The following is a 57,494-nucleotide window of genomic DNA, read 5'->3' on the forward strand; positions in this document are numbered from 1 at the left end:
CCGGATCGAACCCTCAAAAACGATCTGAACTGGGAAAACAACTCGTCCTACATCAACACGTCCCGTTACCAGTAGCGTAACCTAGGGTGATGCACGCTTGACCGTCTCGACACTGACCGCCGTCGGTGCCGCCCGTCATCGAGATCGCAATCGTCACCCACCGACTGCAATCACCGCGGCGACAAAAGTTTTCAGCTGGACGCCATCGATCGCGCGACCCGAACACGAAGCGACCAAATTTCTTAGGAATGTCAGCGGCCGAACGGCCCACAGATTGATCATGCACCCCCGATGCATAAAGGCCCCATCTCCTCACGAATCGTCACTGTGACGATTCTGTCCATCACGGCCGGGAGTCAGCAGTCAGCGCCAACGGACTTCAGCGCTGCGACGTCACTACAGACGGCGGCGCCCACTGCCTGTAGGCGGTAGAACCTTGCCAGACGGTGGCGGCAACGACCCGACCAGACGTCGGCGATGTCGCCACCAGAACGCCTGCCCCACAAAGGGAACGAACCACACAGCCAATATCCACAGACCGCTGCGCCGGGGTTCCATGTCCGACTGACACCGGCCCGGACCGGTCGATCACCCATCGATGACGGGGAGCAGCACCTCTACGGCGAGATCGACGACGTCGTGGACCCGGTCACTGGGCAACCGTCCCGACGTCGCCAACGATGCGATTCCCTCGGTCGTCGCCGCCAGCAGGTAGACCAACGCCGGCGGCGGACCACTCTCGTTGTCGCCGAGAAGCTCTCGACCCCGACGAAAGAACCCGCCGGCCGCTTGACACGCCGGTGACATCGGGTCGCGCGGCTCAGTCGTGAACATGATGGGCATCAAGGCGGCGTTGTCTTTCGCGAACTCCATGTGCCCAGAGATGTAGGCGACCAACCGGGCGCGGCTGTCTTCGTGGACAGCGGATCGTTCGATTATCGCCGTGAGCTCGGCAAAACCTGCGGCCACCAATGCGTCGAGAAGGGCGTCACGATCGACGAAGTGCCGCCGGGGGGCGCCGTGACTGACTCCCAGACTCTTCGCCAGACCACGCATGGTCAAGCCATCGAGACCGTCTCGCGCAAGCACCCGTCGCGCTTCGTCGAGCAGGGCGCCACGGAGCGATCCGTGGTGATAGGCCGTCATCGTGGAACCATAACCGAAAGTAGTCATTGACTACAATGTAGTCGGCGGCTACATTGCCGATATGCCCAGTCACGGAACGCCACCCAATGCATTGCGCGATCCGACAGTCCTGATCACCGGAGCGAACAGCGGTATCGGTCGCGCCACCGCGCAGGCGGTCGCGTCTCGCGGGTCGCGGGTGGTGCTGGCAGTACGCAATCGCGCTGCCGGCGATGCGGTCGTCGATGAACTGGTCGGCGGACGCGACCGGCACGTTGTTGCTCAGCTGGATCTGGCGGACCTGGACTCGGTGCGCCGCTTCGCAGATCAGTGGACAGAGCCGATCGATGTTCTGGTCAACAACGCTGGTGTGGCCACACCACGGTTGCTGAGGACCGCCGACGGGTTCGAGATGCAGTTCGGAACGAACCATCTGGGCCATTTCGCCCTGACCGCGTTGCTGTTGCCGCTCGTGAGCTCACGAGTCGTCACCGTGGCATCCCAGGCCGAGCGCGCCGGGCGTCTCGATCTCGATGACCTCAACTGGTCCCGCAGACCATTCCGCAACTCTCGGGCCTATGCCGATTCCAAGCTGGCCAACGTGCTGTTCACCCAGGAACTGACTCGACGCCTCACAGCTTCGAGGTCCCCGGTCACCGCCTACAGCGCGCACCCGGGTCTGGTACGCACCGCGATCTACGACCGGCCGCCGGGGACCACACCGACGATCTGGGATCGCCTGGTACCGATTCTGGGCCAGGACCCCGACGCGGGAGCGCTCCCGGTTCTGCTCGCGATCTTCGGCGACATCGCGCCGGGATCGTTCACCGGTCCTCGCCACTTCGCCAACATGCGCGGCGGAGCCCACGTCATCGGGCTGTCGAAACAGGCCAGAGACCACCAGCTCGCTGCGGGCCTGTGGGCAGCGTCAGAACGGTTGACCTCCACACAGGTCCCGGCTTGACCACTGCATCGCCTGGCCCCTGCAGGACTCGTCAAGCATCGAGCGCAGCAGCTACGTCGTGGTTTCGGCCGCTGGTGTGGCTCACCGCAGTCATGATCGTGTGGGCGATCGTGAGCGCGATAGGCGTCGTCGTCGACCACCGCGCCCTGGGCGGCGAGCCCATCTGGGCAAAACCGCTCAAATTCAGTGTCTCCCTGGCTGCTTACTCGATCACCTTGGCGTGGATGCTCGAACACATCGACAAGCCCCGTCTGCGACGGATCGCCCGGTTCGCCGCCACCGGCGGCTCCGCGGCCGCGCTCACCGAGATCACGATCATCTCCGTTCAGGTCATCCGCGGGATTCCGAGCCACTTCAACGTGTCCACAGCGCTGAACTCGGCGCTCTACTCGGTGATGGGCGCAGGCGCCGTCGTACTGTTCATGACCACCGCCGTGGTGGGATGCGCGCTGGCGTACTTCACCACATTGCCCGACCGCAGCATCCAGTGGTCGCTGCGGTGGGCGGTGCCCATCGCCCTCGCCGGGCTCTCGGTGGGGTTCGTCATGATCATCCCCACCGCCCAGCAAGCCACACTGTCCGCACCGCGAACACTCGGGACCCATTCCATCGGCGGCGACGACACATCGGGCGGACTGTTTCTGCTCGGATGGAACACCATGCACGGTGATCTGCGGATTGCTCACTTCGTAGGAATGCATGCCCTACAAGCACTCCCGCTGATCGCACTCGCACTCGCCGTCAGCGGGCGCCATCGCCTTGGCGAACGAACACGACTGGAGATCGTGTCCCTCATCTCGACGGCGTGGGCCGCACTCACCGCCATCACATTGTGGCAAGCACTGCGCGGACAGTCAGTCGTCAACCCCGATGCTCTCACCTGGGCTGTGGTCGCCGCGCTCGCCGGATACGGCGTCGTCGCGATCATCGTCATTCTGGCTCGCTCTCGGCATCGACGATGCTCCACCTCTGCTCGCGAGCGCCGATCCGTGACAACGGCTGAACCGACCCCAGAGTCGGGAAGATATTCGGCGGCGGCGCAGAAGATTACGGCCAGCGGAAGTGACCACACAGCGGTACACCGGTCATGCAACAGTTCCCCGACGACCGTGAAGCTGCCGATCGAGTGACATCGCGCTCCCAGGTTCCTCAGCTACGGCGCTAGCTGGGTGAGTCGTATCGGTCGCGGCTGGCGTTGACGGCATCCATGTGGGCCTGAGCCCAGGACCGGAGCTGCGTGGTGCACTGATGGAGCGACAGGCCGAGCGCGGTCAGCTCGTAGTGCACTGTGACCGGCACCGTCGGCGTGACGGTGCGTTCGACGAGTCCGTCGCGCTCGAGAGACCGCAGCGTTTGGGTGAGCATCTTCTGACTGACACCAGCGATGATGCGTGATAGTTCCGAATACCGCATGCGTTCGGGGTCGCCGTCGCTGCCGGGCCCCTCGCCGGCGAGGGCGCACAAGATCAGCACGACCCACTTGTCGGACACTCGATCCAACAGTTGCCTGCTCGGGCAGACGGCGAGAAAAGCGTTGTAGGACTCGCGCTGATCGCGCCGCCGCGACGCTGCGGTCGTCGTGGCCATCCGCTGACCCCTTTCGGATCGTTACGCACTTGCAGGTGCGTACTTCCCAACAGAGAGTACAGCTCGGAGACTGGGTTGCCGTGGAAGTCACGGTTAGATCGACGAAAGGCACGATGGCATGACCACTTCAACCACCCTTCCCGGCGGCACCTGGCAGCTCGGCGACCGCACCGTCACCCGCTTCGGCTACGGGGCCATGCAACTCGCCGGCCCGGGGGTCATGGGACCACCCGCAGATCACGACGGTGCCATCGCCGTGCTGCGCGACGCGGTCGAACAGGGCATCACGCACGTCGACACCAGCGGCGCCTACGGCCCCGACGTCGTCAACGAATTGATCCGGCAAGCCCTGTACCCGTACCCGGAATCGTTGACCATCGCCACGAAGGTCGGAGCTGATCGCGACGGTCGAGGCGGTTGGCCCACCGCACGAACCCCCGCAGACCTCCGACGTCAGGTACACGACAACCTCGCCACCCTCGGCGTGGAGCGCCTCGATCTGGTGAACATGCGCATGGGCGATGCCGCAGGCCCCGCGCCCGGTTCCATCACCGAACAGATGGAGACCCTCGCCGAACTGCAGCAACAGGGACTCATCGGACAGGTCGGGGTAAGCAACGTCACCGCGGAGCAACTCGCCACCGCCCGCGAGGTCACCCCCATCGTGTGCGTGCAGAACATGTACAACCTCGCCGGCCGCTGGGACGACCCGATCATCGACCGACTCGCCGCGGACGGCATCGCCTACGTCCCGTTCTTTCCCCTCGGCGGTTTCACCCCGTTGCAAGCCGACGCCCTCTCAGCCGTCGCCGCTCGGCTCGACGCGACACCCATGGCCGTCGCTCTCGCGTGGCTGCTGCAGCGGTCAGACAACATCCTGCTCATCCCCGGTACATCCAAGGTCACACATCTGCGAGCCAACATCGCCGGCGCAGCACTGAGTCTCACCGCGCACGACGTCGCCGAGCTCGACAGCATCGCCTGACTGGTCGGACGCCTATACGATACGAGTCCGTCTCGTTTCGGGTACTGTCCATCTGTGCCGCACACCTCCGCCACCTCGACCGAGCTCCCGCGTGGCCGCCCTCGTGATCCGAGCCGCGATGCGGCGATCACGGATGCGGCGATCGAGCTCCTCATCCGCACCGGTTACGACCGTCTGACCGTAGAAGGTGTCGCTGCCGAGGCGGGCGTCGGCAAGGCGACCGTCTATCGCCGGTGGAAGAGTAAGGCCGACCTCGTCATCGACGCGATGGCGACGCTCAAGCCGGTCGCCGGCGCCATCGACACGGGAAGCCTCGACGAGGACATCGAACAGATGGCCGCCGTGTCGTGCAGTCCGCAGTCACAGCGGCTGTTACAGGTCATGACCAGCGTCTGCTCCGCCCTCTCCCGGGAACCGGATCTGCTCGAGGCGTTCCGAACCCGGTTCACCGAGCCCCGTATCGAGCGCCTGACCGAGATCCTCGACCGGGCCCGCCGCCGTGGCGAACTCGCTCCGCACATCGACGTGGCCATGGCGGCGAGCCTGCTCCCGTCGCTCATGTTGCACCGCGCGCTCACGACCGGACGACCCGCGGGTCGCGCCTACGCCGAACAGATCGTCAGCACGGTCCTGCGACCGGTGCTCGGGCTCCCCGCACGCCCCTCGACCCCCCATCCGAAAGAGACCGATGACTGAACCGACACCCACCTCCCCGAGCCGGAACGGCGGGATCGCCCTCGCCGTCATCTGCGTCGCGCAACTGATGGTCGTTCTCGACGCCACCGTGGTGAACGTCGCGTTGCCGAGTATCCGTGCCGACCTCGACTTCTCGGCGGCGAACCTCACTTGGGTCGTCACCGCCTACTCCCTCGCCTTCGGCGGACTGCTCCTCTTCGGCGGCAGGATCGGCGACCTCTACGGGCGCCGGAAGATGTTCATGATCGGCGTCGCGCTCTTCGCGGGCGCATCGCTCCTGGGTGGATTCGCCACCAGTGAAGCCATGCTGATCATCGCCCGCGCAGCCCAGGGTGCCGGCGGCGCGATCGCCGCACCCACCGCGCTCGCACTGCTGGCCACCACATTCACCGAACCGAAGGCGCGCGCACGTGCGTTCGGGGTGTTCGCGGCCATGGCCGCATCCGGCGGCGCCCTCGGTCTGCTGCTCGGCGGCGTGCTCACCGACTACGCCAGCTGGCGGTGGGCACTGTTCATCAACGCACCGATCGGAATACTCGTCCTCGTCCTCGCGCCGCGAGTGCTCGCCGAGTCGCAGGGATCGGGGTCGAAACTCGATCTGCCCGGGGCGATCTCGGTCACCGCCGGGATGTCGATACTCGTCTACGGCCTGACCAAGGCCGCCGACGACGGCTGGGGGTCGACGACCACCATCGTCACCCTGGTGATCGCGGCGGCGCTGTTGGCTACCTTCGTCCTCGTCGAGCACCGTACGAGTCACCCGCTGATGCCGTTCCACATCTTCGCCGACCGCAACCGCACGGGGGCGTACCTGATCATGCTTTTCCTCGCGTCGGCGCTGTTCACGACGTTCTATTTCATGGCGCAGTATCTGCAGAACGTGCACGGGTGGACCCCGTTCGAGACCGGGGTCGGGTTCCTGCCCATGCCGACGACGATCATGTTCATGTCGATCGTGGTGGTCCGGCGCCTGATCCCCCGCATCGGTGTACGGCCGTTCCTGACGGTCGGTCCGATCCTTGCTCTCGTCGCGATGGTCTCGTTCACCCAGCTCGGCGTCGACAGCAGCTACTGGCCGTTTCTCGGCTGCTTGTTGCTGTTGGGTCTGGGCATGGGGTGCAGCTTCGTGCCGCTGACCATGACCGCGGTCAACGGCGTCGCCCCGCACGAGACCGGCCTGGCCTCCGCGTTGCTCAACACCGGCCAACAGGTCGGTGGAGCCATCGGTCTCGCCGTCTTCGGGACCGTCTTCGCGCACGCAGCGGCATCTCGTGGCGCCGACCTGGGCCCCGCCGCACGAACAGCGGCCGGGCAGGCCGAGATCTTCGTCGCCGGACAGCAACACGCGTTCCAAGCGGCGATCGTGGTGGTCGCACTGGCGCTTGTCGCATCGTTGGCACTGATCCGTGTGAACAAGGTCGGCGCCGCCTCGGCCCCGGCCGCGGAGCCTGCACTGACGGAGTGAGCCGATTGCCGACTGATCAGGCGGCGCTCCTGCCCGCGGTGGTGACCTGCTTGATCGGCCCGGTGAACCACTTCTTCACCGACACATGCCAGTAGATCCACAACAGGATCAGCACACCGCCCACCAGCAGCGGCGTGTAGTTGACGAACTTCCACTCGAAGCTCGGATCCCACGGCATCCCGCCGAGTGAGGTGGGAAACAGCGCGATGATCGACGTCACGATGATCTCGACCAACGCCACCGGGGCCAGCCAGGTGTGATGACCGCGCAGATTCCAGGATCCGACCTGGAACTCGTCGCCGGCCTTCCAGCGGTAGTAGATCGGTACCGCAAACGCGAGATACAGACCGACGACGCCGATCGACACCACCGCGAAGAACGCGACGGGAACCGGTGCACCGTTGATGTCCACCTGCACCAACGCGGGCAGTGTGATGATCGCCGCGATCACCGCAGAGAGGATCACACCGTTGGCGGGCACCTTCTTCGCGTTCAACGACGACCACAATCGGTGGCCCGGCACAGCACGGTCGCGACTGAACGCGTACAGCATTCGTGACGAACTCGTCATACATGCCATCGCGCAGAAGAACTGGCCGGCGGTGGAGATGAGCAGTACCGTCCCCACCCACCCCGAGCTCATCGCCTGCGCGAAGATGACCGACACCGCTCCGCCACCCTTCGACACCCCATCGGAGTCCTGCACGGCGAACAAGAAGGCCAGCAACAGAATCCAGCCGCCGATCGCCGAGTAGAAGATCGACCGCCAGATCCCCTTGGCCGCACCGTCAGCTGCGCTGTGGGTCTCCTCCGACAAATGGGCCGACGCGTCGTATCCGGTGATCGTGTACTGGGTGAGGATGGCCGAGATCGGCAACAAGAAGAACAGCCATCCCACCCCCGAAGTGGCTCCGGAGAAGATCCCACTGTTGTTGACAGTTTTGGCGAAGACGTCGGACACACTCGCATGATGCGACGGCACGAACGCAAGAATGACGATGACCGCGGCCGCGCCGAACACGTGCCACCACACCGAGATGTTGTTGATGATCGCCAGGAGGTTGGACGAGAAGATGTTCACCACCGCTGCGATCGCCAGGATGATCACGAAGATGACGAACACCCGGGTGAGGCTGTAGCCGTCGAGCCAGCTCTGACTGAACGTCCCGAGCGTGAGATCGAGGAACGTGGCACATCCGTACGCCACTGACGCGACGATGGCGATCAGACCGATCAGGTTGAGCCACCCGGTGTAGTAACCGGCTTTGGCGCCACCGAGTTTGCTTGCCCACCAGTAGATTCCACCAGACGTCGGGTAGGCGGACACCAGCTCTGACATGCACAACCCGATCACCAGGATGAACACCGAGACGATGGGCCAACCCCACGCGATCGCCGCCGGTCCCCCGTTGTTCCAGCCGAGACCGAAGGAGGTGAAACAGCCGGCGAGGATGGAGATGATCGAGAACGAGATCGCGAAGTTGCTGAAACCCGACCACGACCGTTGCAATTCCTGCGTGTATCCGAGGCTGGCGAGATGCGCTTCGTCAGCGTTCAATTCGGACAGATCCTGACCCTCTGCCATCGCGACCCTCTCCTTCTGGCCGCCAATGCGACCGTCTGAACGGGACGGTAGAGCCTCGACCGTGCAACGAATCGTCAGATTCGATGACAAACGTGTTAATCGTGTCGAAGCCCCACAGAGACCGCGGTGGCACCGCCCGCGGACCTTTCGGCGCCAGGTGATCTATAGCGTGAGGTGATGAGTGACGCGCAGTGGACATTCGCCCCGTCGGACGACGCCGTTCTGGAGATCCGGACCGGGGTGACCGGCAAGGCCGCCAAGATGGGCCATCGTCTCACCATCGCGGTGACACGCTGGCGCGCGGTCGTCGACTGGGCCGGCGAGGAACCGGCGTCGCTGGAACTCACGGCCGACGTCGACTCGATCGATGTCGTCGACGGCCAGGGCGGCCTGACCCCGCTACTGGGGCCCGAGAAGGTGGTCGCACGACTCAACGCCGTGAAGACCTTCGATGCGAAAAAGTTCCCCCACATCACTTTTCGCGCAGACGACATCACCGCCACCGACGACGGCTTCCGGCTCGACGGAACGCTGGAGATCCACGGCGAGAGTCGGGATCACCGCGTACATCTGCGGGTGAAGGACGAGGAACGCGCGTGGCGACTGTCCGCGGAATCCCAGGTGCGACAGTCCGACTTCGGCATCAAACCCTACTCGCAGATGTTGGGCGCGATGAAGGTGGTCGACGAGGTGTCGATCGCTTTCTCGGCCACCCGCGCGAAACCGTCGTGAGTAGCCTTGTCGCGTGAATCGCACCGACCGGCTCTACGCGTTGGTCGAGGAACTCCGCGCCGTGTCGCCCCGACCGCGCAGTGTCCGTCGACTCGCGGATCACTTCGAGGTGAGCACCCGCACCATCGAGCGGGATCTCGCGGCACTGCAACAAGCAGGCGTGCCCATCTGGGCCGAACCCGGCCGCAACGGCGGCTACTGTCTCGACGCATCGCACACGCTCGCCCCACTGGGCTTCTCCGTCGACGAAGCGCTGGCCGTCACCGTCGCGCTGGGCATGCTGTCCGCGAGCCCGTTCCACACCGCCGCCACATCGGCATTGCGCAAGGTCATCGCGGTGATGCAGGAGAGCACACTCCACGAGACAGTCGAGCTCGCATCGCGCATCCATCTCCTCGTCGACGACTCCGGCCCCGCGGCACCGACCGAACTCGCAAGCGCCCTCCGCTCGGGCGGGGTCCTGCGCATCACCTATCGCGACAAGAGCGGCAACGACACCCACCGGGACGTCGAACCTCTGGGCTACGTGGGCAAGGGCCGCGACTGGTACCTCATCGGGTGGTGTCGACTGCGCGACGGCATCCGCGCCTTTCGAGGCGATCGCGTCCTGTCGGCACAGCCCATCGGCGAGAAGGCACCTCGCCGTGCCATGCGAGCCGAGGACCTCGACATCGCCCACGGAACCCTTCGCTCCCTCAGTACCTGGTGACGGATCCTGTCGAAAACACCGACATGACGTTGTCGCGGACGGGTCGGACGATCGAGTCACACGACCCGACCAAAAGGAACCGACATGGATTTCGCATCGATCCGCATCATCACCGAGGACGTCGAACGCCTCACCCGGTTCTACGAGCTCGTGACCGAAACCCGGGCACTGCGCCCCGCCCCCGTGTTCGCCGAGTTCCGGACCGACACAGGCTCACTCGCCATCGCCGACCCCGTGACCGTGGCGATGCTCGGCGACAACGCTCCGACGGCCGCCCGTAACGCCTCGATCATCATCGAGTTCCTCGTCTCCGACGTCGACGCCCAGTTCGCTCGCCTACGTCCCGCGCTCGAGGCGATCGTTCTGGAGCCCACCACCATGCCCTGGGGCAACCGGTCGACGTTGTTCCGCGATCCTGATGGCAACCTGGTCAACCTCTTCAGCAGGCCTGCCACCGAGGTCGGTTAGCGAGGGGCGCGCTCCCCTCGCCGGCGACTCGGGTCCGGTCAGGTGGACGGTGACAGCGCCGAGCCACGACGGAAGTCGTCGATCTCACGCATGTGCCCTTCCGCCCACGTACGGACAACCGCCAGCGACGCCTCGAGCGAATACCCCAACTCGGTGAGCCGATAGTGCACGGCCGGTGGGACAGTCGGCTCGACCTCTCGATCCACCAATCCGTCCGCGGCGAGACGTTGCAGCGTCTGCGACAACATCTTCTGGCTGATGCCCGTGGCCGCGCGACGCAGCTCGGAGAAACGCGCACCCTCGGAACCGCTCTCTGCCAGCAGCTTGATCAGCATCGACGTCCACTTGTCGCCGATGCGGTCGAGCAGTTGGCGCGTCGGGCAATCCGGCGAGAACAGGTCGCCGGTGTCGCCGGGGGTGGTCACCTCGCGCTCACCACCTTTCCTCGAAGTGCCGTCTTGTGCGCGACGCGGCGCACGATGAGGCTCATGGTAACCAACGGATACCACGAGGAGGACTGGTGACCACGGACACGACGGAGATGTTCGAAGAACTACGGATACCGGTGAACGGGACGACCGTCGGCGTCGCTCTGACAGGCCCTCCCACGGCGCCACCGGTGCTGTTCGTCCACGGGTGGCCACACACGTGGGAGGTGTGGCGGCCGGTGGGCTCGGCGCTGGCCGCGAACGGATACCGGGCCATCGCCCCGGACATGCGCGGGGTCGGGGGCAGCGATCCCGCGCAGGGCCCGATCGACGTCTCGATCACCGCGCGCGACGCTCTCGGTGTGCTCGATGCCCTCGACCTCACATCGGCGACCGTGGTCGCCATCGACGCCGGTGTTCCCACCGCGGTGTACGCGGCGTCGATCGACCCGTCTCGGGTGTCCCGGCTCATCGTGATGGAGGGAGTCCTCCCAGGGATTGCCGGTGCCGAGGAGTTCCTCTCGTCGGGCCCGCCGTGGTGGTTCGGCTTCCATGCAGTCCCCGGATTGGCCGAACGGGTCGTCGCCGGCCGCGAAGAGGAGTACCTCGGGTGGTTCCTGACGGGTCCGAGCGTGCGGCACGACATCGGAGCGGCCGCGCGGTCGGCATTCGTCTCCGCCTACCGCGGGATCGATGCTCTACGAGCCGGTTTCGAGCTCTACCGTGCCACGGGACGGAATGCCGAGCTCCTTCGCGAATCCCTCTCGGCCAGACGACTGACAATGCCGGTGTGGTCCGTGGAGGGCGGAGTGGTCGGCAACGCCTTGTCGTCGCAACTGGCGGGCGTGACGGAGACACTGACGCGGGCGCCGATCGACGACTGCGGGCACATCGTCCCCCTGGAGAAACCAGACGAGCTCGTCGACGTGCTCCTCGATGCTCACCGGCGGTGAACCGCTGGACCGGTCCGCCCGCCGGTCTTCATGGTCATCGGGACCGGATGGCGTCGGCTCATGTGCCGTGGAACTCAGCCGCGTCGGCCGACCACCGGGTTCAGGTCGGAGGCCGCGAGACCGCCGGGCTCGACACCCGGCAGGAACTCTCGCCAGGTCCCACTGATGAGGGTCGGCGAATCGACCACCCGCGCACCGTCGGCGAAGTAGGTGGTGGCCAATGCCCGCCTCGGCTGCGTGGTCAGGTTGGGCCCGGCGGTGTGGAAGCACAGCGCGGAGTGGAACGACACGTCGCCGACGGCGAACGGGCCGGACTCCACCGAGACGTCACGCTCGACGAAGCGCCGACTGACGGCCTCGTCGTAGGACGTGCCGACCTTGTCGAACTCGAGGTCGGACACCTCCCCCAGCACCTCGCGGCCACGAGCGAACGACAGCGGTCCCATGCGACCGGGGATGGCCGACATCGGCATCCACGCGGTGACCGCCTGGGTGGTCTGCAGCGGGAAGTGCTCCGCGTCGTGATGCCACGGTGTCCGGCCGCATCCGGGCTCTTTCGACAACGCATTGTCGTGGTAGATCCGCACGCCCGGCTCATCGAGAAGGGCCGCCGCCAGACCGCCGATCCGGGGCGACAACGCGACGGCGCGCATCAGGTCGTCGTGCAGCCACATCTGCTCCAGCGCGGTGAACCGACCGGCGACGTCGTCGCCGTGCTCGTCACGCAACAGCTCCTCGAGGCGCTCGGCGAGTCGTCGGACCACCGCGGGCGACAGCACGGCGGGAAGACGCACGAAGGCCTCGCGCGCAAACGACGCGATCGCGGCCGGGTCGAGGTCATAGGGCTCGGACAACTCGCGCTGGACCTGCTCGTCGGTCGCCGCCTCGACGTCCGGCAGACCGGGGCCGTCGACCAATTCGGTCGGTACGTTCTCGTTCGCGGCAAGGGTGACGTACCAGTCCCACCAGTCCTGATCGTTCCCCGCCCAGTCCTGCTCGATGCCGCCATCCCGGTTCTGCTCGGGAAGACGCTCGTTCACGGTCGACTTGTTCAGAGCCACAGCAGAGCCGCCTCGTGGGAGAAGGTGTAGGAACCGGACGCGTCGCGACAGGAGGCCAGGTAGTCGCCCAGCACGGGCGCCGCTTCCATCTCCTCCAGGGACACCGTGTCGTCGAACGCACAGCGCTGCAAGAAGCCCTGCGCCACTGCACGATCCGATGTTCCGGTGGTGTAGGTGACGCGCTGGTCGCGCACTTCGGCGCCGGCGCGTACGAGAGCGTCGCGTACCTGCTCGGCCGTCGTGTACGGCGTCGCCTCGCGCACTCCGGCCCGGAACGCGTCGTAGAAGGCGAGGTAGTGCGATGCGGCGGTGGCCTGCGCGATCAGACCGAGACCGCCGGGCGCGAGGGCTGCGACGAACCGCTCCGCGGCGGCGTCCAATTCCGCCGGCGGCAGTGCGTAGAGCGCATGGGTGGCCCACAGGACGTCGTAGCCGGAGTACTCGTCGGGGAGATCCTGCAGGGTCATCACCAGGTCGTGGCGGGCGGCGAACGGCGGCCCGAGAACGCTGCGGGCCTCGGCGACCGAGAACTCCGATGGGTCGAGGAGGTCGTAGGACATCTCGGGCAGCGACGACAGATCCGTGTACTTCCGCAGGGCCGTCGGGAACTTGCCGCTGCCGCAGGCCACGTCGAGCAGCGACCAGCCGTCGTGCGCACGCTCCCCGAGCAGACCGGTCCAGTCCGCGGCCAGCGCCAGTTGTCGGTAGTCCTCGGTGGCGAGGGCGTAGAACGCCTCCATGCCCGTCCGCCCGGCTTCGCTCCAGTGCTCGAGGCTGCGTTCGGCTGTATCCCTGTTGCTCACGACAATTCTCGTCCCGTCATCGGCAGCCACATTCGGCCCCCTGATCGAGACAACGTGGTTGACTCGATCTGGTGACGAGCCTAGTACCGACTCCGTCGACCGAGGTCGCTGCCGCGCTTCTCGACGACCTGCGCGACGCACGTCGGGGTGCTGCGGCCCTGCCGGCTCTGCAACCCGACTCCTACGCACGCGACCATGCCGCGTTCGAGCGCCGCTCCGACCAGCGCGGTCTCATCGCCGACCATCTCGCCGGACGGCTCGCCGAACTCGGCGACGGGCCCCTGTCGGTGCTCTCGGTCGGGTGTGGGGACGGCACGCTGGACGTCCGGCTCGCCGAGGGGCTGGTGCGCGCCGTGCCCGGCCGACCGGTGCGCTACGTCGGCATCGAACCGTGGTCCGGGAGCGCGGGGTTGTTCACCGCGGAGATGGCCGCCCTGGGCGCCCGCGAGCTCAGCGCCGAGGTACAGGTCGCGTCGTTCGCCGACGCGGTGGTCGATGAGACCTTCGACGCCGTGGTCTTCGTGCACTCGATCTACTACGTCGCCGACCTCGAGCTGACGCTCCGTAAAGCCCTTGCTCTGGTGCGACCGGGCGGACAACTCTGGGTGCTCAATGCCCCGCGTGCCGCACTCAACGCACTCGTCGACGTACTGGCCCCGCCGCTGGACGACCATCGCCAGTGGTTCAGTTCCGATGTCGCCGAGGCCTTCCACGCCACCGGCATCGTCCTCGACGAGATCTCCACGCTCGACGCGCTGGTCGAACTCGCACCGGCCGGCGACGACGTCCTCGACTTCGCGGTGCAGGCCCGACTGACCCCCGAGCTGCGCCGACCGGTGCGGGCATATCTCGACGCCGTCTCGGTGCCCGGCGCGGATGGCGAACCGCATGTGCCCCATCCGGTCGATGTCTTCGTCGCCACCCGTCTCTGACGCCACCTTCCTCTGCGTTCCTTCTTCGGCGTTCCTTCGTGAGACCCTGTAACAACTTCTCGGTACGCGGCGATACCAAGGCTGTGAGCGTGTCGTACATGGCGGCACGTCGTGAGCCCGCACCCGAGACGGCAGCGAAGGAGAACTCTTCTCAGACCACCTCCCCCGACGCCGAACCATCACCGCCGGCGTCAGCGAGACCACATCACCGTTCTGAAACCACTGGGAGACAGCATGATCCGCATCAGTCGAACCATCGCCACCGCCACTGCAGCAGCAGCGATCGCCGTTGCCGCCTTCGGGGGCGGCACTGCGCAGGCCGCACCTGCCGTCGACCCCGTCGCCGGGCTGATCGCCGCCGGGGTACCCGCGCCGATCGCGGCCGCGGCCGCCGGCGCGACCCCCGTCGCCGCCGGGGTGGAACAGTTCACCCTCGCCAACCCGGGGAACGGCAACCCGGGCCAACAGGTCGACGCGCGCATCGACCACAACCGCAAGACCATCACCGTCCTCCAGCGGTTCATCATCGAGCGCTCGCAACTCACCGCCGCCTGGGTGAACCTGCGGACCGGCGCATCGGGTGTCACCGGACTGCCCCGGTCGGTGCCCTCCCCCGACCCGTTGAGCTACCCCGACCGTGCCGCCGTGCTGCCCACGGGTGGTGGACCCGTCGTCTTCGTCGTCTACGGCCCCACCCCGTCGCAGACCGGGCTCATCCCGCGCCTCGACTACATCTTCCCGGTGGGTCGGCTCGCACAGGTCTGACCGCGTCGGCGAGACCTGTGCGTCTCGACGCGGTGTGTGCGATGGTCGGGAATCGCCCGCACGATCTGGGAGGCACGATGAGCGACATCGCCGGAATCGACCCGAACAGCGCACCGAGCGGCACGGGCTGCGTCGACTGCGAGGCACAGAACGGCTGGTGGTTCCATCTGCGCCGGTGCGCGCAGTGCGGCCACATCGGATGCTGTGACGATTCGCTGGGGGCTCACGCCACCGAGCACGCGACCACCTCGGGCCACCCGATCGTGCGGAGTTTCGAACCGGGTGACGCCTGGTTCTACGACTACGGGACAGGCGCGATGTTCGAGGGCCCCGTGCTGGCACCGCCCGATCATCATCCGGAAAGCCAGACCGCACCGGGACCGCGCGCCCGCGTGCCGTCGAACTGGCAGGAGATACTGACCGACCATCGGGGGTGACAGCGCGATCGCCGAGGAGTCAGCCCCGACAGTTCGTCGGGGCGGGCTCGCCCGCGAAACGATCGGCCATCCACTGGTACGCCGGGAAGAAACCGACAGCCGCCGCACTGAGATGCTCCGGCGCCGGGTCGAGAGCTGATCACATACGGTGCCGCGTGTGAGCGTGTGGCTGTTCATCACAGCCGTTGATGATTCGACGATCGGTCTCGCATGCGGTGGTGTCAGGGGGTGACGATCCGACTCATTCGCCGCGCGCCGCAGGGCGCTTCGGGTCGGCCGACCACTGCGACCATGACCCCGGATAGAGCGCCGCATCCACACCGGCGACCGCGAGCGCGGCGATCTCGTGGGCGGCGGTGACGCCCGATCCGCAGTAGACGGTCACGTCGGCGCCCGGTTCGACACCGACTCGCGCGAACCGGTCCCGCAGGGCCGACGGTTCCAGGATTCGACCCGACGCGTCGAGGTTCGCCGCGGTGGGCGCGCTGACCGCACCGGGTATGTGGCCGGCGCGCGGGTCGATCGGTTCGGTCTCACCCCGGAAACGTTCGGGCGCACGCGCGTCGAGGAGCACCCCGTCGCGACCGACGTCGTCGATGTGCACGATCGGCATGCTGCCAGGGGTGACGATGAAATCCCCTGGTACAGCAGCCTTCTCCTCACCTGCCGACACCGCGCCACCCGCGTCACGCCAGGCGCCCAGACCCCCGTCGAGTATGAGCACCCGCGTATGACCCGCCCAGCGCAGCAGCCACCACGCACGTGCCGCCGCCAGACCCCCGGTGTCGTCGTAGACGACCACCCACGACTCCGCCCCGACACCCCAGGAACGCACCGACGTCTCGAACGCGTCGGGAGCGGGCAACGGGTGGCGACCGCCCTCGGTCGTCGGCGGTGCGGCGAGTTCGGTCTCGAGGTCGACGAAGATCGCGCCGGGTAAGTGGGCGTCGCGGTAGTGCTGCGCGCCGTGGGGGTCCCCCAGCTGCCAGCGCACGTCGAGAACAACCGGCGGGTCCTTATCGAGGCGCGTGGCGAGGTCGCGGGCCGAGATGAGCACGTCGGTCATGAGGTCGTCCGATCTCGAGAGAAGCGGTGGCCCACTAGGGGCCGGGGCTTCGCGGCGTACAACGGAAAGTAATGCATGCACATGGCGTCACGCCCGACCGTTCCTTCGACGTCATCGTGATCGGAGGGGGCAACGCGGGTATCGGCACCGCGGCCCGACTGTGCCGCCGCGGCATCGCCGACGTCGCGGTGATCGAACCGCAGCGCGTGCACACCTACCGACCGCTGCTGTCGTACGTCGGTTCCGGTCAGGCCGCACTGGCCTCCGCCGAGCGGACCCAACGATCGGTCACCCCCGCCGGAGCCACCTGGATCGACGACACCGTCGACGCCATCGACGCCGATGCCCACACCGTCCGATGCGCCTCGGGTCGGCTGTTCACCTATCGCGATCTCGTCGTGGCGACCGGGTTGGTCACCGACGACGCCGCGCTGCCCGGTGTCGCCGAGGCACTGGCGACCCCGGCGGTCGGCAGCAACTACGTCGACGCCGCCGAACAGACCCGGGATGCCGTCCGCGCGATGCGCCCGGGCGGCCATGCCGTGTTCACCGTGCCGCGTCCACCCGTCAGCTGCACCGGCACCACCATCAAACCGTTGTTCCTCGCCGCCGGTATGTGGCGTCGCGCGGGGATCCTCGACGACGTCGACATCACCCTCGTCGTCGACCGCGAGGGACTGGTGGGGGTGCCTCGTCTCGACGCCCGCCTCGAACGCCACCTCGCCGACCTCGGCGTGAACGTCCTGCGTCGCACCGCCGTCACCGCTCTCGATCCCGAGCACCGATCCCTCACCGCCACCGGATCCGACGGAGCGACGACCACCCTGGGCTACGACATGCTCCATCTCGTGCCGCCGTTCCGCGGGGTACCGCTGGTCTCGAAGTCGGGGCTCGCCGGCGACCACGCCACCGGCGTCGTGGACATCGACCCCACGACGTTCCGCCATCGGAGCCATCCGACGGTGTGGGGTCTCGGCGACGGTGCCGCCGTCGACACCGACCCGTCCGGTGGCGCACTGCGTCAGCAGTCGAAGATTCTTGTCGGCAACATGATCGCGGCCCGCTCCGGCGTGCCGTTGTCGCACTACGACGGGTACACCGTCGCCCCCATCCCGACCGACCTGCATCGGCTCATCGCCGCCGAGTTCGACCGCACCGGCGAGATCACGTCATCGCTGCCGTCGTTCCTCGACCCGCTCGCCCCGAGACGGTCCGCCTGGGCGTTCGACAGCTACGGGTTACCGCTCGTCTACTGGTACGGGATACTCAAGGGGATCCTGTAGCGAACACGCCGGATCGTCGGGGTCGAACTGGCACCATCGGAGACCGTGAGCAGAACAGGATCGTTCCTCAGAGTCGGCGTCGCGTACACACTCGCCGTCGTCGTCGCACTGCTGTGGGTCGTGTTCGGACCGCGTACTGATCACCTCTGGCTCGACGCACTCGTCGCCGACGTCCTCGCGACCCTGGTCATCTTCGCGTTCAGCCGGTTTTACGGGAACTCCAGTTTTTACGACGCGTTCTGGAGCGTGATCCCGCCGCTGTTGACGATCTTCTGGTGGGCGCGCGGAGACGTCGGGGCCGACAGCCTGGTCGCGTGGCTGGTGACCGTCGTCGTGATGGTGTGGGCGGTGCGCCTCACCGTGAACTGGGCGCGCGGCTTCCCCGGTCTGCACCACGAGGACTGGCGCTACGGGAATCTCCGCGAGGGAGCCGGACGCTGGGAGTTCGTCGTGGATCTCGTCGCGATCCACCTGATCCCCACGGGTCAGGTGTTCCTGGGGATGCTGCCGGTCTACGTGGCGGTGACCCGTCCCGGCGACGCCGTCGGCTGGCTCGCTCTCGTCGCGACCGTGGTCGGTCTCGGTGCCGTCGCGCTCGAATACGTCGCCGACGAGCAGTTGCGGCGATTCATGGCGACGAAGCAGCCCGGACAGACGATGGACCGTGGCCTGTGGGCGTGGTCGCGGCACCCGAACTACTTCGGCGAGTTCAGTTTCTGGTTCGCGCTGGCCCTGTTCGGCGTCGCGGTGTCACCCGGCGATGCGTGGTGGTTGTTCGTCGGCGCGATCGCGATGCTCGCGATGTTCCTGGGCGCGAGCATCCCGATGATGGAGGCTCGCAGCCTCGAGAGCCGTGCCTCGTATTCCGATGTCGTCGAACGGGTGTCGCGATTCGTCCCGCGTCCGCCGCGGAAGGTGCATGCGTGAACGCCCCGAAGGTGATCGTCGCCGGTCTGGGCGACAGCGGGCTCCTGACTGCGATCCACCTCGCCAAGCACGCCGACGTCGTCGGCGTCTCGTCGAAACCCGGCCTGGTCAGCGGGCAGGAACTGGGTTCGCGACTGGGTCGACCGGAGGAGTGGTCGCGCAACTATTGGCTCGACTTCGGGCAGTACCGGGGACTGGACACCGTGCGCACCGTGCACGCGTCGCTCACCGCCACCGACCTCGACGCGAAGACCGTCACCTGGGTCGAGGACGGGGAATCCGTCACCGAAGCCTTTGATGCACTGGTGATCTCGACAGGCGTCACCAACGGGTTCTGGCGGTCGCCCGCGCTGCAGTCCACCGACGAGGTCGCCGCCGACATCGCGTCGCACCACGACCGCGTCGCCCGCTCGGCGCGGGTGATGGTCGTCGGCGGCGGCGCCGCGGCCGTGAGCACCGCAGCGAACATCGCCCTGCGGTGGCCCGAGAAACGTGTCGACCTCTACTTCCCCGGTGATCGTGCGCTCCCCCAGCACCATCCGCGCACCTGGAAGACGGTGCGTCGACGTCTGCTCGACGCGGGGGTCACCCTCCACCCCGGGCATCGGGCGGTGGTCCCACACGACTTCCACTGCGACCGGATCACCTCCGGTGCGGTGCGCTGGCAGACCGAACAGGCCACCTCGACGGCCGACGCGATCATCTGGGCCATCGGTCGGGTACGACCGAACTCCGGATGGCTGCCGTCCGAGGTCCTCGACGTCGACGGTTTCGTCCGCGTCAACCGGTACCTACAACTCCCCGAACATCCCGCTGTCTTCGCCGTCGGTGACGTGGCGGCGAGCGATCCGTTGCGCGGATCGGCCCGCAACCGGGCCGACAAACTCGTCGCGCGCAACGTGATGAGCGTGCTGAACGGTCGCCGCCCGCACAGCTACCACCCGCGGCGACGGCGGTGGGGTTCGGTGCTCGGCGTCCAGCCCGACGGCCTCCAGGTCTTCGCGCCGAACGGGCGGGCCACCCGCATCCCGCGCTGGTCCACCGATCGGGTGCTGCAACCGCTCGTCGTGCGTCGCGGCATCTACGGAGGCGTTCGCGACACCCCTCGGTCGTCAGGGCAGCCGTCGTGACCCCGCCACCGGGCGTGACGGTCCGCGATGTCGCGACCGGGGACGTCGTCCTGCCGGTCGAGTACAGCGGACCCGCCGACGGCGCACCGATCGTGTTGCTCCACGGGTGGCCGCAGAACACACGCAGTTGGGATGCAGTCGTGCCGTTCCTGCACACCGCCGGCTACCGCACCGTCGTGCCGTCCCTGCGAGGGGCGGCAGTCGGTGCGACACCGCGCTCGCGACTGTCCTACCGACCGCACATCCTGACCGCCGACGTCGAGGCGATCATCGCCGACGTCGGCGCGCCGGTGCACCTCGTCGGTCACGACTGGGGCGCAGCGCTCGCCTGGACCGTCGCCTGTCGGCGAGCCGATCTGCTGCACACGCTCACGGCGGTGTCGGTGCCGCATCCCGCCACGTTCGCCCGGGCGCTGTCACACAGCCGACAGATCCTGAGCTCGTGGTACATGCTCGTCTTCCAGCTCCCTGTGCTTCCCGAACTGTTGCTCGCCCGGCGGAACATGATGGCGCGGTTCCTGATCCGGTCCGGTCAGACACCCGAACTCGCCGACCGCGACGCCCGCGCCGCGGCCGCGCCGGGAGTGCGCCACGGAGGCATCAACTGGTACCGCGGTTTCATCCTGTCCCGCGAGGCCGCCCCGGCCACCACCACCGTGCCGGTCCTCCAGGTGTGGAGCGACGGCGACATCGCGATCCGCCGGGCCACGGTGGAGGCGACGTCGCGCAACGCCGCCGGCGGTTTCGACTTCCTAGCCTTCACCGGGGTCAGTCACTGGATCCCCGACGAGAGGCCCGAGAAACTCGCACAGGCGATCATCCGACACGCCGCGGGACCGCACACCCCGCCGACCTGACGGTCGCCCGAGGTGGCTCAGCGGGCGAGGGACCGACTGATCACCAGACGTTGGATCTGGTTGGTGCCCTCGAAGATCTGGGTGATCTTCGCGTCACGCATGTAGCGCTCCACCCGGTAGTCCCGTGTGTAGCCGTACCCGCCGAACACCTGCACCGCGTCGGTGGTCACCTTCATCGCCGCGTCGGTCGCGACGAGTTTGGCGACCGATGCATTGCGCGAGTACGGCAGACCCGCGTCGCGGCGGCGCGCGGCATCGAGATAGGTCGCCCGCGCGGAATCCACGGCGGCGGCCATGTCGGCGAGCAGGAAACCGAGGCCCTGATGGTCGATGATCTTGCGACCGAACGCGCTGCGCTCCTGCGCGTAGTCGACGGCGTCGTCGAGCGCGGCCTGCGCGATGCCCACCGCGATCGCGGCGATACCGAGGCGGCCGGAGTCGAGCGCACTGAACGCGATCGGCAACCCCTGCCCCTCCTCCCCGATCCGTCGCGAGCCCTCGACGGTGGCGTTGTCGTAGAAGGCGGCGGTGGTGGGGATCGCGTGCAGCCCGAGTTTCTCCTCGGGCTTACCGAAGGACAATCCGGGCGTGTCCTTCGCGACGAGGAAGCACGTCACGCCTTTGGATCCCTCGCCGGTGCGCGCGAACAGGTTGTAGAAGTCGGCGACCCCGCCGTGGGTGATCCACGCCTTGGCCCCGTTGATCACGTAGTCGTCGCCGCGTGCGGTCGCCTTGCACGCCAGCGCCGCCGCATCCGACCCCGCCTGCGCCTCCGACAGGCTGTAGGCGCCGATCGTGCGTCCGCTGAGCATCTCCGACAGCCACCGCTGTTTCTGCTCCTCGGTGCCGTAGACGCTGAGCGGGAACGAGGCCAGTCCGTGCACGCTGGTGGCGACCGCGACCGCCGCCCAGGAGATGGCGAGTTCCTCGAGTACCTGCAGGTAGACCTCGTACGGCTGACCACCCCCACCCCATTCCTCGGGATAGGGCAGGCTGAGCAGACCCGCCTCGCCGAGCGTGGCGAACACGCCGTCGGGGTACTTCTCCTGGCGCTCGTGCTCGTCGACGATGGGGTCGAGCACGCGGCCGGCGATGTCACGCGTCAGCCCGATCAGCTCACGTGCCTCATCCGACGGCAACAGACGATCGACGGTCACAGCGCCTCCTCGGCCCATAAGTGCGCCTACGTTTCGGTTGACCCGATCACATCACGGACGTCCACGCGTTGACAACGCGCCGTGATGGGAGCTCGCCGACGTGCACCATGAGCAGGAGCGACGCGGCCGCCACCTCGATCGCGGGCCGTCAGGCGACGGTCGACAGGCTGTGGGTCACGCCCTCGCAATCCGCCTCAACGTCTGCCACCCTCGAGTGCAGTGAATACGTCATCCATCGGGGGAGGGAGACGGACGTGATCACGTCTAATGATGTTCCATGGGTGCCGGTGGGGCCGCGGGGGCGGCCTCGATCGGTCGCCATCAGCGCGTCGGGGACCACCACGACCTACACCGAACTGGTCGAGCGCGTCGCCGCCTTGCGCACCGCTTTCGCCCAGGTGGGCGTCCGAACCGGCGACCGCGTCGCGTATCTGGGCCCTACGACACCGCACGCCGTCGAGACGTTCTACGCGTCGCTGGCGCTCGGCGCCGACCACGTCCCGCTCGACCCCGCCATGCCCCCGGCCATGACCGCGTCGGTGGCCGAGGACACCTCGATGATCATGGTGGTCGTCGATCCCCTGCACCACGATCACATCGGCCCACTGAGCCGCCGACAGATCGTGTTGACATCGGGACGGATCCCGGATGCCCTGTGCGAGCCACTCGACTACGAGGCGTTCCTGGCGACGGGCACCCGCGACACACCACCGCGCCGCCCGCTACCCGGCGATCCGGGAGTGCTCATGCCGGCACATCCGACCGGGGCTGCGCCGGTCGCCTTCGACCACGCCACGGTCGCGGGGAACATCGCCGAATTGGCATCACTGCTCGAGATCGACGACGAGGACACCGTCGCCGTGGCCACTCATGCGCACACCCACCCGTGGTCGGGATGGCTGGCGGCCGCCGCACTCTCGCGCGGGGCCCATCTGCTGATCACCGACTCGCGGACGGTGCCCGGCGTGCTCGACGACGTCGTCGACAGCCGAGCCGCGGTCACGGCCCTACGGGCGAACACCCTGCACGCGATGACCACCTGCGCTCGATGGTCATCACGGGGGTGGTTCGGTCCGCGTCGGATCCTCTGCGTCGATCACCCCGACGACGGACTCGTCCGGGCCTGGCGGGAGCGGGGCACCGAACTGGTCGACGTCACCCGCGGACTACCCACCGATGTGGAGGCCGGTCACGGCCCACCACTCATCGGCGTGGCCTGCTGAGCGGATCGCCCGCGGCGATCAGCCGGCTCAGGAGTTCGGCGCGGAGAGCTCGAGGGCGATGTTGTCGGGGTCGCGGAACTCGAGGATCGCGATACCGGCGTCGCCGAGATCTTTGATCGGCTCGTGGTCGATGCCGAGCGAGTCGAGATGGGCGCTGGCGTCATTCAGGTCCGAGAGCGACTCGACGGTGAAGCTCAGGTGGTCGAGGCCGGATCGATCCTCGGTGAACGAGTCGTCAACGGGTGCGACGGGACGTAGACCCAACAGGCCGCCACCGAACTGGTAGATCACACCGCCGTACAGGAACGCCAGTTGCTCCCGGGTCTGCTCGTCGGCGCCGTCGGGTACCTCGAAGGCGACGTCGAAACCGAACACGTCGTCGTAGAACTTCCGCGAGACGGCGATGTCGCGGACGGTCAGCCGTACGTGGTTGTAGTCGGTGGCGGCGATCGGCATTCTGATTCCCCTTCTCCTGCGGCGATATCGCCGCATTGCCATGTGTGCACGTTCCGCTCACGACACTACGCGTGCACACTGAAGCGATGAGGTCAGTCGTACTAGCCGCCACCGCAGCCGTATCCGTCGTCCTGATCGCCGCGTGCGGGTCGGACACCACCACCGATCGGGCCGCTCCGTCGAGCACGCCGGTGGCCGCCGAACCCGCGGTGGCCCCCGCGCCGACGACCCCGCCGATCGGCACGACCATCGAGGTGGGCAACGAGCCCGAGGGCGTCGTCATCGGTACCGCGGGGATCGCGGCGGTGGGTGTGCGGCGACCCGACGGCCTCACCCTCGTCGACGTCCGGGCGGGGCGCGTCATCCGCACCATCGAGACCCGGGGCGCACCAAGGCATCTCGAACTCGCCGGGCCGAACGGGCCGGTCATCGTGCCGCTGGAGACGAGCAACACCGTGACCGAGATGTCCTTCGACGGCACCTTCGGCCCGATCGCCACCGGCGTGGGCGACCTGCCGCACGATGCGGTCCGCACCTCCGACGGAACACTGGTCGGTACGAACGAGCACGGGGGCGGCGCGCTGTTCCTGCGGGACGGGAAGGTGGTGAAGTCGCTCCCCGCCGGTCCCCCGCAACCCGGTGGTGTCGCGGCTGTCGGGCGCTACGCCGCCATGGCCGACGTCCAGGGCAACGGTGTCTTCGTCTACGACGGCACCACGATGACCGAGGTCGCCCAGAAGAAGATCGGCACCCGTCTGACACATGCGCATGCTCTCAGCGGCGGACTCGTCGCGTTCGCCGACACCGACGGCGGGGCCGTCCTCGTCGAACGGATCACGCCTCAGGTGGTCGACGTGGCGCGTATCGACGCACCGGGCAAGCCGTACGGGCTCAGCTACGACGACCGCACCAAGACACTGCTCGTGACGCTGGGGTCCACGAACACCCTCCGTCTCGTCGACATGTCGGATCCGTCGAAACCCCGTATCCGTGGGGATGTCCCGACGGTGCAGCAACCGAACTCGGTGGCGATGGACCCGGTCACCGGGATCGTGGCGGTCACCGGCAGCGCACCGGGTGCGGCCAGTTCACTGCAACTGATCCCGGCAGACCTGCTCCCCCGCTGACGTCCTCGTCGGCGAACCACGACACCCCCGCCACCGTGTTCCGGTGACGGGGGTGTCGTCGTCAGACTGCGATGGAGGCAGATCAGCCGATGCTGAAGGGCCGTCCGTAGGTGGAGATCTGCTTGTCGACGTTCGACGTGCGGATGCGGATGGTCGCGTACGACCGTGCCTGTGCGTAGCCGGCGCACCCGGTGAGCTGCAGCTGCTCGTTGGTGTAGCTGTTCGAGGCCTTGGTGGTCTCGTAGTCGACGTTCTGCGTCTGCTGCTGGCTGCCGAAGTCGTCAGCCTTCTCGACGTTGTTCACGTAGTACACCGCCGCCTGGCCGGGGCCGAGGGACAGCGTCTGGGTGGCACCGGCGCCCTGTGTCGCCGCGCTGGTGACGGTGTTCTGCGACGAGGTGCCCGTCGTGCCGCTGTTGGCGCCGGTGATCGAGACCTGGCATCCGACGATGTACCCGGCGGCGATGCGGATCTTCGCCTTCTTGCTGGTGGTGACGGTGTACTTGGCCGACACCTGCGCGGCGCGGTGCAACGGGGTACCGCCGAGCGAGGGCGCGATGACCGCGTTCTCGTTGGTGCGCACGATGGTCACCTTGGTGCCGTCGGGCAGCGTCTGCACGTCGGTCTGCGACGGCAGCTTGAGGAAGACGTCCGCGTTGGCGGTGCCCTGCGAGAGCAGCGCGGCCGCGACCGCGATGACGGCGCTGGTGCCGGCGACGCCGACCGCCCGCCGGGAGGACTTGCTGGAGGTGTTCATCGAATCCCTTTGTGTCTGAGTGCGTGTCATGGAGGTCAGGTCAGCCGATGGAGAAGGGCTTGCCGTACAGGGTCACCTTCTGGTGATCGTCACCGGTGGTCTCGACCACCGAGTACGAGCGGGCCTGGGCGTAGCCGCCGCAGCCCTGGACCTGCAGCTGCGCACGGTCGTAGGACAGGTAGTAGGTACCGGCCTTCTCGATGTTCTTGTAGTTGAGGAGCACGAACTGCACCTGGCCGGGGACCAGCGGCAGCGCGAACGAGCCGTTCAGACCGAGGGTGGGTGCGGCGCCGCCGATACCACCGAGGTTGGCACCGCCACCGAGGGTGAGGCTGCCGATGCCGACCTGGCATCCGACGATGTAGCCGGCCGACAGGGTCGCCGAGGCGCCGTTGGTCTCGACACCGTTGGTGCCGGGGAGCGCGGTCTCGCCCGCGGGTCCGCGGTTGGGGCCCGCCTTCTTGGCCTTGAGCTTCGGGGCGTACAGGGTGATGTCGGCGGAGACCCAGGCGTTGCGGCCGGCACCGTTGGCCGCCAGCGACGGCGAGACCTGGACCGACTCACCGCTGCGGGTGATCAGCAGATTGTCGCCGCGTGCAGCTCCGTTGGGGAGCTTCTGGAAGGTGTCGGCGTTGGCGGCGCCCTGCGACACCAGGCCGACAGCGGTGGCACCGACCACGGCCATGGTCCCCAGCGATGCAGCTCGCCGCAACGCGGTGGAGTTCTTGCTCATCTGTTCCTCTTTCGGGCGATCAGGACCCCGAGCGCGCTCGGGACATCTGCGTCTGACATGACTGGATTGACGACACCACGCGGCGACGTCGATCGGGGTGAAGCCTGATCGAGTCAGGCGAACATCCGGTGAACACACTCCCGGGTTTCGATGACATGACAGCGCCGCGGACGTGAATGCCCACCAGATCTGGTCACAGAAACGGTCAAACCGTAATCTCAAGTGTCGCTAATGATTTCGGGCACAGAACGGTCCACCGCCGTTCATCCGCCGTTGGCTGGACAACGTCACAGCCACCGACTCGCGACGGTGGGGTTCGGGCCAGAACGCGCGTCTAGATGTCGAGACGCCCGCCGCGCGACGCCGCCAGGTCGTAGGCGGTCTCGGCGTGTTCGGCATCGTCGATGCCGTCGAGTTCGTCCTGCGGTTCGGCCCGCACACCGATGGTCTTCTTCAGGGCCAGCGCGATGAGGGCGGTGACGACCATGGCGTACGCGCCGACCGCGAGCACCGCCACGATCTGTCGCCACAACTGGTCGAGACCGCCGCCGTAGAAGAGGCCGTCGACGCCGGCCGGTGCGGCACTGCTGGCGACGAGGCCGATCATCACGGTGCCCACGATGCCCGCCACGAGGTGGACACCGACGACGTCGAGCGAATCGTCGTATCCGAGGCGGTATTTGAGTTCGATCGCCAGGGAGCTGACGGCTCCGGCGACGATACCGATCGCGATGGCACCGATCGGCGTCACCGACGCGCACGACGGGGTGATCGCGACCAGTCCGGCGACGACACCCGAGGCGGCGCCGAAGGAGGTCGGCTTCCCGTGCCGGATGCGCTCGACCACCAGCCAGCTCAGCAGTGACACCGCACCGGCGCCGAGGGTGTTCACCAGGGCCATGGCGGCGGTCCCGTCGGCGGCGAGGGCCGAACCGGCGTTGAAACCGAACCAGCCCAACCACAGCAGTCCGGCGCCGAGCATGACCGCGGGCAGGTTGTGCGGCCGCATGGGGTCGCGCGGCCACCCCCGACGTTTACCGACGATGAGCGCCAGCACCAGTGCCGACGCACCCGAGTTCACCTCCACCGCAGTGCCGCCCGCGAAGTCGATGGCGCCCAGTCGATTGGCGATCCATCCACCCGATTCCGCGGCCAGGCCGTCGATCGCGAACACCCAGTGCGCCACCGGGAAGTAGACCAACGTGGCCCAGAGCGCGGCGAAGGCCAACCAGGCCAGGAACTTCATGCGGTCGGCCACCGCGCCGGCGATCAGCGCCACGGTCACCATCGCGAAGCCGGCCTGGAACATGACGAACACCAGCGCGGGGATCGTTCCCACCAGCGGGATCGACGCCCCGGCCGGGTCGCCCGCGGAGTAGTTGCCGCCGAAGAGCCCGTCCAACCCGGCGAACTGGGTGGGGTCACCGATGACCCCGCCGATGTCGTCGCCGAAGGCCATCGAGTACCCGAAGAGCAACCACAGCACCCAGACGACCCCGACGGCCGACATGCACATCATCATCATGTTCAGCACGCTCTTGGCGCGCACCATGCCGCCGTAGAAGAACGCCAGCGCGGGGGTCATCACCAGCACCAGGGCCGCACTGACCATGACCCACGCGGTGTTGGCCGCGTCCGGGGTACCGACGATCGGGTACGACACGTGGAGCTCCTTCGGCTACTCGACCCTCGACCACTCGATTCGGGGCGAGAGCAAAGTTAGCAGCGCGCCGTCACCCGCCGTTCACACCGTCTGCGCCAACCGATCGGCGAGCAGTTTCGCGAACTTCGCCGGGTCGGTCAGTTCGCTGCCCTCGGCGATGACGGCCATCCCGTACAGCAGGTGTGCGGTGTCGACGAGGGACTGGTCGTCACCCTTCTCCGCCCGCGCCTGCTGCAGCGCCACGACCAGTGGGTGGTCGGGGTTGAGCTCGAGGATGCGTTTGCTGGGCGGCAGGATCTGGCCGGAGGCACGGTAGAGCTTCTCCATCTGCGGCGAGAAGCTGAACGTGTCACCGACCAGACATGCGGGCGAATCGGTGAGCCGGGTCGACAACCGCGTCTCCTTGACGTTCTCGTCGAGCGTCGTGGTCAGCCAGGCCGTCAGATCGGCGAACGCCTTGTCGCGCTCGGCTTTCTCCGCCTCGGCTTCCTTCTTCTCGTCCTCGGACTTCCCCGCGTCGTCGTCGAGATCGACCTCGCCCTTGGCGATCGACCGGAGCGGCTTACCGTCGAACTCGGGGATGGATCCGACCCACATCTCGTCGACCGGATCGCCGAGGAGGAGCACCTCGATGCCCTTGGCGCGGAACGCCTCCATGTGCGGCGAGTTCTCCATCGCCTGGCGGGTCTCGCCGGTGATGTAGTAGATCTCGGACTGGCCGGACTTCATCCGCGACACATAATCCTCGAGCCCGGTGAGCTTCTCGGGATCGTTGGTCGAGGCGAACGACGAGATCTTCAGCAGCGCATCGCGATTGTCCTGATCGGAAAGCAGGCCCTCCTTGAGCGCGCGACCGAACTCGGCCCACAGGGTGTCGTAGTCGTCCGGCCGCGAGGACTTGATGTCGGAGATGGTCGACAGCACCTTCTTGGTGAGTCGGCGACGGATCGCCCGGATCTGCCGGTCCTGCTGCAGGATCTCGCGGGAGACGTTCAGCGACAGGTCGGCCGCGTCGACGACACCCTTGACGAAGCGGAGGTACTCCGGCATGAGCTCTTCGCAGTCGTCCATGATGAACACCCGCTTCACGTACAGGTGGATGCCTCCCGCACGTTCGCGCATGAACAGATCGAACGGCGCCTGGGACGGGATGAACAGCAGCGCCTGGTATTCGAACGTGCCCTCGGCCTTGAGCGAGATGGTCTCGAGCGGCTCGTCCCAGCCGTGGCTGACGTGACGGTAGAACTCGGTGTACTCCTCGTCGGTCACCTCGTCCTTCGACCGCGCCCACAGCGCCTTCATCGAGTTGAGCGTCTCTGTGGTGACGACGGTCCGCTCGGTCGGCTCGGCGGTGTCGTCGGTGTCGTCGGACCCCTCGGGTTCGACCTTCTCGGTGCGTTCGACGTCCATCCGGATCGGCCAGGCGATGAAGTCGGAATACCGCTTCACCAGTTCCCGGATCTTCGATTCCGACGTGTAGTCGTAGAGGTGGTCGTCGGTGTCGGTGGGCTTGAGTTCGAGGATGACCGACGTGCCCTGGGGGGCGTCGGGGACGGTCTCGATCGTGTAGGTGCCCTCACCCGTCGAGCGCCACCGCGTGCCCTCGGACTCGCCCGCCTTGCGGGTCAGCAGCGTGACGGTGTCGGCGACCATGAACGTCGAGTAGAAGCCGATGCCGAACTGGCCGATGAGGTCGACCGAAGCCGCCGAGTCCTGCGCATCGGCGAGCTTCTTGCGCAGCTCGGCCGTTCCCGACCGCGCGAGGGTGCCGATGAGTCCGACGACGTCGTCGCGCGACATGCCGATGCCGTTGTCGCGGATGGTGAGTGTGCGCGCCTCGGTGTCGCGCTCGATGGTGATGTGCAGATCCGAGGTGTCGACCTCGAGGTCCTTGTCCTGGAACGCCTGCAGACGAAGCTTGTCGAGGGCGTCGGAGGCATTCGACACCAACTCGCGCAGGAAGCTGTCCTTGTTGGAGTAGACGGAGTGGACCATCAGGTCGAGCAGCTGGCGCGTCTCGGCCTGGAATTCACGTTCTTCGACAGGTGTGCTCATGGCGGCGATTCTAGCGAGGCGCGATTTCGGCGATTGGTTCGAATCGACCTGGAACGACCCGGATGCCCTGCGCGCGTGGTGTAAGCCGGTCTCATGGCCGACACCAACGAACCGTCACACCGCCACCCCGCCGCGGGAACACCCGTCGACACCCACCTGGCCCCCGCCTACACCGGACGCCTGTCGATGCAACGGGTACCGGCACTCCGGATGCCCGAGGAGTCGATGGATCCCGACGCCGCCTACCGGTTCATCCACGACGAGATGATGTTCGACGGGGCGTCGCGGATGAACCTCGCCACGTTCGTCACGACGTGGATGGATCCGCAGGCCGAACGGCTGATGGCCGAGACCTTCGACAAGAACATGATCGACAAAGACGAGTACCCGGCGACATCGGCGATCGAGTCGCGATGCGTGTCGATGGTCGCCGACCTGTTCAACGCGCCCGATCTCGACCCCGCCGACCCGTCGAGTGCCGTCGGTGTCAGCACCATCGGTTCGAGTGAGGCGGTGATGCTCGCCGGACTGGCACTGAAGTGGCGCTGGCGCGCCCGGGGCACCGGCAGCGGGACCCCCAACCTGGTCCTGGGATCGAACGTGCAGGTGGTGTGGGAGAAGTTCTGCCGCTACTTCGACGTCGAGGCGAAGTACCTGCCGGTGGAACGCGGCCGGTACGTGATCACGCCCGAGCAGGTGACCGAGGCCGTCGACGAGAACACCATCGGTGTCGTCGCGATCCTCGGCACCACCTTCACCGGTGAGCTCGAGCCGGTGGCCGAGATCGTCGCCGTACTCGACGCGTTGGCCGACGGGGGCGGACCCGACGTCCCGGTGCACGTCGACGCGGCCAGCGGCGGATTCGTCGTGCCGTTCCTCGACCCCGACCTCGAATGGGACTTCCGTCTCCCCCGCGTCAAATCCATCAACGCGAGCGGCCACAAGTACGGGCTCACCTACCCCGGGATCGGGTTCGCGGTGTGGCGCACGCCGGAGGATCTGCCCGACGACCTCGTCTTCCACGTGAACTACCTCGGTGGTGACATGCCCACGTTCACCCTCAACTTCTCGCGCCCGGGCAACCAGGTCATCGGCCAGTACTACAACTTCCTGCGCCTCGGATTCGCCGGGTACCGGTCGATCATGGCGTGTCTGTCGGAGACGGCACAGTGGCTCGCCCACGAGATCGACTCGATGGACGAGTTCTCGGTGGTGACCGACGGCAGCGCGATACCGGTGATCGCGTTCGAGATGACCGGCGACCACGACTTCACCGTGTTCGACGTGTCCCGCGCCCTCGCCGCGTTCGGCTGGCAGGTGCCCGCCTACACGATGCCCGACGACGCCACCGACGTCGCCGTGCTGCGCATCGTCGTCCGCGAGGGGTTCTCGGCCGACATGGCCCGTCACCTCGCCGACAACCTCCGCACCGCCGTCGCCGGCCTCACCCAGGTGCGGGCCACCGGCGAGCTGCCCCGACGGCAGCATTTCGCGCACTGACTACGCTGGGCCACACAACGTCGACAGTGGTTGGAGGCCCGTGCCGTATCCCAGTGTCATGTTCGTCCACGCCCATCCCGACGACGAGTCGCTGTGGACCGGCGGCGTCATCGCCCGATCCGTCGCCGCAGGGGCACCGACCTCGGTCATCACCTGCACCTGGTCGCCCGGTACACACCGGCACGCCGAACTGGTGACGGCCCTGGGCGCCCTCGGAGCGGCCGAACCGGTGATGCTCGGCTGGGCCGACGACAAGTTCCCCGATTCCGCGCCCGGGCGACCGCGGTTGTGTGACTGCTCGTTCGACGAAGCGGTCACCCAGATCGTCGCCGAGATCCGCCGTCGCCGCCCCCAGGTCGTCGTCACCTACGACGCGTTCGGCATCTACGGGCACCCCGATCACATCCATGCCCACCGACTCGCGGTCGCGGCGGTCGAGGCCGCCGCCTGCGGTCCGGTCCACCCCGAACTCGGGGCGGCGTGGCAGGTGTCGTCACTGTATTTCTCGACCGTTCCGACCGCCCTGATGAAGGCCATCGGGCTGCGCGTGAACGGCGCCGCCCCGGCCACCGACAACGCGGCCGCACCCGGAACCCCCGACCACCTCATCGACACCCGCATCGACGTGACGCCGTGGCTCGACCGCAAGTGGGAGGCGATCAACGCCCACGCCTCGGAGGTCGAGCGCAGCACGGCGTTGAAGGTGCTCGTCACCCTCGATGTGGAGCAACGCACCGCGTTGTTGGGGACCGAGTGGTTCCTGCGTCGGGACCTCGCCGACGGCGGGATCGATCTCGCGGCCTCCTGATCACCTCCCCGTAGGTCACGGCCCCGCGATCACGTCTGCGTGAGGGAGGACCGGAGGCCGCTGGCGCGCAGCACTTTCCGTTCGATCCCGGCGCGCAGGCCGTCCGGGGTGCCGATGAGGACGACGCGATCGGTGGCCCTCGTGATCGCGGTGTAGAGCAGCTCGCGGGTGAGCAGCGCCGATTCCGCGGGCGGCACCACCACCGACACCGACCGATACTGGCTGCCCTGGCTGCGATGGATCGTCATCGCGTGGGCCGACATCACCCCGCGCAGGCGTTGCGGGTGGACCAGCCGCGTGAGGCTGCCCCGAGCGAACGCCACCATCAGGCGATCCGCCTCGCTGACGACCACGCCGGTGTCGCCGTTGTAGAGCTGCGCACGGTGGTCGGTCTCGGTGAGCAGCACCGGACGTCCGGGGTACCAGAGGCGGTCGGGCCCGGCCGAACCCGCCGTCGCCGACCACGCGGTCACCAGTCGCGCCCACACCGCCACCCCGGCCGGTCCCTCCCGGTGCGCGCAGAGAACCCGGTGGCTCGCGAGTGCGGCGAGAGCGGCGTCGGCGTCGCCGTCGATCGCGGCGGTGGACATCGCCGAGACCCACGCGACCACGTCGGACCGGACCGGATCGAGGTCGTCGGGCGACACCAGGGTCACCGACGCCGATCCCGCGGCGAGCAGGTCGAGTGCGGTGTCGGCATCGCCGTCGCGGACGGCGTCGGCGAGTCGCCCGATGTCGGCGCCGAAACGTCGACGCCGGCGTAGCGAGATGACCCCGTCGGCGATCGCTGCGCGATCTGCGGTGTCCGGCTCGTCGCCGGTCGCGACGGCGTCGACGATGCCGGCCAACGGTCCGTCCAGAGGAGTGTCGTGTCTCCGGTGCACCAGGTCGGCGAGCACCGCCCCGGCGTCGACCGAGGCGAGCTGATCGGGGTCGCCGATGAGGATCAGTCGGGTCTGCGGCCGCAGGGCGTCGAGGAGGTGGAACATCATCGTCAGCGAGACCATCGACGCCTCGTCGACGATCACGACGTCGTGTGGGAGACGGTTGCCTGCGTCGTGCCGGAAGCGGCCGCTGCCGCGCCGCGTGGAGCCGAGGAGCCGATGCAGGGTCACCGCCGTCACCTCGGGGAGATCGAGATCGGCCGACTGCGCGACGACGGCCTCCTGCAGCGATGCGGCCGCCCGCCCGGTCGGTGCACAGAGCCCGATCCGGATGCCGGGGCCGTGGAGCGTCGACAACAGCGCGATGATCCGCGCAGCGGTGTGGGTCTTGCCGGTGCCGGGGCCACCCGCGAGGACCGTCGTCGGTCGGGTCGCGGCGACCGCCGCGGCCAACCGCTGTCGGTCGATTCCGGTGTCTCCCCCGGACGTCGCGGGGAACAGCTCGTCGAGATGCGCGGTCACGGTGACGAGATCGACCGTCGGCGCGACCTGCGCGCGGGCGGCCAGCACGTCGCGCACCCGCTGCTCCTGCCGGAAGTAGCGGTCGAGGTAGAGCAGATCCACGCCGTCGTCGGTGGTCGCGCACCGCAGGGGTTGCAGAGGCGACGCCGTGGTGGAGCCGTTCAGCGGACTCCTGCGCACCTTCTCGACGAGTGTGGTCGGGTCGGGCCAGGGCAGCGCGTCCAGATCGGCCGTCTCAGCGCCGACGGGGTCACGGCCGCCGGGGGTCTCGGAGTCGGGCGGGATGTCGCGCAGGCGGGCCAGGTCGATGCACACCGAGCCGGCTCGCACCGCACGCACGGTGAGCGCGGTCGCCAGCAGCACGTCGGGATCGATCTCGACGCCGGTGGTCGCGGCCAGCCGGGAGGCGACGTGGACGTCGGCGACCCCGAGCACACCGGCGGTGTTGAAGGTGGCCAGCAGCCCCTGCGCGCGGGCGGCGATACGCGCGTCGGTCCCCATCACCGACCCGCCAACACGTCGGAGAGTTCGGTCACCACGACCGGCGGCAGATCCCAGGTGAACACCCCGCACCCCGGTGGGGTGTCGGGGCCGATCATGGCGCGTACGAACAGGTAGCAGACCGGACCGAGGTGCCGGCGCGGGTCGTAGTCGGCGAGCCGCCACCGCAGGTAGCGGTGCAGTGCCACCGAGTACAGCAGGGCCTGCAGCGGGTAGTGCGAGCGGATCATCTCCTGTGCCATCGCCTCGGGCCGGTAGTCCTCGACCCCGAGGTCGCCCAGACCGAGTCGGTTGGTCTTGTAATCGGCGATGACGTATCGCTCGTGCCCCGATCCGGCGCCGATGCGGGCCACGAGATCGATGCTGCCGGTGAGGAAGCCGCGGAGGGTGGAGCCGCCGATGTCCCGGAGGTGGTCGGGGTAGGCCCGCAGCGGGTCACCGGGGGGCAGATGCCTCTCGAGGAGGTCGGCGATCGCCGCGACGGTGGGTCCGCCGGCGGCGGCGAGGGGGAACTCGAAGTCCAGTTCCGACAATCGATTCGGCATCCCGAGGCCGGCGAGATCGTCGGCGGTCGGCGCATCGGTGGGATGCTGGATTCCCAGGGGCGTCGTGAGCACTCCGGTGATCGCGGTGGCGAGTACGTCGGCGTTCATGTCGAGCCCGGACACCGCGGACGCCCGACGGCACCGGTCGGCGATCTCGGCGGTGAGATCATCTGCGTCGGTGTCGATCTCCTCCAGGACGGCGTGCACCACGGTGCCGAACGCCGCGCCCGCGGGCAAGGTGTTCATGAGCGACGGCGCGCCCCCGCCGCCCGAGGTGGCTGTGACCTCCTCCGGCTCGTCGACCGTTCCCGCGGCCTCCGGCTCCGCCGCGCCCGGACCGACGCCGTCGTCGGGAGTGGGGGCACCGGCTGCGATGACCTCGAGATGGTGGTCTGCGACCAGCGCCGAATAGGAGGTGCGGCGCCAGTCGTCGTCGATCACCGCGTCGAAGGTCGCCGCCCGCAGATCGAGGCGGCCCTGCGGGTCATCGGGGGCGAGCACGGGCGCCGGTGACGTCCCGTCGACGTGTTCGACCGAGATCAACTCGCCCATCGGTCGTCCCCACTCCTGCAGTGCCGTCGCCGCGGTCGCATCGGCGGGGACGTTCGCCGAGACGGCGGGGTCGGGTGCGTTCGTCGTCGCCGCGGAGGCGTTGCGCGCGAACAACAGTCGGTGCAGCGGCGATCGACGTGCTGTGGTGGCCGGTGCCCACCACAGCACCACCTGCGATCGGGCGCGTGTCACCGACACGTAGAACAGGCGCAGTTCCTCACCGGCGTCCTCGGTCTGTGCCGCGCGCACGTTCGTGTCGAAGCCGGGGTCGTTCTTGCCGCCCACGTCGAGGATCCGTCGACCGTCGGCGTCGTGGAGATGCACCGTCGACGGCGACGGGTTGCGCGCCGAATCCCAACCGAAAGGCACGTACACCACCGGGAACTCGAGCCCCTTGCTGCCGTGGACGGTCATGATCGACACCGCCTGGGCGTCGCGGTCGAGACGGCGGCTCTGCTCGGTCTGGTCGCCGATCGTGGGGTCGTCGAGGCGATCGGCGAACCAGTGCAGCAGCCCGGTGACACCGCGCGACTCCCCCACCATCACCCGGTTGCACAGCGAGGCGAGGTGCACGAGGTCGGTCATGATCCGCTCGCCGTCGACGGCGGAGAGGATGCGACCCGCGAGATCGGTGCGCTCGGCGAGCTGATCGAACATCGCCGCGAAACCCGCACGTGACAGGGTCTGTGCGAGGTCGACCAACAGGTCACCGACATCGGCGGCGACATCGCCGTCCGGGGTGTCGAGGTCGACGGGGCTGCGCCCGATCAGCGGTGTGATCGCGGCGAGCGCCGCGCGATCGGATCGGGTGGGTTGTTCGAGGGCGCGGAGGACGTGGAACCAGTCGCGCGCGGAGTCGGTGGCGAAGACACTCGATCCGGCGCCGACCACCGAGGCGACACCCACGTCGCGGAGCGCCCGTTGCATCGGTGCGATCGTGGCACGGGTGCGCAGCAGGATGACGATGTCCGACGGTCGCAGCGGACGCCCGCCGTCGGCGTCGTCGAGGTGCGGCGGGTCGCCGAGCAACCGGGCGATGTCGGCGGCGACGTCGTCGATCACCGCGCCGCGCACGGCCGCGACGGTGGGGAATCCGTTGTCGCCCAGGGGTCCGAGGCCGGTGCGCGACAGATATCGCAGGCGCAGGGGTGTGCGACCCGACAGGCGCGAGGTGGTGTGCGAGGCGTCCACCGGTCGCACGACGATGTCGGGATGGCCCAGCGCCGCCTCGCCGTAGAGATGATCGAGGGCGGTGACGAGTCCCGCGTCGCTTCGCCAGTTGGTCCCGAGGACCTGATGATTGTCGGCGACGACCGCGGCATCGAGATAGCTGAGGACCTCGGCCCCACGGAACGCGTAGATCGACTGCTTCGGGTCGCCCACGAGCACGAGGTCGGCGGAGCCGTGGAAACACAGGCGCAGGATGTCCCACTGCACCGGGTCGGTGTCCTGGAACTCGTCGACGAGCACGACATCGAAGAACTGGCGGACGCGGGCTCGTGCGGCCGCGCCGTGTTCGGGGTCGGCGACCACGTCGCGCAGCAGTGACTGCAGTTCGTCGTAGTCACGGATCCGCATGATCCGCTTGCGTCGAGCGACCTCGCGGCGCACCGTGGCCACGAAGTCGACCCGTGCCGCGGCCGCGGAGTTCTCCGCGGCGTCGCGGGGCACCAGGGTCGCCTGCTGGTGGCGGACCCCCGCGCGGGCGATCTCGTCGGCATCGGTGAAGGAGAACGGGGCGTGGCCCCCGCTGAACCTCTTGATGTAGACGTCCCGGGCGACCTCGGTGACGAGTTCGTCGACCTCCTCGACCAGCGTGATGCCGTGGTCGCGTTCCCCGGCGATGCCCAGGGCGTCGAGCATGCGCGAACAGAAGGTGTGGGTGGTGCTCACCGTGGAGGCGTCGAAATCCGACAGCGCGGCCACCACGCGCCGACGTCGCAGGGCGACGACCTCGGGTTCCGCGGCGGCCAACACCTGTACGAGCGCATCGTCGCCGGACGCATCCGGGTCGGCGAGCCCCGCGGCCAGGGTCGTCAAGCGGGTCCGGGTGCGCTCGCGCAGTTCGGCGGTGGCCATCCGCGAGAAGGTGACCAGCAGCAGGCGGTCGATGTCGACACCGTCGGCGATGTACCGCGCGGCCAACGCCACGATGGCGTAGGTCTTGCCGGTGCCGGCACTCGCCTCGAGCACGGTGGTGCCCGAGGGCGGTGGGGCGGTGACGTCGAACGTGGCCGCGACGATGGTGCGGGCGCGGGGTGTCATCGCGGGGTGTCGATTCTCTCGGCGGTGAGCAGCGGTCGCCATATCGTGGCCGCGGCCATCGCGAAGCCGACGGGCTCGGCCGCGGCGAGGATCTCGTCGAATCCACCGGCGAACACCAGACCCAGATGGCGGTCGTGCACGTCGCCGTACTTGTCGCCGAAGTCCTTGCGGGCGGCCTCGATCCCGTCCGCGTGGTCGCTGCCGGCGTACCGGCGGTCGGCGTACACCGCCGCCGCACTGGCGGGCAGCGGTAGCGGTTGCGTCAACCCCGTGTCGCGCAGGGTGACCAGCGCCTGCAACGGTGCCACCGGGTCCGGCGGCGCCTCCAGCGTCGATCGTGCGAGTCGTGACCCGCGCCCGGCGCGCCCGATGGCGACCGCCTCGGCCGCGCCGCCCCGCGTGGCGGCGACGGCGAGCAGCGAGATCCAGTTCTGGAGCCGATGTTTGGACCCGAGGCGGGAGTAGTGCGCACGGAACACCGTCGCCCCGCTCGGGGCGGAGTGAACGCCACCGATGCTGCCGACGAGTCGGCGACCGTCGGCGAGGGGGACGTCGACGTCGACGGTCTCGACGGGCCGATCGAGCATCGGTTGCGCGGCCGCGGCGAGTCGCTCGACGTCGTCGAGCACGCCGGCCAACGCGACCTGACCGAGCTCGAACGGCGGCAGCGTCCCACGGCGCAGCTCGGTGGCGCGGAGCGCCTCGATGGACTCGCCGGACAGACGGCGGCGCAGGAGGCGGTCACCGATACCCCAGCGGTCCAGGGGATCGAGGGCCGCGTCGAGCTGGTCGGCCGGGACGTCGTCGGTGTCGGGGACGACGAAACCCAGACGTTGGCGACAGAACCCGCGCACCGGGTGGTCGAAGAACGCGACGAGGTCGGCGATGTCGATGTCGTCGGGCGGGACGGGGGTGAGCGGACGGCGGTCGAACGCGATGCGATGGTTCGGTGTCCGTGTGAGGGCTCGTGCACCGGCGAGTGCCGCGACGTCGAACGAGAACGGGTCGATCTCCGCGAAATTCGCCGGGTCGAAGGCGTGTAGCGGGTGACGGTGCACCACCGAGGTCGGATCGTCGGTGCCGACGATCGCGGCGACGGCGTCGACGATCTCGCTCACCGGCACCGACGGGGGACGGCGCAGCCCCGAGACCGGGTCGGCACCGCTGTAGCAGATGACCAGACGATCACGGGCGGACATGATGGTGTCCAGCAGCAGCTGCCGATCCTCGCTACGTAGATCACGTTCGCCCACACAGGGATCGCGGCGGGTGATGTCGTCACCGTCGTCACGGGTGGCCCGCGGGTAGGTGTCGTCGTCGAGTCCGATGAGGACGACGACGCGGTGCGGCACCGCCCGCATCGGGACCATCGTGCAGACGGTGAGCTCACCGGTGCGGAAGTTCGCGCGGGTGGGCCGTGCGGCGACGACGTCGTCGAGGAGCGCGACCACGTCGGTGCGGCGGAGCACGGTGGCGGGATCGCCGTGTTCGAGGGCGGCTCCGACGACGTCGACGGCCTGCGCGCGCTGCCAGGTGTCCGCCCGGCGGACGTCGGTGAGGTCGTCGATCACCGCGAGCAGTGCGGTCCCCCACTCCTCCACGGTGTGACCACCCGACATGGCGGTGAGACAACGGTCGAGTCGGTCGACGAACTCCGCGAAGCGGCCCACGAGATCGATGTCGGCACTGTCGATACCGCTCAACGGCAGTGCCCGATGAATCCACCCGATCGACGACTCGTCGGCCACCACGCCGAGGGCGATCCGGTCCAGGCCCGCCGACATCGTGTTCTGTTCGTACCCGCGCAGACCGAAGGCCGCGCGCTGGGCGTCGTCGATTCCCCACCGCACGCCGGCCTCGGACATCCACTCCGCGATCGTCTCGAGGTCGTCGTCGTCGAAGCCGAATCGCGTGCGGACCGGTTCACGCGCCGCGAGGTCGAGGATCTCTCCGGAGGTGGCGCGTCCGCCGGCGAACGCCACGACGGCGACCACCGCGTCGAGGACGGTGTTGGTGGCGGCCATGCTCCGGTCCGCGAGCCGCACCCGGAGGCCGTGGGCGGGATGACCGCTGCCGTCGCGGCCGAAGGAGGCGCGGATCAGCGGCGCATATGCCTCGATGTCGGGACACATGACGATCACGTCACGTGGCTCCAGATCAGTTGTCTCACAGAAGATCCGGGCAAGGACGTCCCGCATCACCTCGACCTGCCGCGCCGGGCCGTGGCAGGCGTGCACCGACACCGAGTCGTCGGTCGGCCCGACCACGATGTCGGCCGGGGCGCTGTCGTCGCGGATGGCGCGTTGCAACCGAGCGAGCACCGTGGTCCCGGGTGCGGGCGCACCCGCGCGTGCGGGACCGTCGGGATCGGGGTGATGCAGATCGCGGTCCAGGTGGGGTGCCAGGCGCAGTCGCGTCTCGCGGATCTCACGGGACAGCCCGGCCAGCAACGGATTCGACACCCCGGCGCGGGGCAGATCGCGGCGGCGGACCACCTCGGCCGATTCCGGGGGTGACGACCAGAGGCGATCACTGGGGTGTGGGAGGAACAGGTGGACGTCCCGGTGTGCGGCGACCGCGCGCAGGACCCGGATCTGTTCGGTGGTCAGGCGGGTCGGACCGAACAGCGACAACCGCGGCGGGAGCTCGAGGGCGTCGGGGGCGGCCGCGATCCGCTCACACAGCGCCGGCAGCAGTTCGGCCGGGCTCGGCGACCCGATGCGGTCGCGCAACGCGCGCCACACGACGACCTGCCATCGCATGTCGTCGGGTAGGGCCTGTCCGTGACCGTCGGTGTCGTCACCGGCGGCCCAGTCCGCGATCATGTCGGGCCGCGCCGCCGCGTACGAGGCGAAGAGTCGGGCGAGATCGGTGGCCGTCGACCACCGACGTCCCACGCGGTGCGGATCCGGACGGGCCCCCGCCACGCCGAGATGACGGGCCAGGACCGCGCAGGCGGGGTCGGAGGAGCAGGCGTCGAGGACGTCGACCATCATCCACTGCACCCGGGCCGCCGACCACGGGTCGTCGCGACGACGGTGCCCCCGCACCGCGGCCAGGATCCGCTCGGTGAGTTCGGCGGGCGACGCGAAATCGATGTTCGCCGCGATCCCGTCGGCGACGCCGGTCGTGTCCGCCCGTGAGAGGGGGCCCGCGGAGGTACCCAGACGTGCCGAGAGGGTCTGCGCCAGCCACCGTTCCACACCCTTGGCGGGCACCGCCACGATCTCCGGTGTGAACGGATCGGCGAGCGGCTCGGCGAGGATGTCGGCCAGCGCCGACGCCAACACATCGGTGCGCTCGGCCCGGTGCGCCGTCAACATCGGCGGATCCGACTCGCCGGCGTCACGCGGTCACGATCGCCGGCTGCGCAGGGGCACCGGCGCCTCGACACGGTCGCGCATCGCCGCGGCGACGCGTTCGCCGAGGCCGACCGGTCGTCCGGCCGGATCGACGCAGACCAGGGTGGTCTCGGCCTGCGCGAACGCGGCGCCCGCGGGGTCGGTCAACACGCATCCGAAGTCGAACGAGGACGTGCCGACGCGGCTGAGCCAGACACGCGAGGTGATGTCGTCGCCGCTGTACGGGATCGACGCGAGGTACTCGATCTCCTGCCGGACCACGACGAGTCCACCGTCGATCAGCGCACCGTCCTCCGAGGGCGGCGCACCGGAGGCGATGAGGAGCGCCATGCCGGCCCGTACACGGGATTCCTCGAACAGGCGCGCGATGGCGACGTTGTTGATGTGGTTGTTCACATCCATGTCGCCCCACCGCAGCTGCAGCGAGACCGTCACCACGTGATCAGACATGCCGGTCATGCTATCGACCGGTACCGACGGCCTACCCGGGGCGGGCGGCGCGCGCCCTCAGGCGGGTCGACGGGTGAACTGCAGCTGGCTGACCTCGAGGTACCCGGATGCGAAACCGGCCTCGCAGTAGGCGAGGTAGTACTCCCACATCCTGCGGAAGGTCTCGTCGAATCCCCTGTGCGACACCGTCGTCCAGGTCTCGTTGAAGCGATGACGCCAACGCCGGAGTGTCTCGGCGTAGTGCTGGCCCAGTTCCAGGCGGTCCGAACGGACCAGCGTGGTGTGGTCGGCGAGCGAATCGTCGATGGCCTGCAGCGACGGGATGAGCCCGCCGGGGAAGATGTACTTCTGGATCCAGCCCCACGAGCGACGCGTCGCGAGCATCCGCGCATGCGACATGAGGATCGCCTGGATGGCGACGGTGCCGCCCGGGGCCAGCAGGGAGTCGAGGGCCCCGAAGTACGTCGGCCAGTACTCCTCGCCGACGGCCTCGATCATCTCCACGCTCACGATGGCGTCGAACTCGCCGCGCACGTCGCGGTAGTCCTGCAGGCGGATGTCGATCCGGTCGCCCAGGCCGGCCTCGGCGATGCGCCCCAGGGCCAGCTCGCGCTGTTCCGCCGAGAGGGTCACCGTCGTGACATGGGCGCCGCGCTGCGCCGCCCGGATCGCCAGCGCTCCCCAGCCGCTGCCGATCTCCAGGACGCGAGTCCCCGAGCCGACATGGGCCATGTCGAGGATCGAGTCGATCTTGCGGTACTGCGCGGTCTCGAGATCCTGGCCGGCGAAATCGGTGGCGGGATCGAACATGGCCGAGCTGTAGGACATGGTCGGGTCGAGGAACGCGGCGAACATCTCGTTGCTCAGGTCGTAGTGCGATCCGATGTTGCGTTTCGATCCCTCGATCGAGTTGCGCTGGCTCTCCGGGATCCGCTTGTCGACCACGGCCCGCATCTTCCAGAGCCGCTCGGGGATGAGGGTGGTGAGTCGTTCGGCGAACGGGGTGAGGGCGGCGCCGAGATCGCTGCCGGGGGCCGCGCGCCAGTCACCCGCCATGTACGCCTCGCCCAGCCCGATCTTGGGGTTGTGGCTCAGTCGGTCGTAGAACACCTTGGGACGGACGATCTCGAGTTCGGGGGCACCCTCGCCCCCGTGCCCCCGCACGGTGCCGTCGGGGAAGCGCACGGCGACGGGCGCCTTGCTGAAGGCGTAGTCGACCAGACGTTTCGTGATCGGCGTCTTGAACCACGTCCCGCTCAGAACGGGACGGCGGACGGCGAACGGATCTGCGACTCCGGTCATGTCAGACCTCCTGGGGTGGTGTGTGCGGGGGGCGCGGGACGACGCGGAGACGTCGTGCCCACAGCCAGATCCCGTGGACGGCGATGAGCAGTGAGACCCGTTGGGGCATCAGGGGCATGGTCAGTATCGAGCGGGCGACCCGACGGGGGGTCGCCGGTCGTGGGACGCCGGTGAACGTCGCGGTGAACGGTTCCATACCGACGCGGTCGAGGATGATCGTGACCCCGATCCGGTCGGCGGCGAGGCGGAACGTCATCCGGTAACGGCCCGAGACGTCGTTGAACGGGGAGACGTAGAAGTGCTTGTCGGCCTCGGCGTGCCCGTCACGGTCGGGATGGAGCAGATAGGCGGTCCGTTCGCCGTAGGTGTTGTGCACCTCGGCGACGACACAGGTGACGGTGCCGGAGGCGTCGAGGCACCAGTACACCGACAGCGGGTCGAACACGTAGCCCAGCACCCGCGCGTTGGCGAGCATGAGGATCCGTGAGCCAGGTCCCGTCTCGATCCCGTTGGCGCGCAGGAACGTCTCGACGTTGCGTTTGATCGCGCGGGTGTCGTCGGTGTCGAGCGCACCGAGGTGGTCGCGTGCGGAGAACCGGGCGAAGGGACGGAGCGGACGCGGCAGTCGCGGCGGCGCGTCGAGGTCGATCAGCCACTGATAGACGCGGTGACGGAACCGATGCGCCGTCGCACCACGGCGGCGGTGCGCCACGTCCCCGGCGACGATCGCGGGCAACGAGGGGAGGTCGAGGACGGCGGTCATGCGCGCACCGGTTCCGGGGTCACCATGTCGCGCCGAGTCCCTCCGCAGCGGCCACGCCCGATCGGCAGCCGTCCTCGTGGAATCCCCACCCGTGGTAGGCGCCGGCGAAGGCGGTGGTCGCGGTGGTCAGGGTCGGCAGCATCGACTGGGCGGCCACGGCGGCGCGTGTGTACACCGGATGGGCGTAGTCCATGACCTCGATGATCGACGCGGGGTCGATGAGGTGGCGGGCGTTGAGCGTCACCAGGAAGTCGGTGTCGCTGTCGATGTCCTGCAACCGGTTCATCCAGTAGGTCACCACCGGCAGTTCGTCACCATCGGCGTCGTCGGCCGGTCCCTTCGACGCCTCGGGTGTGAGGTAGTTCCACGAGGCGCGCGCCCGCGGCGAACGGGGCAGCAACGACGAATCCGTGTGCAGGACGGCCTCGTTCGGTGAGTAGTGGAAGGCCGACAGCAGCGTCTTCTCGGCCTCGGACGGATCGGCCAGCATCGACAGGGCCTGCTCGGGGTGCGTGGCGACGACGACCTTGTTGAACCGCTCACGCCCGCCATGGGCGTCGACGACGGTGACACCGGTGTCGCTGCGCGCGATCTCCGCGACCGGGGTGCCCAGGCGGATGTCGTGGAGTGTCGCGGCGATCCGATCGACGTACTCGTGCGAGCCACCGGTCACGGTGTACCACTGCGGCGACCCCGTGACCGACAACATGCCGTGATTGCGCAGGAACGCGAACAGGTAACGCGCCGGGTAGTCCAGCGAGGTCTGCGCACCCGACGACCAGACACACGAGACGAGCGGGATCGCATAGTGCCGACGGAAGAACCCACCGAAGCGATGACCCGAGAGGAACTCGCCGTAGGTGGTGAGGTCCTCGTCGTCGGCGGTGTCGAGGAATGCGGCGGCCGCACGGTGGAACTGTTTGATCTGGACGAGCATCCCGAGGAAACGCGGATCGGCCAGCCGCCACGCCTGCGCCAGGATGCCGCCCATCCCCCGACCGCCGGCGTACTGGAAGCGGCCCGCCGGGTCACTGATGCTCATGCTCATCTCGGTGGGCTGGGTGGCCACGCCGAGTTCGGTGAACATGCGCCGCAACAGCGGGTAGGTCTCGGTGTTGTGGACGATGAAACCGGTGTCGATCCGGTGCGTCCGGTCGCCGTCGACGACGGAATGGGTGTGAGCATGCCCACCCAACCGATCGTCGGCCTCGTACAGCGTCACCGCGTGACTGCGACCGAGGACGTGGGCCGCGGTGAGTCCGGAGACACCGGAACCGATCACCGCGACGGACGGCATCGACGGGCGTGCGGCGTCCATCACCATCTCCCACCTCTTGATCCTGGGTTCGAATCGGGCGCGGCCGGTGTCGTCGCCGGGCGCGCGATCATTATCGCCTCATCGGCGTCTCCACCATGATTCGTTGTCTCCCGCGTGCCGGATGGGAGCACCCCGTTCGGCTCACAGCGCAATCGGGCGTCGCCGGTCGGCGCACTCGGTCGCGGCGGCATGGTCGGCGCGCGATGTGCCTACTCTCGAGGCATGAGCATCACGCGGTCGTCGGTCGTCGACGACACCATCGACGAGGTCTTCGCCTGGCACACCCGCCCCGGCGCCTTCCACCGGCTGTCGCCGCCGTTCGCCCCGATGTCGCTGCGGTCGGAGGCGACCTCCATCTCCGACGGGCAGGCCGTCCTCGCCCTGCCGGGTGGACTGCCGTGGAAGGCGACACACGTGCCGTCGGGGTATCACCCGCCGCATCAGTTCGTCGACACCCTCACCTCGGTGCCGCTGAAGTTCGTCACGCCGTGGACCCACACCCACCGCTTCGACGCCGTCGGCGACGACCGCACCCGCATCACCGACACGGTCGACACCCGCGTCCCCGGCTTCGTCCTGTCATCGATGTTCGACTTCCGCCACCGCCAGCTCGCCGACGACATCGTCACCCAGAAGTGGGCGCGCGCACTGCAGCCGACACCGATCACCATCGCGATGACGGGCGTGTCGGGGACGATCGGCACCGCCCTGGCCGCACTGGCGACCACCGGCGGGCACCGGGTGATCTCCCTGGTTCGTCGTGACCCGGAGGGCCCCGACGAACGGCGCTGGGACACCGAGCATCCCGCGGCCGATCTCCTCGACGATGTCGACGTGGTCATCCACCTCGCGGGTGCATCGATCGCCGGTCGGTTCACCGACTCCCACGTGGCGTCGGTCCGCGACAGTCGCGTCGGGCCCACGCGCGCACTGGCCTCGGTGGCCGCGGCGGCACATGCCCGCGGCTCCGGTCCGTCGGTGTTCGTCGCCGGTTCGGCGATCGGGATCTACGGCGACAGCCGTGGCGACGAGCGTCTCACCGAGTCGAGCACACCCGGCGACGGCGTGGTCGCCGACATCGTGCGCGACTGGGAGGCCGCGTGCGACCCGGCCCGCGACGCCGGCCTGCGGGTCAGCAACATCCGCACGGGCGTGGTGCAGTCGGCGGCGGGCGGCATGCTCAAGCTTCTGCGACCGCTCTTCTCGGCCGGACTCGGTGGGCCGATCGGCAACGGGCGCCAGTGGTTGTCGTGGATCGGCCTCGAGGACGTCTGCGATGTGTTCTATCGCGCCGCGCTCGACGAGCGGGTCAGCGGACCGGTCAACGCGGTGTCGCCCGAGCCCGTGCGCAATGCGGAGTTCACCTCCACGATGGGCTCGGTCCTGCACCGCCCCACGTTCTTCCGCGTACCGGAGTTCGCCCCGAAACTGCTCCTCACCGAGACGGGTGCGGACTCACTGGCATTGGCCGACCAGCGAGTGGTGCCCACCGAGCTGGAGCGATGGGGCCACGAGTTCCGGATGCCGCGACTCGCCGACGCGTTGGCGCATCAGTGCGGAAAGTGAGCCTGCAGGCCGTATCATGAGCGCACTTCGGGTGCCGGGCATGGGCACTCGCCCGGCCGGCGGCCGGTGGTCCCCACCGATCGGGTGACCATCCGGGCCGCGGAGAACGAGGTGCGCGTTGATCGTCGAGACGCCCCAGTTGATCCTGCGGCCCGTCGGCACGAACGACGTGTCGTCACTGGTGGAACTCGACAGTGATCCCGCGGTCATGCGGTACGTGTCCGGAGGCGCACCGACCCCTCGCGCGGTGATCGAGGACTGGGTGGTGCCCCGAGCGGTGGCCGAGATGTCGTCGCGCCGCGGCGGCGGGATGTGGGCGGCCCTCGACCGGTCGAGCGGGGAGTTCGTCGGCTGGTTCTCGTTGCGGGCCCCGCGCCACGGCACGCAACCCGAACTCGAACTGACCTACCGACTCCGGCGTGCGGCATGGGGCCGTGGACTGGCGACGGAGGGGTCGCAGACCCTCATGCGCGTCGCGTTCGACGCCCCCGACACCGGACGGGTCTTCGCGAGCACGATGGCCGTGAACTCGGCGTCGCGTCGGGTGATGGAGAAGTCCGGGATGCGTTTGACCGCATTGCATCTCGGCGACGACGCCGAGACCGACGGTTACGAGCGCGGCGAGGTCGAATACGAGCTGCGCCGATCCGACTGGGAGAGCGCGCGTTTCGTGTGGGCGGTGCGTGGGTCGACGTCCGAGCTCACAGCCTGAGTGGCATCTGCGGTATCGCCGCGATCGGTGCCGCGTCGGACGGTCACGATGCCGCACAGCATCACCACGGCGCCGGCCATCTGAGCCGGTGACATCGACTGGCCCAGCAGGATCCACGACGCCGTCGCCGACGTGATCACCTCGACCAGCGCGACGAACGACGCCAGGGTGGGTCCCAACCGCCGGACGGCAGCGATCCCCGTGACGTAGGCGATCGCGGTCGAGATCACCGCGACCGCGACGGCTGCGGTCCACCAGGGCAGTTCGCCCCCGGCGAGGGTGACATCCGCGGTGCTCGCCGTCATCGGCAACAACCCCACGGCGCCGGCCGCGCCGACGAGGAGGGCTCCGATCACGAGTCCGCCACAGGTGAGCGCGACCGGGTCGACGTCACCCCGACTGCGCCCGTCGACGTCGACGCGCGCGCTCGGACCGGCGATCAGGAAATATCCGGCCAGCCCGACGGCGGCGGCACCGGCCCAGAGGACACCGATCGGGTCGATCGACCACCCCGCGGCGCCACCGATGACCACGGTCACCAATCCCGCGATCGCGACAGCAGCGCCCAGCAGCGTGAGACGACCGGCGCGATGCCCGCCGACCACCCGGCGGTAGATCAGCACCAGCACCGGCGCGCTGTACTCGATGAGCAGAGCGACGGCGACATCGAGATGGCGAACGGCGTTGAAGAAGCACAACTGCACCATCGCCACCCCCATCACGCCGTAGGCGAGCACCGACCAGGGTGCGCGGGCGATGGTGGCGAGACGCCGACGCCCCATGATCGCGGCCGGTACCACGAGCACCACCGCGCCGAGCCCCAGGCGCAGGAGGGTTGCCGCCGTCGAGGACCACCCGGCGTCGATCAGTGCCGAGGCCAGCGGCCCCGACATCCCGAACGACATCGCGGAGACGGCGGCCAGCGCGACGCCGGACGTCACCGATTCGGGCCCCGCCGTCGGTGTGGTTGTTGCGCGTGGCATCGGTTCGCCTCTCCTAGTGCCGTCGCATCCGGTGTGTCATGAGCGTCGGCAGCTTATGCTCATGACAAGGAAACGACACACACCTGTCAGGAGTCAAGATGCGTTTCACTCATGACACCGAGCCGGCGTTGGTCGCGGTGACCGCACTGGTCAATTCCGGGCGCACCGACACCGACACGCTGGCCACGACCGATGGCCTCGGCGACTTCCTCGACACCCACGGCTACACCGGCCGCCACGACGGCGATGTCACAGAACTGCAGGCGGTCCGCGCGCTGCGCGACCGACTGGCCCGGTTCTGGGACCTCGACCGCGACGCCGCGGCCGAGGAGGTGAACCGGATACTGCGCGAATCAGGCGCCCGGCCGTTCGTGACACGTCACGACACGGCCGACTGGCACATCCACGTCACCGACTCGGGCGATCCGCTCGCCGACCGCATCGGGGCCGAGACCGCGATGGCGTTCGTCGACCTCATCCGCGCCGACGAGTTCGACCGACTCCGCACCTGCGTCGCCGACGACTGTGACTGCGTGCTGATCGACATGTCACGCAACCGTTCTCGCCGTTTCTGCGCCGAGCGCAACTGCGGGAACCGGGCCAGCGTGGCCGCCTACCGCGCCCGTCGATCGCAGATCCCGCACTCCTGATCGACCCGTGGTGTCGGTGGCCTTCGACCGCCCTCGGCGAGGTCGTGTGAGCCTTGTCGCGTGCGAGTCGGACGGATTGACTACCGTTGGCGTCGAGCACGGTCGCGGAGACCGACCCGATCGGTCGGATCTCCCCCACTCGGTCGAGCCCACGCGTGACCATCGTTTGCGGCAGCCCCACCGCACGTCGACTGACAGGAGAAGCCCATGAGCGCTACGACGGACGGACGACACCCACACCGCGTCGTGGTGATCGGCTCGGGATTCGGCGGCCTGTTCGGCACACAGCGCCTGCGCAAGGCCGATGTCGACGTCACCCTGATCGCCCGCACCACCCACCACCTCTTCCAGCCGATGCTCTACCAGGTCGCGACCGGCATCGTCTCGGAGGGCGAGATCGCCCCCGCCACCCGCGTCATCCTGCGCAAACAGGACAACGCCCGAGTGCTGCTCGGTGACGTCGAGTCGATCGACCTCGAGCGCAAGGTCGTGACCTCGCGGCTGCTGACCCGCCTCACCGAGACGCCGTTCGACAGCCTCATCGTGGCCGCCGGTGCCGCGCAGTCGTATTTCGGCAACGATCAGTTCGCCGAGTTCGCCCCCGGCATGAAGACCATCGACGACGCGCTCGAACTGCGCGGACGCATCCTCGGTGCCTTCGAGCAGGCCGAGCTGTCGCAGGATCCCGAGGAACGGGCCCGGCTGCTCACCTTCGTCGTGGTCGGCGCCGGACCGACGGGTGTCGAACTCGCGGGCCAGATCGCCGAGATGTCGGACAAGACCCTCAAGGACACGTTCCGCAACATCGACCCGACGAGCGCCCGGGTGATCCTGCTCGACGCCGCGCCCGCCGTGCTGCCGCCGATGGGTGAGAACCTCGGCACCAAGGCGGCCAAGCGGCTCGAGGGCATGGGCGTCGAGATCCAGCTCAACGCGATGGTCGTCGACCTCGACTACAACGGCCTCACCGTCAAGGACAAGGACGGCACCACCCGCCGTATCGAGTCGCAGTGCAAGGTGTGGTCGGCCGGCGTCGCGGCGAGCCCGCTCGGCAAGCAGCTCGCCGAGCAGAGCGGCGTCGAACTCGACCGCGCCGGTCGCGTGAAGGTGCAGCCCGACCTCTCGATCCCGGGCCACCCGAACGTGTTCGTCGTCGGCGACATGATGTCGATCGACGACGTGCCCGGCATGGCGCAGGGCGCCATCCAGGGTGGCCGGTACGCGGCCGACGCGATCAAGGCAGACCTGAACGGTCAGAAGCCCGAGGACCGCACCCCGTTCAAGTACCACGACAAGGGGTCGATGGCGACGGTGTCGCGGTTCAGCGCCGTGATGAGCGTCCCGATCCCGTTCACCTCCAAGCGTTTCGAGACCGAGGGCTTCTTCGCGTGGCTCGGCTGGCTCGCCCTGCACTTGGTCTACATCGTCGGGTTCCGTAGTCGCCTGAGCACCATCATCGACTGGGCGGTGTCGTTCACCACGCGCAACCGGTCGCAGCTGACCGTCACCGAGCAGCAGGTGTACGCGCGCACCGCGATGGACCATCTGCACCACCTCGAGTCCGAGAACAAGGTCGACGAGTCGTCGGGCATCCCCGCGGCGGATGCACCGACTCCCCCGGCGGCGACGTCCACACCCGCCGGTGACGGCGCAGACGTCGAGGGCACGACCGACGCGCAGGCCGAGGCCGAGAAGAACATCGGCGATCCCGACGTCGTCGAGAAGGAACGCGCCGACGCCGGTTAGAGCGCGGCCAGGGCGGAGTTCGCGTCGGTGAGCGACGCCGACACCACGGTCGTGAGCGTCGCACCGCAGCGCAGGTCCAGTCGTGCGGCGACCGCGGTCGGCGAGACCGCGGCCGGCCGCGGGTCGGGGTAGACGAACCTGCTGATCAGTGCGCGCCGCGACCGGTCGAGTTCGACGCGGTGTCGCAGGGCGGCGGCGCGGTCGATGTCGACGTGCAACCGGCCCGACCACCGTCCGGCCCCCTCGGTGTGCCGTCCGATCTGCACGGTCTCCCCGATCGTCACCCTCGCGGTCGACGCCGCGTGCACGTGTGTCCGCGTGCGGTGGTCGGCATCGGCGGCGACGATCGTCGGCAGTGGGTCCATCACGAGTTCCGCGTCGTCGGCGACGTCGAGGTTCCATTCCGCATCGGAGACGGTCTCGTGGCGCGCGGGCAGGGCTATGGTGGCCGCGACAGTGTGCAGGTGCAGGCGTGCGCCGGCCTGTACCTGCACGCTGACGCTGATGTGGTCGCCGCCCAGCGGGGTGGCCGCGGTCGAGATCAGATGCACCCGGTCGACACCGGTCTGTCGCACAGCGAGTCCGCCCGTGGCGCGGATCAGCGGGGTCCGACCGCTGCGCGCGATGATGCGCACGTCGGTGTGCATCAGGTCGTGACGCCGGCCACCTCGGCGAGCTGCGTACGGACCCACGCGAGGACGTCGCTCGCGGCCGGGTCGTCGGTCAGGGAGATCAACGCGGTGGGGCGGCCCTCGCGGACACGCGCGGCGTCGCCGGCCATCACGCCGAGGTCCGCACCGACCAGCGGCGCCAGGTCGGTCTTGTTGACCACGAGCAGATCCGAGAACGTCACGCCCGGACCACCTTTGCGGGGCACCTTGTCGCCGCCGGCGACGTCGATGACGAAGATCTGCACATCGATCAGTCCGGTCGAGAACGTCGCGGTGAGATTGTCCCCGCCCGACTCCACGAGGATCAGGTCCAGGGGCGGGTTCGCCGCCACGAGGTCGTCGATCGCGTCGAGGTTGGCGGTGATGTCGTCGCGGATCGCGGTGTGCGGGCATCCACCGGTCTGGACCGCGGTGATCCGTTCGTCGGGGAGAACCGCGTTGCGACGCAGGAAGTCCGCGTCCTCGGTCGTGTAGATGTCGTTGGTCAGCACGGCGACCGAGAGCTCTTCTCGCAGTTGCCGGCACAGTGCCGCCACGAGTGCCGTCTTCCCGGATCCGACGGGCCCACCGATACCGATCCGCAAGGCCTCCCCTTCGACGCGCTCCCGGCGCGGGCGGTCGTGATGGGTGTGGGGTTCACCGTCGATCAGATGCGGGGGCATGGTCACCATCCTCGTGTGTGCGTGCTGCGGGTGCGGTCGGGGGCTCGGTCATCTCAAGGGCTAGGTCATCTCAAGGGCTCGGTCGTCCGTGCCGGGGGGTCAGGAGGCGAACAGGGGCATGTCACGCCGTTCGTGTCGTTCGGCGAGGACGTCGAAGACCGGGTCGGACAGATCGGCGAGTTCGAGCGCGGCCAGGTCTGCGGTCTCCTCGCACACCCCTGCCAGATCCATCGTGACCATCGCGACGTCGGCCGGGTCGAGGGCGAGCAGGCGTTGGCCTGCGGTCGCCGAACCGGTCATCGCCGTGTACAGCGAGACCAACGCCGTCTGTCGCGCATCGAGACCGCAGAGCCGCCCCACCGTCCCGGAGATCACCGGCAGGTGTGTCCGGCCCATGTGCGCGGTGAAATCGTGGTCCGGCCACCGTCTCCGGGCCAGGCGCAGCATGCCGCGCCCCTGCGCCACCGACGCCGCCCGCGCGGCCGCCGACGGTGTGCGGGCGTCGGTCTCCCCTTGGGCATCGGCCTCGTCGATCCGCCCCTCGGCGACGGCGGCGGCGATCGACGCGGCGACGAGCCCACCGGTGCGGACACGGTGTTCGAGGTGGGAGCGCAGGCTCGCGACATCGGTCACGAGGCGATCGGCGACCGCCTGTTCGACACCCGCGGAGTGCACGTGTCCGCCGACGGGCAGCCGGGAGTCGGCCAGGGTCAACATCATCGCGAACGGTATCGGTGCGGCCATCAGAACAGGAAGTAGCGCTGGGCCATCGGCAATGAGGTCGCCGGTTGCTCCTCCCACACCTCACCGTCGATGCGGACGGTGAAGGTGTCGGGATCGACGACGATGTCGGGGGTGGCGTCGTTGAGCGGCATGTCGGCCTTGCCCACCGCGCGCACATTGCCGACCGGTGCGAGTCGTCGTCGCACACCGAGCCGGTCGGCGAGACCGTCGTCGAGGGCCTGCTGGGTCACGAATGTCAGCGAGGTGTCGGCCGCAACCGGCGCCGAGGCGCCGAACATGGGGCGCGGCAGCACCGGCTGCGGGGTCGGGATCGAGGCGTTGGCGTCGCCCATGGCCGCCCAGGCGATGGCGCCGCCCTTCACCACCACATGCGGCCTGATGCCGAAGAACGCCGGTTCCCACAGCACGAGGTCGGCGAGCTTGCCCACCTCGATCGAGCCGATCTCGTGGTCGAGGCCGTGGGCCACCGCGGGACAGATCGTGTATTTCGCGACGTAGCGTCGGGCGCGGTTGTTGTCGGCGCGGGAGTCACCGGCGAGCGAACCCCGCCGGGACTTCATCACGTGCGCGGTCTGCCATGTGCGCAGCACCACCTCACCGACACGTCCCATGGCCTGGGCGTCGGAGCCGATCATCGAGATCGCACCGAGGTCGTGCAGCAGATCCTCGGCGGCGATCGTCGAGGGACGGATCCGACTCTCGGCGAAGGCGAGGTCCTCGGGCACGCTGGGGTTGAGATGGTGGCAGACCATCAGCATGTCGAGGTGTTCGTCGAGAGTGTTCACGGTGTGCGGGCGCGTGGGATTGGTCGAACTCGGCAGGACGTTCGGATAGCTTGCGACGGTGATGATGTCGGGTGCGTGCCCGCCACCGGCACCCTCGGTGTGGTAGGCGTGGATCCCCCGACCGGCGATGGCCCCGAGCGTGTGCTCGACGAACCCCGCCTCGTTGAGGGTGTCGGAGTGCAGGGCCACCTGTACGCCGGTCTCGTCGGCGATCCGCAGACAGGCGTCGATCGCCGCCGGGGTGCTCCCCCAGTCCTCGTGCACCTTGAATCCCGATGCGCCGGCGAGGATCTGCTCGCGCATGGAGTCGGCCCCGACCGTGTTGCCCTTGCCCAGCAGCGCGATGTTCATCGGCCAGTGGTCGGTGGCGGCGATCATCGACGCCAGGTGCCACGCGCCCGGCGTGACCGTGGTCGCCTTGCTGCCCTCGGCCGGACCGGTGCCCCCGCCGATGAGCGTCGTGATCCCGTTGCCGAGCGCCTCGTCCATGATCTGCGGCGCGATGAAGTGGACGTGGCAGTCGATGCCGCCGGCGGTCACGATCTTGCCGTTGCCCGCGATGATCTCGGTCGACGGGCCGATCACGAGGTCGGGGTGCACACCGTCCATGGTGTCGGGGTTGCCGGCCTTGCCCAGAGCGACGATGCGACCGTCACGAATTCCCAGGTCCGCCTTGATGATCCCCCAGTGGTCGAGGACGACGACACCGGTGATGACAGTGTCGGGTGCGCCCTCGGCGCGGGTGGCGCGTCCCTGACCCATCGATTCGCGGATCACCTTGCCCCCGCCGAACACCGCCTCGTCACCGGCCAGACCCGGTCCGCCGCAGCGGTCCTCGGTCACCTCGATGAGAAGGTCGGTGTCGGCCAGGCGGATCCGGTCGCCGACGGTCGGACCGAACAGTTCCGCGTATCGGGACCTCTGCAGCGACGCCATGTCAGTCCAGCCTTCCCGGCGGGTCGAGGGAGAGGCCGGGGACCACCCGGGCCCCGCCGATGGGGATGAGGTCGACGGTCATCTCGATACCCGGTTCGAAACGCACGGCCGTTCCCGCGGGGATGTCGAGTCGTCGACCGTGCGCCTGCTCTCGGGGGAACGACAACGCCGGATTGCACTGCGCGAAGTGGAAGTGGCTGCCGACCTGGACGGGTCGATCCCCGGTGTTGACGACGACGATCTGCGTCACAGGCGCTCCGGCGTTGATCTCGATCTCGCCGTCGTCGCAGAGGATCTCACCGGGGACCACGCGGCTCGCGCCGGCCGGATGGGCGGTCATGAGATCGGGTCGTGGACGGTGACGAGTTTCGTCCCGTCCGGGAACGTGGCCTCGACCTGGACATCGTGGAGCATCTCGGGCACGCCGTCCATCACCTGTTCGCGGGTGAGCACCTCACGGCCCGAGGCCATCAACTCCGCGACCGATCGGCCGTCGCGCGCGCCCTCGAGGACGTGGTCGGTGATGACCGCGATCGATTCCGGGTGGTTGAGGAGCAGTCCGCGGCCCTGTCGGCGACGCGCCAATTCGGCTGCGTAGGAGATCATCAGCCGCTCCTGTTCGTGCAGTGACAGCCGCACGTGCCCTCCTCACCGACGTCGTTTCCCGCCCGGCAGATCCGATCCCGCAGGCCACCGAGCCCTCATAGTGCCACGCGGCCGGTGGCCTGGCGCGGCGACGACCGCGCTCGGCCGAGGTGTGTTCTCAGACCGGTCGACGCCCTGCGGCCACCGCGGCCACACGGGCCGGGGTGATCGCCGGTGCGAGCGCGGCGACGTCGTCGTGGGTGAAGGCGCCGCACGCCCACCCCCGCGCCACCACGGTGGCCATCGCCCGGGCGGTGGCCGGCTCGTCGAGCACGCCCGTGTCCGATCCCGGGTCGGCCGTGCCGTCGCCGGTCACCCGCTCGAGATGGCCGCCGAGGCGGGCCACGGCGGCCGGCATCGCCTCGGCGAAGAACGTCTGCACCGCCAGCCATCGGGTCACCAGGTGTCCCGGGTGCATGTCCCAGCCCTGGTAGATGCCGCGTTCGAGGGAACGACGCACCAGCCGGTGATGGCGTCGCAGGGCCGAGGCGACACGATCGGGGTCACCGGTCGGCACGACCTGTGTCGATCCGTCGCTGACCCACACCCCGGTCTGTGCCGCGGCGGCCAGCATCACGGCCTTGGCGTGGTCGGCGACGGGGTGTTCGAGCGACTGATGCGCCGACACCACACCCATCGCGGCGCTGTAATCGTAGGTGCCGTAATGCAATCCGCTCAGCCGCGGACCCGAACGGTGGATGGCGGCGGCCACGGTGGCGGTGCCGTCGAATCCGATCACCGCCTGCGGACTCTCGATCTGCAGCTCGAACCGGACGGTGTTCTCGTCGAGTCCGTGCGCGCGTTCGATCTCCTCGCAGAGGGCGACGACGGCGTCGACCTGTTCGACGGCGCGCAGCTTGGGCACGGTGAACACGAACCCGTCGGGCACCCCGCCCGCGCCGGTGAGCACCGCCTCCATGCTCTGAAGCCCCCGACGCCGTTCGGCCGCTCCGAGCCCCTTGCAGCGCACCCCGGAGGACAACCGGGGTCCGGTGGCGGTGCGAGACCAGTGGGCGAGCACCTCGCCGGCCGCGCGGGCGTGGGCGTCCTCGACGTCGTCGGGGCGGTTGCCGTATCCGTCCTCGAGGTCGATGCGCAGGTCGTCGACGGGGTCGCGACGCAACCGGGCGATCGCGGCGTCGACCGCGGCGTCCGAGGACAGTCCGACGAGCACCGAACGGTTCGCCTCGGCGATCGACACCGCCTCGGTCGACCACCGGGAGACGGTGTCGTTCGCCACGACGTCGGCGCCGACGTACACCGTGTGCACGGGTTGTTCGTCGACGCGCACGTCGGGGTACATGGCGTCGAGTCGAGCGTCGACGGGGTCGAGGATCGCGTCCATCCGCTGCGCGGCGCGATCGGTCAGGCCGGTCATCGCCGCCACCTCAGGACGGTCGGTTGTCGAGATTCTGCAGACGGACGCGCCCCTGGGCGACCAACCGATCATCGGCGTCGGTGATGTCGACCTGCCACAGCTGCTGTGAGCGCCCACGATGGATCGGCACGGCCCGGCCGGTCACCGTGCCGCTACGTACGGCCTTGAGGAAGTCCGTCGAGTTGTTGACCCCCACGACGCTCGCCGGCAGGCCTTTGTCCTGCAACCACTTCGCCGCCGACACCGACGCCAACGACTCGACGAGAGCACAGTAGGTGCCGCCGTGGACGATCCCGTAGGGCTGATGGTGGACGGCCCCGGCCTCGAAACTCGCGACGGAACCGTCTCCGCTGATCGTCGAGTAGTCGAAGCCGAGGGTGGCGTCGAGTCCGCTGGTCACCATGTCGGTCATCGACAGTTCGTCTGCCACGGGAACTCCTTCGGAAGTCGGATGAGGTGACCCTATGCCACGACCGCGGAGGCGAGACGGCGCAGAAAACCGACAGGCCCCACACCGGGGGGTGTGGGGCCTGCCGTGGCGTGGACCGGGGGTCTCTGCAGCCCTCAGGACTCTCGCGCGGTCCGACGTTGCGTTTAAGATAGGCTACCCTTATTCACAACGTCAAGTAGGTCGACTAACTGGTCGCCGCGGCCAGTATCGCGATCGCGAGGCCCACGGTGACGCCTCGCACCGCATACATCGGTAAACTCGGGAGGATGAGCGGTTTGGGTGATCTGGAACGTGCGGTCATGGACAATCTCTGGTCCAGCGACCGCCCGCAGACGGTGCGGCAGGTACACGCAGCTCTGTCGCGCGATCGCGAGCTGGCCTACACGACCGTGATGACGGTGCTGCAGCGTCTGGCCAAGAAGAACCTGGTCACCCAGATCCGCGACGACCGCGCCCATCAGTACTCCCCCACACATCCGCGTGAACATCTCGTCGCGAGCCTCATGGTCGACGCACTCAGTGAGGCCGACGAGTCGACATCGCGCCACGCTGCGCTGGTCTCCTTCGTGGGGCGGGTGGGAGCCGACGAGGCCGACGCCCTGCGACGTGCGCTCGACGAGCTCGAGGCCGCCCGTCCGGAGTCCGGAAGCCGCTGATCGGACCG

The 57,494-nt window shown here is 68.6% G+C and carries 54 protein-coding genes; 25 read left to right on the forward strand and 29 right to left on the reverse strand.

Translation table 11 applies throughout. The features are described 5' to 3' along the window. Positions 1-588: 588 nt before the first annotated feature. Positions 589-1,146: a TetR/AcrR family transcriptional regulator gene (locus OG579_RS02880; RefSeq protein WP_328858010.1), complete on the reverse strand. Its 558-nt coding sequence runs from the start codon at positions 1,144-1,146 to the stop codon at positions 589-591. A gap of 61 nt (positions 1,147-1,207) precedes the next feature. Between OG579_RS02880 and OG579_RS02885 the strand changes: the two genes are divergently transcribed. Beyond that, a complete protein-coding gene (locus OG579_RS02885) occupies positions 1,208-2,089 on the forward strand; it encodes an oxidoreductase (RefSeq protein ID WP_328858011.1) in 882 nt (293 codons plus the stop codon). Further along, positions 2,086-3,219 (forward strand): hypothetical protein, encoded by a 1,134-nt coding sequence (locus OG579_RS02890; protein WP_328858012.1) that lies wholly within the window; start codon positions 2,086-2,088, stop codon positions 3,217-3,219. The genes OG579_RS02885 and OG579_RS02890 overlap by 4 nt, the downstream gene beginning before the upstream one ends. Positions 3,220-3,250: 31 nt before the next feature. Here OG579_RS02890 and OG579_RS02895 read toward each other — a convergent pair whose 3' ends face one another. Further along, positions 3,251-3,676 carry a winged helix-turn-helix transcriptional regulator gene (locus OG579_RS02895; RefSeq protein ID WP_328858013.1) on the reverse strand — a complete coding sequence of 142 codons (426 nt, stop codon included), beginning with the start codon at positions 3,674-3,676 and terminating at the stop codon, positions 3,251-3,253. A gap of 118 nt (positions 3,677-3,794) precedes the next feature. On the opposite strand from OG579_RS02895, the gene OG579_RS02900 reads away from it, so the two are divergent. The 3 genes from OG579_RS02900 to OG579_RS02910 are packed head-to-tail and all read left to right on the forward strand — an operon-like array spanning position 3,795 to position 6,822. Continuing rightward, positions 3,795-4,661: an oxidoreductase gene (locus OG579_RS02900; RefSeq protein ID WP_328858014.1), complete on the forward strand. Its 867-nt coding sequence runs from the start codon at positions 3,795-3,797 to the stop codon at positions 4,659-4,661. Positions 4,662-4,715: 54 nt separating this feature from the next. After that, complete coding sequence (locus OG579_RS02905; RefSeq protein ID WP_328858015.1) at positions 4,716-5,357, forward strand: TetR/AcrR family transcriptional regulator; 642 nt, start codon at positions 4,716-4,718, stop codon at positions 5,355-5,357. Beyond that, positions 5,350-6,822, forward strand: a complete 1,473-nt coding sequence (locus OG579_RS02910; RefSeq protein WP_328858016.1) for an MFS transporter — start codon at positions 5,350-5,352, stop codon at positions 6,820-6,822. The genes OG579_RS02905 and OG579_RS02910 overlap by 8 nt, the downstream gene beginning before the upstream one ends. Before the next feature lie 16 nt (positions 6,823-6,838). Here the strand turns inward: OG579_RS02910 and OG579_RS02915 are convergent, their stop codons facing one another. Continuing rightward, on the reverse strand, positions 6,839-8,407 hold the full coding sequence (locus OG579_RS02915; protein WP_328858017.1) for an amino acid permease: 1,569 nt from the start codon (positions 8,405-8,407) through the stop codon (positions 6,839-6,841). Between the two features lie 177 nt (positions 8,408-8,584). On the opposite strand from OG579_RS02915, the gene OG579_RS02920 reads away from it, so the two are divergent. The 3 genes from OG579_RS02920 to OG579_RS02930 all read left to right on the forward strand — a co-directional run bounded on the left by OG579_RS02920 (position 8,585) and on the right by OG579_RS02930 (position 10,316). Beyond that, a complete protein-coding gene (locus tag OG579_RS02920) occupies positions 8,585-9,139 on the forward strand; it encodes a YceI family protein (protein WP_328858018.1) in 555 nt (184 codons plus the stop codon). Positions 9,140-9,152: 13 nt separating this feature from the next. Further along, entirely contained in the window at positions 9,153-9,848 is a 696-nt protein-coding gene (locus OG579_RS02925) for a helix-turn-helix transcriptional regulator (RefSeq protein WP_328858019.1), read from the forward strand. 84 nt (positions 9,849-9,932) lie between these two features. Then, on the forward strand, positions 9,933-10,316 hold the full coding sequence (locus OG579_RS02930) for a VOC family protein (RefSeq protein WP_328858020.1): 384 nt from the start codon (positions 9,933-9,935) through the stop codon (positions 10,314-10,316). A 38-nt stretch (positions 10,317-10,354) separates the two neighbouring features. Here the strand turns inward: OG579_RS02930 and OG579_RS02935 are convergent, their stop codons facing one another. After that, complete coding sequence (locus tag OG579_RS02935; RefSeq protein WP_328858021.1) at positions 10,355-10,741, reverse strand: winged helix-turn-helix transcriptional regulator; 387 nt, start codon at positions 10,739-10,741, stop codon at positions 10,355-10,357. Between the two features lie 95 nt (positions 10,742-10,836). Between OG579_RS02935 and OG579_RS02940 the strand changes: the two genes are divergently transcribed. Next, positions 10,837-11,697, forward strand: a complete 861-nt coding sequence (locus OG579_RS02940) for an alpha/beta fold hydrolase (RefSeq protein ID WP_328858022.1) — start codon at positions 10,837-10,839, stop codon at positions 11,695-11,697. Between the two features lie 74 nt (positions 11,698-11,771). Here the strand turns inward: OG579_RS02940 and OG579_RS02945 are convergent, their stop codons facing one another. After that, positions 11,772-12,758, reverse strand: a complete 987-nt coding sequence (locus OG579_RS02945) for a phytanoyl-CoA dioxygenase family protein (RefSeq protein ID WP_328858023.1) — start codon at positions 12,756-12,758, stop codon at positions 11,772-11,774. Beyond that, positions 12,749-13,561 carry a class I SAM-dependent methyltransferase gene (locus OG579_RS02950; protein WP_328858024.1) on the reverse strand — a complete coding sequence of 271 codons (813 nt, stop codon included), beginning with the start codon at positions 13,559-13,561 and terminating at the stop codon, positions 12,749-12,751. The genes OG579_RS02945 and OG579_RS02950 overlap by 10 nt, the downstream gene beginning before the upstream one ends. Before the next feature lie 71 nt (positions 13,562-13,632). On the opposite strand from OG579_RS02950, the gene OG579_RS02955 reads away from it, so the two are divergent. The 3 genes from OG579_RS02955 to OG579_RS02965 all read left to right on the forward strand — a co-directional run bounded on the left by OG579_RS02955 (position 13,633) and on the right by OG579_RS02965 (position 15,695). Further along, positions 13,633-14,493 (forward strand): class I SAM-dependent methyltransferase, encoded by an 861-nt coding sequence (locus OG579_RS02955; RefSeq protein ID WP_328858025.1) that lies wholly within the window; start codon positions 13,633-13,635, stop codon positions 14,491-14,493. A gap of 234 nt (positions 14,494-14,727) precedes the next feature. Next, on the forward strand, positions 14,728-15,258 hold the full coding sequence (locus OG579_RS02960) for a hypothetical protein (RefSeq protein WP_328858026.1): 531 nt from the start codon (positions 14,728-14,730) through the stop codon (positions 15,256-15,258). 77 nt (positions 15,259-15,335) lie between these two features. After that, positions 15,336-15,695, forward strand: coding sequence for a UBP-type zinc finger domain-containing protein (locus OG579_RS02965; protein ID WP_328858027.1), 360 nt, complete (start codon positions 15,336-15,338; stop codon positions 15,693-15,695). A gap of 241 nt (positions 15,696-15,936) precedes the next feature. On the opposite strand, the gene OG579_RS02970 is transcribed toward OG579_RS02965, so the two are convergent. Further along, a complete protein-coding gene (locus tag OG579_RS02970; RefSeq protein WP_328858028.1) occupies positions 15,937-16,761 on the reverse strand; it encodes a sulfurtransferase in 825 nt (274 codons plus the stop codon). A 71-nt stretch (positions 16,762-16,832) separates the two neighbouring features. Here OG579_RS02970 and OG579_RS02975 point away from each other — a divergent pair, with 71 nt between their 5' ends. From OG579_RS02975 to OG579_RS02990, 4 genes are read left to right on the forward strand one after another with little or no spacing between them, the layout of a single operon-like run. Further along, positions 16,833-18,044 carry an NAD(P)/FAD-dependent oxidoreductase gene (locus OG579_RS02975; RefSeq protein WP_328858029.1) on the forward strand — a complete coding sequence of 404 codons (1,212 nt, stop codon included), beginning with the start codon at positions 16,833-16,835 and terminating at the stop codon, positions 18,042-18,044. 45 nt (positions 18,045-18,089) lie between these two features. Then, the gene (locus OG579_RS02980; protein WP_045822857.1) at positions 18,090-18,971 is read left to right on the forward strand and encodes a DUF1295 domain-containing protein; all 882 of its coding nucleotides are present in this window, start codon (positions 18,090-18,092) and stop codon (positions 18,969-18,971) included. After that, positions 18,968-20,101, forward strand: coding sequence for an FAD-dependent oxidoreductase (locus OG579_RS02985; protein WP_328858030.1), 1,134 nt, complete (start codon positions 18,968-18,970; stop codon positions 20,099-20,101). Before OG579_RS02980 ends, OG579_RS02985 begins: the two co-directional genes overlap by 4 nt. Next, complete coding sequence (locus tag OG579_RS02990; RefSeq protein ID WP_328858031.1) at positions 20,098-20,958, forward strand: alpha/beta fold hydrolase; 861 nt, start codon at positions 20,098-20,100, stop codon at positions 20,956-20,958. Before OG579_RS02985 ends, OG579_RS02990 begins: the two co-directional genes overlap by 4 nt. Positions 20,959-20,975: 17 nt before the next feature. Here the strand turns inward: OG579_RS02990 and OG579_RS02995 are convergent, their stop codons facing one another. Next, a complete protein-coding gene (locus OG579_RS02995) occupies positions 20,976-22,115 on the reverse strand; it encodes an acyl-CoA dehydrogenase family protein (protein WP_045822860.1) in 1,140 nt (379 codons plus the stop codon). Between the two features lie 254 nt (positions 22,116-22,369). Between OG579_RS02995 and OG579_RS03000 the strand changes: the two genes are divergently transcribed. Then, positions 22,370-23,338 carry an AMP-binding protein gene (locus OG579_RS03000; RefSeq protein WP_328858032.1) on the forward strand — a complete coding sequence of 323 codons (969 nt, stop codon included), beginning with the start codon at positions 22,370-22,372 and terminating at the stop codon, positions 23,336-23,338. A 27-nt stretch (positions 23,339-23,365) separates the two neighbouring features. Here the strand turns inward: OG579_RS03000 and OG579_RS03005 are convergent, their stop codons facing one another. Beyond that, on the reverse strand, positions 23,366-23,794 hold the full coding sequence (locus OG579_RS03005) for a VOC family protein (RefSeq protein WP_328858033.1): 429 nt from the start codon (positions 23,792-23,794) through the stop codon (positions 23,366-23,368). 86 nt (positions 23,795-23,880) lie between these two features. Here OG579_RS03005 and OG579_RS03010 point away from each other — a divergent pair, with 86 nt between their 5' ends. Further along, complete coding sequence (locus OG579_RS03010; protein ID WP_328858034.1) at positions 23,881-24,921, forward strand: YncE family protein; 1,041 nt, start codon at positions 23,881-23,883, stop codon at positions 24,919-24,921. Positions 24,922-25,003: 82 nt separating this feature from the next. Here the strand turns inward: OG579_RS03010 and OG579_RS03015 are convergent, their stop codons facing one another. The 4 genes from OG579_RS03015 to htpG all read right to left on the reverse strand — a co-directional run bounded on the left by OG579_RS03015 (position 25,004) and on the right by htpG (position 30,129). Beyond that, complete coding sequence (locus tag OG579_RS03015; RefSeq protein WP_328858035.1) at positions 25,004-25,678, reverse strand: MspA family porin; 675 nt, start codon at positions 25,676-25,678, stop codon at positions 25,004-25,006. Between the two features lie 40 nt (positions 25,679-25,718). After that, the gene (locus OG579_RS03020; protein WP_328858036.1) at positions 25,719-26,411 is read right to left on the reverse strand and encodes an MspA family porin; all 693 of its coding nucleotides are present in this window, start codon (positions 26,409-26,411) and stop codon (positions 25,719-25,721) included. A 334-nt stretch (positions 26,412-26,745) separates the two neighbouring features. After that, positions 26,746-28,074 carry an ammonium transporter gene (locus OG579_RS03025; RefSeq protein ID WP_328858037.1) on the reverse strand — a complete coding sequence of 443 codons (1,329 nt, stop codon included), beginning with the start codon at positions 28,072-28,074 and terminating at the stop codon, positions 26,746-26,748. A gap of 81 nt (positions 28,075-28,155) precedes the next feature. Then, entirely contained in the window at positions 28,156-30,129 is a 1,974-nt protein-coding gene (htpG, locus tag OG579_RS03030) for a molecular chaperone HtpG (protein ID WP_328858038.1), read from the reverse strand. A gap of 93 nt (positions 30,130-30,222) precedes the next feature. On the opposite strand from htpG, the gene OG579_RS03035 reads away from it, so the two are divergent. Both OG579_RS03035 and OG579_RS03040 read left to right on the forward strand, forming a co-directional pair. After that, a complete protein-coding gene (locus OG579_RS03035) occupies positions 30,223-31,629 on the forward strand; it encodes a glutamate decarboxylase (protein WP_328858039.1) in 1,407 nt (468 codons plus the stop codon). 40 nt (positions 31,630-31,669) lie between these two features. Next, a complete protein-coding gene (locus tag OG579_RS03040) occupies positions 31,670-32,437 on the forward strand; it encodes a PIG-L family deacetylase (RefSeq protein ID WP_328858040.1) in 768 nt (255 codons plus the stop codon). Positions 32,438-32,466: 29 nt separating this feature from the next. Here the strand turns inward: OG579_RS03040 and recD are convergent, their stop codons facing one another. Genes recD through OG579_RS03075 form a run of 7 tightly spaced genes read right to left on the reverse strand, consistent with a single transcriptional unit; the run spans position 32,467 to position 44,901 of the window. Beyond that, the gene (gene recD / locus OG579_RS03045) at positions 32,467-34,344 is read right to left on the reverse strand and encodes an exodeoxyribonuclease V subunit alpha (protein WP_328859139.1); all 1,878 of its coding nucleotides are present in this window, start codon (positions 34,342-34,344) and stop codon (positions 32,467-32,469) included. Next, positions 34,344-37,706 carry a UvrD-helicase domain-containing protein gene (locus tag OG579_RS03050; protein ID WP_328858041.1) on the reverse strand — a complete coding sequence of 1,121 codons (3,363 nt, stop codon included), beginning with the start codon at positions 37,704-37,706 and terminating at the stop codon, positions 34,344-34,346. The genes recD and OG579_RS03050 overlap by 1 nt, the downstream gene beginning before the upstream one ends. Continuing rightward, positions 37,703-41,029, reverse strand: coding sequence for an exodeoxyribonuclease V subunit gamma (recC, locus tag OG579_RS03055; protein ID WP_328858042.1), 3,327 nt, complete (start codon positions 41,027-41,029; stop codon positions 37,703-37,705). Before recC ends, OG579_RS03050 begins: the two co-directional genes overlap by 4 nt. A 30-nt stretch (positions 41,030-41,059) precedes the next feature. Then, the gene (locus tag OG579_RS03060) at positions 41,060-41,518 is read right to left on the reverse strand and encodes an acyl-CoA thioesterase (protein WP_045822974.1); all 459 of its coding nucleotides are present in this window, start codon (positions 41,516-41,518) and stop codon (positions 41,060-41,062) included. Positions 41,519-41,575: 57 nt separating this feature from the next. Next, positions 41,576-42,820, reverse strand: a complete 1,245-nt coding sequence (locus tag OG579_RS03065; RefSeq protein WP_328858043.1) for a cyclopropane-fatty-acyl-phospholipid synthase family protein — start codon at positions 42,818-42,820, stop codon at positions 41,576-41,578. A gap of 1 nt (position 42,821) precedes the next feature. Then, a complete protein-coding gene (locus OG579_RS03070) occupies positions 42,822-43,583 on the reverse strand; it encodes a DUF1365 domain-containing protein (RefSeq protein ID WP_328858044.1) in 762 nt (253 codons plus the stop codon). A gap of 19 nt (positions 43,584-43,602) precedes the next feature. Further along, entirely contained in the window at positions 43,603-44,901 is a 1,299-nt protein-coding gene (locus OG579_RS03075; RefSeq protein WP_328858045.1) for an NAD(P)/FAD-dependent oxidoreductase, read from the reverse strand. A 222-nt stretch (positions 44,902-45,123) separates the two neighbouring features. Between OG579_RS03075 and OG579_RS03080 the strand changes: the two genes are divergently transcribed. Together OG579_RS03080 and OG579_RS03085 are read left to right on the forward strand one after the other, a co-directional pair. Continuing rightward, positions 45,124-46,467, forward strand: a complete 1,344-nt coding sequence (locus OG579_RS03080; protein ID WP_328858046.1) for a TIGR01777 family oxidoreductase — start codon at positions 45,124-45,126, stop codon at positions 46,465-46,467. Between the two features lie 118 nt (positions 46,468-46,585). Continuing rightward, positions 46,586-47,179 carry a GNAT family N-acetyltransferase gene (locus OG579_RS03085; protein WP_328858047.1) on the forward strand — a complete coding sequence of 198 codons (594 nt, stop codon included), beginning with the start codon at positions 46,586-46,588 and terminating at the stop codon, positions 47,177-47,179. Here OG579_RS03085 and OG579_RS03090 read toward each other — a convergent pair. Beyond that, positions 47,077-48,162, reverse strand: coding sequence for an EamA family transporter (locus tag OG579_RS03090; protein ID WP_328858048.1), 1,086 nt, complete (start codon positions 48,160-48,162; stop codon positions 47,077-47,079). The genes OG579_RS03085 and OG579_RS03090 overlap by 103 nt on opposite strands. Before the next feature lie 98 nt (positions 48,163-48,260). Here OG579_RS03090 and OG579_RS03095 point away from each other — a divergent pair, with 98 nt between their 5' ends. Both OG579_RS03095 and OG579_RS03100 read left to right on the forward strand, forming a co-directional pair. Further along, the gene (locus OG579_RS03095) at positions 48,261-48,812 is read left to right on the forward strand and encodes a CGNR zinc finger domain-containing protein (protein WP_328858049.1); all 552 of its coding nucleotides are present in this window, start codon (positions 48,261-48,263) and stop codon (positions 48,810-48,812) included. Between the two features lie 207 nt (positions 48,813-49,019). Further along, a complete protein-coding gene (locus OG579_RS03100) occupies positions 49,020-50,558 on the forward strand; it encodes an NAD(P)/FAD-dependent oxidoreductase (protein WP_328858050.1) in 1,539 nt (512 codons plus the stop codon). On the opposite strand, the gene OG579_RS03105 is transcribed toward OG579_RS03100, so the two are convergent. From OG579_RS03105 to OG579_RS03140, 8 genes are all read right to left on the reverse strand, one after another. Continuing rightward, the gene (locus OG579_RS03105) at positions 50,555-51,205 is read right to left on the reverse strand and encodes an urease accessory protein UreD (protein ID WP_328858051.1); all 651 of its coding nucleotides are present in this window, start codon (positions 51,203-51,205) and stop codon (positions 50,555-50,557) included. The genes OG579_RS03100 and OG579_RS03105 overlap by 4 nt on opposite strands. Continuing rightward, complete coding sequence (gene ureG, locus OG579_RS03110) at positions 51,205-51,891, reverse strand: urease accessory protein UreG (RefSeq protein ID WP_328858052.1); 687 nt, start codon at positions 51,889-51,891, stop codon at positions 51,205-51,207. Before ureG ends, OG579_RS03105 begins: the two co-directional genes overlap by 1 nt. Before the next feature lie 99 nt (positions 51,892-51,990). After that, the gene (locus tag OG579_RS03115; protein WP_328858053.1) at positions 51,991-52,635 is read right to left on the reverse strand and encodes an urease accessory protein UreF; all 645 of its coding nucleotides are present in this window, start codon (positions 52,633-52,635) and stop codon (positions 51,991-51,993) included. After that, positions 52,635-54,356, reverse strand: a complete 1,722-nt coding sequence (locus OG579_RS03120) for an urease subunit alpha (RefSeq protein WP_328858054.1) — start codon at positions 54,354-54,356, stop codon at positions 52,635-52,637. The genes OG579_RS03115 and OG579_RS03120 overlap by 1 nt, the downstream gene beginning before the upstream one ends. Position 54,357: 1 nt before the next feature. Then, the gene (locus OG579_RS03125) at positions 54,358-54,696 is read right to left on the reverse strand and encodes an urease subunit beta (protein WP_045822883.1); all 339 of its coding nucleotides are present in this window, start codon (positions 54,694-54,696) and stop codon (positions 54,358-54,360) included. Further along, positions 54,693-54,995, reverse strand: a complete 303-nt coding sequence (locus OG579_RS03130) for an urease subunit gamma (protein ID WP_045822884.1) — start codon at positions 54,993-54,995, stop codon at positions 54,693-54,695. Before OG579_RS03130 ends, OG579_RS03125 begins: the two co-directional genes overlap by 4 nt. Positions 54,996-55,119: 124 nt before the next feature. Beyond that, positions 55,120-56,379, reverse strand: a complete 1,260-nt coding sequence (locus OG579_RS03135) for a DUF6986 family protein (protein WP_328858055.1) — start codon at positions 56,377-56,379, stop codon at positions 55,120-55,122. Between the two features lie 10 nt (positions 56,380-56,389). After that, positions 56,390-56,809, reverse strand: a complete 420-nt coding sequence (locus OG579_RS03140; RefSeq protein ID WP_408068734.1) for a PaaI family thioesterase — start codon at positions 56,807-56,809, stop codon at positions 56,390-56,392. Positions 56,810-57,096: 287 nt separating this feature from the next. On the opposite strand from OG579_RS03140, the gene OG579_RS03145 reads away from it, so the two are divergent. Then, complete coding sequence (locus OG579_RS03145; RefSeq protein ID WP_328858056.1) at positions 57,097-57,486, forward strand: BlaI/MecI/CopY family transcriptional regulator; 390 nt, start codon at positions 57,097-57,099, stop codon at positions 57,484-57,486. Positions 57,487-57,494: the final 8 nt, after the last annotated feature.

The organism is Williamsia herbipolensis, from assembly GCF_036153515.1.
Taxonomy (GTDB): domain Bacteria; phylum Actinomycetota; class Actinomycetes; order Mycobacteriales; family Mycobacteriaceae; genus Williamsia_A; species Williamsia_A herbipolensis.

Excerpts from the sequence above, each read along its gene's own strand:
- OG579_RS02880 (WP_328858010.1), bottom strand. The coding sequence starts at position 1,146 with ATGACGGCCTATCACCACGGATCGCTCCGTGGCGCCCTGCTCGACGAA.
- OG579_RS02885 (WP_328858011.1), top strand. The coding sequence starts at position 1,208 with ATGCCCAGTCACGGAACGCCACCCAATGCATTGCGCGATCCGACAGTC.
- OG579_RS02895 (WP_328858013.1), bottom strand. The coding sequence starts at position 3,676 with ATGGCCACGACGACCGCAGCGTCGCGGCGGCGCGATCAGCGCGAGTCC.
- OG579_RS02900 (WP_328858014.1), top strand. The coding sequence starts at position 3,795 with ATGACCACTTCAACCACCCTTCCCGGCGGCACCTGGCAGCTCGGCGAC.
- OG579_RS02910 (WP_328858016.1), top strand. The coding sequence starts at position 5,350 with ATGACTGAACCGACACCCACCTCCCCGAGCCGGAACGGCGGGATCGCC.
- OG579_RS02915 (WP_328858017.1), bottom strand. The coding sequence starts at position 8,407 with ATGGCAGAGGGTCAGGATCTGTCCGAATTGAACGCTGACGAAGCGCAT.
- OG579_RS02920 (WP_328858018.1), top strand. The coding sequence starts at position 8,585 with ATGAGTGACGCGCAGTGGACATTCGCCCCGTCGGACGACGCCGTTCTG.
- OG579_RS02930 (WP_328858020.1), top strand. The coding sequence starts at position 9,933 with ATGGATTTCGCATCGATCCGCATCATCACCGAGGACGTCGAACGCCTC.
- OG579_RS02960 (WP_328858026.1), top strand. The coding sequence starts at position 14,728 with ATGATCCGCATCAGTCGAACCATCGCCACCGCCACTGCAGCAGCAGCG.
- OG579_RS02965 (WP_328858027.1), top strand. The coding sequence starts at position 15,336 with ATGAGCGACATCGCCGGAATCGACCCGAACAGCGCACCGAGCGGCACG.
- OG579_RS02970 (WP_328858028.1), bottom strand. The coding sequence starts at position 16,761 with ATGACCGACGTGCTCATCTCGGCCCGCGACCTCGCCACGCGCCTCGAT.
- OG579_RS02975 (WP_328858029.1), top strand. The coding sequence starts at position 16,833 with ATGCATGCACATGGCGTCACGCCCGACCGTTCCTTCGACGTCATCGTG.
- OG579_RS03005 (WP_328858033.1), bottom strand. The coding sequence starts at position 23,794 with ATGCCGATCGCCGCCACCGACTACAACCACGTACGGCTGACCGTCCGC.
- OG579_RS03010 (WP_328858034.1), top strand. The coding sequence starts at position 23,881 with ATGAGGTCAGTCGTACTAGCCGCCACCGCAGCCGTATCCGTCGTCCTG.
- OG579_RS03015 (WP_328858035.1), bottom strand. The coding sequence starts at position 25,678 with ATGAACACCTCCAGCAAGTCCTCCCGGCGGGCGGTCGGCGTCGCCGGC.
- OG579_RS03020 (WP_328858036.1), bottom strand. The coding sequence starts at position 26,411 with ATGAGCAAGAACTCCACCGCGTTGCGGCGAGCTGCATCGCTGGGGACC.
- htpG (WP_328858038.1), bottom strand. The coding sequence starts at position 30,129 with ATGAGCACACCTGTCGAAGAACGTGAATTCCAGGCCGAGACGCGCCAG.
- OG579_RS03035 (WP_328858039.1), top strand. The coding sequence starts at position 30,223 with ATGGCCGACACCAACGAACCGTCACACCGCCACCCCGCCGCGGGAACA.
- recD (WP_328859139.1), bottom strand. The coding sequence starts at position 34,344 with ATGGGGACCGACGCGCGTATCGCCGCCCGCGCGCAGGGGCTGCTGGCC.
- OG579_RS03050 (WP_328858041.1), bottom strand. The coding sequence starts at position 37,706 with ATGACACCCCGCGCCCGCACCATCGTCGCGGCCACGTTCGACGTCACC.
- recC (WP_328858042.1), bottom strand. The coding sequence starts at position 41,029 with ATGTTGACGGCGCACCGGGCCGAGCGCACCGATGTGTTGGCGTCGGCG.
- OG579_RS03060 (WP_045822974.1), bottom strand. The coding sequence starts at position 41,518 with ATGTCTGATCACGTGGTGACGGTCTCGCTGCAGCTGCGGTGGGGCGAC.
- OG579_RS03065 (WP_328858043.1), bottom strand. The coding sequence starts at position 42,820 with ATGACCGGAGTCGCAGATCCGTTCGCCGTCCGCCGTCCCGTTCTGAGC.
- OG579_RS03070 (WP_328858044.1), bottom strand. The coding sequence starts at position 43,583 with ATGACCGCCGTCCTCGACCTCCCCTCGTTGCCCGCGATCGTCGCCGGG.
- OG579_RS03075 (WP_328858045.1), bottom strand. The coding sequence starts at position 44,901 with ATGGACGCCGCACGCCCGTCGATGCCGTCCGTCGCGGTGATCGGTTCC.
- OG579_RS03080 (WP_328858046.1), top strand. The coding sequence starts at position 45,124 with ATGAGCATCACGCGGTCGTCGGTCGTCGACGACACCATCGACGAGGTC.
- OG579_RS03090 (WP_328858048.1), bottom strand. The coding sequence starts at position 48,162 with ATGCCACGCGCAACAACCACACCGACGGCGGGGCCCGAATCGGTGACG.
- OG579_RS03095 (WP_328858049.1), top strand. The coding sequence starts at position 48,261 with ATGCGTTTCACTCATGACACCGAGCCGGCGTTGGTCGCGGTGACCGCA.
- OG579_RS03100 (WP_328858050.1), top strand. The coding sequence starts at position 49,020 with ATGAGCGCTACGACGGACGGACGACACCCACACCGCGTCGTGGTGATC.
- OG579_RS03105 (WP_328858051.1), bottom strand. The coding sequence starts at position 51,205 with ATGCACACCGACGTGCGCATCATCGCGCGCAGCGGTCGGACCCCGCTG.
- ureG (WP_328858052.1), bottom strand. The coding sequence starts at position 51,891 with ATGCCCCCGCATCTGATCGACGGTGAACCCCACACCCATCACGACCGC.
- OG579_RS03115 (WP_328858053.1), bottom strand. The coding sequence starts at position 52,635 with ATGGCCGCACCGATACCGTTCGCGATGATGTTGACCCTGGCCGACTCC.
- OG579_RS03120 (WP_328858054.1), bottom strand. The coding sequence starts at position 54,356 with ATGGCGTCGCTGCAGAGGTCCCGATACGCGGAACTGTTCGGTCCGACC.
- OG579_RS03125 (WP_045822883.1), bottom strand. The coding sequence starts at position 54,696 with ATGACCGCCCATCCGGCCGGCGCGAGCCGCGTGGTCCCCGGTGAGATC.
- OG579_RS03135 (WP_328858055.1), bottom strand. The coding sequence starts at position 56,379 with ATGACCGGCCTGACCGATCGCGCCGCGCAGCGGATGGACGCGATCCTC.
- OG579_RS03145 (WP_328858056.1), top strand. The coding sequence starts at position 57,097 with ATGAGCGGTTTGGGTGATCTGGAACGTGCGGTCATGGACAATCTCTGG.